The 54,853-nt window shown below is 73.4% G+C and carries 48 protein-coding genes (2 of these 48 running past the window's edge); 18 read left to right on the top strand and 30 right to left on the bottom strand.

Annotated features, from left to right (window positions below; genetic code table 11):
* Positions 1–955: the 5' portion of a DUF5925 domain-containing protein gene (locus tag ACN9M0_RS07110; RefSeq protein ID WP_366041391.1), read on the bottom strand. 176 nt of this gene lie to the left of the window's left edge; the window shows 955 of its 1,131 coding nt (coding positions 1–955); it begins with the start codon at positions 953–955; its stop codon lies off the left edge, out of view.
* A 192-nt stretch (positions 956–1,147) separates the two neighbouring features.
* Between ACN9M0_RS07110 and ACN9M0_RS07105 the strand changes: the two genes are divergently transcribed.
* Entirely contained in the window at positions 1,148–1,954 is an 807-nt protein-coding gene (locus ACN9M0_RS07105) for an SGNH/GDSL hydrolase family protein (RefSeq protein WP_426403302.1), read from the top strand.
* Here ACN9M0_RS07105 and ACN9M0_RS07100 read toward each other — a convergent pair.
* The gene (locus ACN9M0_RS07100; protein WP_399697843.1) at positions 1,938–2,921 is read right to left on the bottom strand and encodes a protein kinase domain-containing protein; all 984 of its coding nucleotides are present in this window, start codon (positions 2,919–2,921) and stop codon (positions 1,938–1,940) included. The two genes, ACN9M0_RS07105 and ACN9M0_RS07100, sit on opposite strands and share 17 nt — an antisense overlap.
* Positions 2,922–3,244: 323 nt before the next feature.
* Here ACN9M0_RS07100 and ACN9M0_RS07095 point away from each other — a divergent pair, with 323 nt between their 5' ends.
* Positions 3,245–3,517 carry a hypothetical protein gene (locus tag ACN9M0_RS07095; RefSeq protein ID WP_366041377.1) on the top strand — a complete coding sequence of 91 codons (273 nt, stop codon included), beginning with the start codon at positions 3,245–3,247 and terminating at the stop codon, positions 3,515–3,517.
* A gap of 134 nt (positions 3,518–3,651) precedes the next feature.
* Here ACN9M0_RS07095 and ACN9M0_RS07090 read toward each other — a convergent pair whose 3' ends face one another.
* The 3 genes from ACN9M0_RS07090 to ACN9M0_RS07080 form a co-directional block, all read right to left on the bottom strand.
* Entirely contained in the window at positions 3,652–4,848 is a 1,197-nt protein-coding gene (locus ACN9M0_RS07090) for a CaiB/BaiF CoA transferase family protein (protein ID WP_426403301.1), read from the bottom strand.
* A gap of 140 nt (positions 4,849–4,988) precedes the next feature.
* The gene (locus ACN9M0_RS07085) at positions 4,989–5,765 is read right to left on the bottom strand and encodes an ABC transporter permease (RefSeq protein ID WP_366041379.1); all 777 of its coding nucleotides are present in this window, start codon (positions 5,763–5,765) and stop codon (positions 4,989–4,991) included.
* Entirely contained in the window at positions 5,762–6,700 is a 939-nt protein-coding gene (locus ACN9M0_RS07080; RefSeq protein WP_399697835.1) for an ATP-binding cassette domain-containing protein, read from the bottom strand. Before ACN9M0_RS07080 ends, ACN9M0_RS07085 begins: the two co-directional genes overlap by 4 nt.
* Before the next feature lie 63 nt (positions 6,701–6,763).
* Here ACN9M0_RS07080 and ACN9M0_RS07075 point away from each other — a divergent pair, with 63 nt between their 5' ends.
* A complete protein-coding gene (locus ACN9M0_RS07075; protein WP_399697832.1) occupies positions 6,764–7,477 on the top strand; it encodes a TetR/AcrR family transcriptional regulator in 714 nt (237 codons plus the stop codon).
* A gap of 10 nt (positions 7,478–7,487) precedes the next feature.
* Here ACN9M0_RS07075 and ACN9M0_RS07070 read toward each other — a convergent pair whose 3' ends face one another.
* The 3 genes from ACN9M0_RS07070 to hmgA are packed head-to-tail and all read right to left on the bottom strand — an operon-like array spanning position 7,488 to position 10,826.
* Positions 7,488–8,708 (bottom strand): type ISP restriction/modification enzyme, encoded by a 1,221-nt coding sequence (locus ACN9M0_RS07070; protein ID WP_426403300.1) that lies wholly within the window; start codon positions 8,706–8,708, stop codon positions 7,488–7,490.
* 14 nt (positions 8,709–8,722) lie between these two features.
* Complete coding sequence (locus ACN9M0_RS07065) at positions 8,723–9,472, bottom strand: GntR family transcriptional regulator (protein WP_351190500.1); 750 nt, start codon at positions 9,470–9,472, stop codon at positions 8,723–8,725.
* 40 nt (positions 9,473–9,512) lie between these two features.
* Positions 9,513–10,826, bottom strand: a complete 1,314-nt coding sequence (gene hmgA / locus ACN9M0_RS07060) for a homogentisate 1,2-dioxygenase (RefSeq protein WP_426403299.1) — start codon at positions 10,824–10,826, stop codon at positions 9,513–9,515.
* A 151-nt stretch (positions 10,827–10,977) separates the two neighbouring features.
* On the opposite strand from hmgA, the gene ACN9M0_RS07055 reads away from it, so the two are divergent.
* The 8 genes from ACN9M0_RS07055 to ACN9M0_RS07020 all read left to right on the top strand — a co-directional run bounded on the left by ACN9M0_RS07055 (position 10,978) and on the right by ACN9M0_RS07020 (position 21,571).
* Positions 10,978–13,053, top strand: coding sequence for a right-handed parallel beta-helix repeat-containing protein (locus tag ACN9M0_RS07055; protein ID WP_426403298.1), 2,076 nt, complete (start codon positions 10,978–10,980; stop codon positions 13,051–13,053).
* 181 nt (positions 13,054–13,234) lie between these two features.
* Complete coding sequence (locus tag ACN9M0_RS07050; RefSeq protein ID WP_426405288.1) at positions 13,235–14,044, top strand: hypothetical protein; 810 nt, start codon at positions 13,235–13,237, stop codon at positions 14,042–14,044.
* Complete coding sequence (locus ACN9M0_RS07045; RefSeq protein ID WP_366041385.1) at positions 14,041–15,363, top strand: hypothetical protein; 1,323 nt, start codon at positions 14,041–14,043, stop codon at positions 15,361–15,363. Before ACN9M0_RS07050 ends, ACN9M0_RS07045 begins: the two co-directional genes overlap by 4 nt.
* A 125-nt stretch (positions 15,364–15,488) precedes the next feature.
* Positions 15,489–16,175, top strand: a complete 687-nt coding sequence (locus ACN9M0_RS07040; protein ID WP_366041387.1) for a TetR family transcriptional regulator — start codon at positions 15,489–15,491, stop codon at positions 16,173–16,175.
* A gap of 76 nt (positions 16,176–16,251) precedes the next feature.
* Positions 16,252–18,450, top strand: coding sequence for a molybdopterin-dependent oxidoreductase (locus ACN9M0_RS07035; RefSeq protein WP_366041388.1), 2,199 nt, complete (start codon positions 16,252–16,254; stop codon positions 18,448–18,450).
* 148 nt (positions 18,451–18,598) lie between these two features.
* Complete coding sequence (locus tag ACN9M0_RS07030) at positions 18,599–19,996, top strand: CitMHS family transporter (protein WP_366041389.1); 1,398 nt, start codon at positions 18,599–18,601, stop codon at positions 19,994–19,996.
* Positions 19,997–20,166: 170 nt separating this feature from the next.
* Positions 20,167–20,847 (top strand): hypothetical protein, encoded by a 681-nt coding sequence (locus ACN9M0_RS07025; protein ID WP_366041390.1) that lies wholly within the window; start codon positions 20,167–20,169, stop codon positions 20,845–20,847.
* Positions 20,834–21,571 (top strand): class F sortase, encoded by a 738-nt coding sequence (locus ACN9M0_RS07020; RefSeq protein WP_399697814.1) that lies wholly within the window; start codon positions 20,834–20,836, stop codon positions 21,569–21,571. The genes ACN9M0_RS07025 and ACN9M0_RS07020 overlap by 14 nt, the downstream gene beginning before the upstream one ends.
* A 301-nt stretch (positions 21,572–21,872) precedes the next feature.
* On the opposite strand, the gene ACN9M0_RS07015 is transcribed toward ACN9M0_RS07020, so the two are convergent.
* From ACN9M0_RS07015 to ACN9M0_RS07005, 3 genes are all read right to left on the bottom strand, one after another.
* On the bottom strand, positions 21,873–25,259 hold the full coding sequence (locus ACN9M0_RS07015) for an ATP-binding protein (RefSeq protein ID WP_426403297.1): 3,387 nt from the start codon (positions 25,257–25,259) through the stop codon (positions 21,873–21,875).
* Positions 25,260–25,406: 147 nt separating this feature from the next.
* Entirely contained in the window at positions 25,407–28,304 is a 2,898-nt protein-coding gene (locus tag ACN9M0_RS07010; protein WP_426403296.1) for an FG-GAP-like repeat-containing protein, read from the bottom strand.
* Between the two features lie 65 nt (positions 28,305–28,369).
* The gene (locus tag ACN9M0_RS07005) at positions 28,370–30,925 is read right to left on the bottom strand and encodes a S8 family serine peptidase (protein ID WP_426403295.1); all 2,556 of its coding nucleotides are present in this window, start codon (positions 30,923–30,925) and stop codon (positions 28,370–28,372) included.
* 606 nt (positions 30,926–31,531) lie between these two features.
* On the opposite strand from ACN9M0_RS07005, the gene ACN9M0_RS07000 reads away from it, so the two are divergent.
* Together ACN9M0_RS07000 and ACN9M0_RS06995 are read left to right on the top strand one after the other, a co-directional pair.
* Positions 31,532–32,923 (top strand): aldehyde dehydrogenase family protein, encoded by a 1,392-nt coding sequence (locus tag ACN9M0_RS07000; protein ID WP_366040575.1) that lies wholly within the window; start codon positions 31,532–31,534, stop codon positions 32,921–32,923.
* 146 nt (positions 32,924–33,069) lie between these two features.
* A complete protein-coding gene (locus ACN9M0_RS06995; protein WP_366040576.1) occupies positions 33,070–34,152 on the top strand; it encodes a Zn-dependent alcohol dehydrogenase in 1,083 nt (360 codons plus the stop codon).
* 50 nt (positions 34,153–34,202) lie between these two features.
* Here the strand turns inward: ACN9M0_RS06995 and ACN9M0_RS06990 are convergent, their stop codons facing one another.
* From ACN9M0_RS06990 to ACN9M0_RS06945, 10 genes are all read right to left on the bottom strand, one after another.
* Positions 34,203–35,123, bottom strand: coding sequence for a PDR/VanB family oxidoreductase (locus ACN9M0_RS06990; RefSeq protein ID WP_426403294.1), 921 nt, complete (start codon positions 35,121–35,123; stop codon positions 34,203–34,205).
* Positions 35,124–35,127: 4 nt separating this feature from the next.
* Complete coding sequence (locus ACN9M0_RS06985) at positions 35,128–36,579, bottom strand: purine-cytosine permease family protein (RefSeq protein WP_366040578.1); 1,452 nt, start codon at positions 36,577–36,579, stop codon at positions 35,128–35,130.
* A complete protein-coding gene (locus ACN9M0_RS06980) occupies positions 36,576–36,887 on the bottom strand; it encodes a Rieske (2Fe-2S) protein (protein ID WP_366040579.1) in 312 nt (103 codons plus the stop codon). The genes ACN9M0_RS06985 and ACN9M0_RS06980 overlap by 4 nt, the downstream gene beginning before the upstream one ends.
* Complete coding sequence (locus ACN9M0_RS06975; RefSeq protein ID WP_399697799.1) at positions 36,884–37,756, bottom strand: iron-containing redox enzyme family protein; 873 nt, start codon at positions 37,754–37,756, stop codon at positions 36,884–36,886. The genes ACN9M0_RS06980 and ACN9M0_RS06975 overlap by 4 nt, the downstream gene beginning before the upstream one ends.
* On the bottom strand, positions 37,753–38,559 hold the full coding sequence (locus ACN9M0_RS06970; protein ID WP_366040581.1) for a dihydrodipicolinate synthase family protein: 807 nt from the start codon (positions 38,557–38,559) through the stop codon (positions 37,753–37,755). Before ACN9M0_RS06970 ends, ACN9M0_RS06975 begins: the two co-directional genes overlap by 4 nt.
* A 25-nt stretch (positions 38,560–38,584) precedes the next feature.
* Positions 38,585–39,142 carry a DUF6190 family protein gene (locus tag ACN9M0_RS06965; RefSeq protein ID WP_366040582.1) on the bottom strand — a complete coding sequence of 186 codons (558 nt, stop codon included), beginning with the start codon at positions 39,140–39,142 and terminating at the stop codon, positions 38,585–38,587.
* Entirely contained in the window at positions 39,132–40,310 is a 1,179-nt protein-coding gene (locus ACN9M0_RS06960) for a pyridoxal phosphate-dependent aminotransferase (protein ID WP_366040583.1), read from the bottom strand. The genes ACN9M0_RS06965 and ACN9M0_RS06960 overlap by 11 nt, the downstream gene beginning before the upstream one ends.
* A gap of 219 nt (positions 40,311–40,529) precedes the next feature.
* The gene (locus tag ACN9M0_RS06955; RefSeq protein WP_426403293.1) at positions 40,530–41,231 is read right to left on the bottom strand and encodes a DsbA family oxidoreductase; all 702 of its coding nucleotides are present in this window, start codon (positions 41,229–41,231) and stop codon (positions 40,530–40,532) included.
* Positions 41,232–41,265: 34 nt separating this feature from the next.
* Complete coding sequence (locus ACN9M0_RS06950) at positions 41,266–41,946, bottom strand: MBL fold metallo-hydrolase (RefSeq protein WP_366040585.1); 681 nt, start codon at positions 41,944–41,946, stop codon at positions 41,266–41,268.
* Between the two features lie 193 nt (positions 41,947–42,139).
* Positions 42,140–43,078 carry a DMT family transporter gene (locus ACN9M0_RS06945; protein ID WP_366040586.1) on the bottom strand — a complete coding sequence of 313 codons (939 nt, stop codon included), beginning with the start codon at positions 43,076–43,078 and terminating at the stop codon, positions 42,140–42,142.
* 122 nt (positions 43,079–43,200) lie between these two features.
* Here ACN9M0_RS06945 and ACN9M0_RS06940 point away from each other — a divergent pair, with 122 nt between their 5' ends.
* Complete coding sequence (locus ACN9M0_RS06940) at positions 43,201–43,869, top strand: TetR/AcrR family transcriptional regulator (RefSeq protein ID WP_426403292.1); 669 nt, start codon at positions 43,201–43,203, stop codon at positions 43,867–43,869.
* Here ACN9M0_RS06940 and ACN9M0_RS06935 read toward each other — a convergent pair.
* The 4 genes from ACN9M0_RS06935 to ACN9M0_RS06920 all read right to left on the bottom strand — a co-directional run bounded on the left by ACN9M0_RS06935 (position 43,852) and on the right by ACN9M0_RS06920 (position 47,243).
* On the bottom strand, positions 43,852–44,517 hold the full coding sequence (locus ACN9M0_RS06935; protein WP_366040588.1) for a TetR family transcriptional regulator: 666 nt from the start codon (positions 44,515–44,517) through the stop codon (positions 43,852–43,854). The genes ACN9M0_RS06940 and ACN9M0_RS06935 overlap by 18 nt on opposite strands.
* A 214-nt stretch (positions 44,518–44,731) precedes the next feature.
* Entirely contained in the window at positions 44,732–45,646 is a 915-nt protein-coding gene (locus tag ACN9M0_RS06930) for a DMT family transporter (protein ID WP_366040589.1), read from the bottom strand.
* Positions 45,647–45,818: 172 nt separating this feature from the next.
* Complete coding sequence (locus ACN9M0_RS06925; protein WP_426403291.1) at positions 45,819–46,514, bottom strand: ArsR/SmtB family transcription factor; 696 nt, start codon at positions 46,512–46,514, stop codon at positions 45,819–45,821.
* Between the two features lie 18 nt (positions 46,515–46,532).
* Positions 46,533–47,243: a TetR/AcrR family transcriptional regulator gene (locus ACN9M0_RS06920; protein WP_366040591.1), complete on the bottom strand. Its 711-nt coding sequence runs from the start codon at positions 47,241–47,243 to the stop codon at positions 46,533–46,535.
* A gap of 70 nt (positions 47,244–47,313) precedes the next feature.
* Between ACN9M0_RS06920 and ACN9M0_RS06915 the strand changes: the two genes are divergently transcribed.
* From ACN9M0_RS06915 to ACN9M0_RS06905, 3 genes are all read left to right on the top strand, one after another.
* Positions 47,314–48,465 carry an acyl-CoA dehydrogenase family protein gene (locus ACN9M0_RS06915; protein WP_366040592.1) on the top strand — a complete coding sequence of 384 codons (1,152 nt, stop codon included), beginning with the start codon at positions 47,314–47,316 and terminating at the stop codon, positions 48,463–48,465.
* 61 nt (positions 48,466–48,526) lie between these two features.
* Positions 48,527–48,814 (top strand): YiaA/YiaB family inner membrane protein, encoded by a 288-nt coding sequence (locus tag ACN9M0_RS06910; RefSeq protein WP_366040593.1) that lies wholly within the window; start codon positions 48,527–48,529, stop codon positions 48,812–48,814.
* Between the two features lie 86 nt (positions 48,815–48,900).
* The gene (locus tag ACN9M0_RS06905) at positions 48,901–49,527 is read left to right on the top strand and encodes a TetR/AcrR family transcriptional regulator (RefSeq protein WP_399697784.1); all 627 of its coding nucleotides are present in this window, start codon (positions 48,901–48,903) and stop codon (positions 49,525–49,527) included.
* On the opposite strand, the gene ACN9M0_RS06900 is transcribed toward ACN9M0_RS06905, so the two are convergent.
* Positions 49,518–49,979 carry a MaoC family dehydratase gene (locus tag ACN9M0_RS06900; RefSeq protein ID WP_150159851.1) on the bottom strand — a complete coding sequence of 154 codons (462 nt, stop codon included), beginning with the start codon at positions 49,977–49,979 and terminating at the stop codon, positions 49,518–49,520. The two genes, ACN9M0_RS06905 and ACN9M0_RS06900, sit on opposite strands and share 10 nt — an antisense overlap.
* Before the next feature lie 128 nt (positions 49,980–50,107).
* Here ACN9M0_RS06900 and soxR point away from each other — a divergent pair, with 128 nt between their 5' ends.
* On the top strand, positions 50,108–50,584 hold the full coding sequence (gene soxR, locus ACN9M0_RS06895) for a redox-sensitive transcriptional activator SoxR (RefSeq protein WP_366040595.1): 477 nt from the start codon (positions 50,108–50,110) through the stop codon (positions 50,582–50,584).
* A gap of 260 nt (positions 50,585–50,844) precedes the next feature.
* Here soxR and ACN9M0_RS06890 read toward each other — a convergent pair whose 3' ends face one another.
* The 4 genes from ACN9M0_RS06890 to ACN9M0_RS06875 form a co-directional block, all read right to left on the bottom strand.
* Positions 50,845–51,459: a hypothetical protein gene (locus ACN9M0_RS06890; RefSeq protein WP_366040596.1), complete on the bottom strand. Its 615-nt coding sequence runs from the start codon at positions 51,457–51,459 to the stop codon at positions 50,845–50,847.
* Between the two features lie 146 nt (positions 51,460–51,605).
* Positions 51,606–52,820: a serine-threonine protein kinase gene (locus ACN9M0_RS06885; RefSeq protein WP_426405287.1), complete on the bottom strand. Its 1,215-nt coding sequence runs from the start codon at positions 52,818–52,820 to the stop codon at positions 51,606–51,608.
* A 126-nt stretch (positions 52,821–52,946) separates the two neighbouring features.
* The gene (locus tag ACN9M0_RS06880) at positions 52,947–54,284 is read right to left on the bottom strand and encodes an erythromycin esterase family protein (RefSeq protein ID WP_366040597.1); all 1,338 of its coding nucleotides are present in this window, start codon (positions 54,282–54,284) and stop codon (positions 52,947–52,949) included.
* A 165-nt stretch (positions 54,285–54,449) separates the two neighbouring features.
* Positions 54,450–54,853: the final stretch of an exo-beta-N-acetylmuramidase NamZ family protein gene (locus tag ACN9M0_RS06875; RefSeq protein ID WP_426403290.1), read on the bottom strand. 841 nt of this gene lie beyond the right edge of the window; only the last 404 of its 1,245 coding nucleotides appear in the window; the start codon falls outside the window, past its right edge; its stop codon occupies positions 54,450–54,452.

Raw genomic sequence — 54,853 nt, 5'->3', positions numbered from 1 at the left:
GGCAGCGGCCCGGCCGGACCACCGCCGGATGGAGCCGCTCCAGGTCCTCGTTGGTGGTGACTCCGACCAGGACGTTGCGCCCCTGGCCGAGCAGTCCGTCCGTCAGGTTCAGCAGCCGTGAGAGGGCCTGCCCCGCCGTGTGCTTCGCCCCGCCCCGGATCAGCTCGTCGCAGTCCTCCAGGAGCAGCAGCCGCCAGCGCTCCTTCGACGTGCCGTCGTCCTCGCCGATGGCGATGTCCATCAGATAGCCGATGTCGTTGAAGAGCCGCTCCGGGTCGAGCACGCAGTCCACCTGGCACCAGTCCTGCCACGCCCGGGCCAGGGTCCGCAGCGCCGAGGTCTTGCCCGTCCCGGGCGGGCCGTGCAGCAGCAGGAGCCGGCCGGTCACGTCCTCCGGGGTCACCTTCATCAGCCGGTCCATCGCGTCGGCCACCGGCGCCGAGTAGTTGGGCCGGACCTCCTCCCACGTCCCGGCGCTGATACGGCGGGTCATGCGGCGCGGGCCACGCTGCGGAGCCACGTACCAGAAGCCCATCGTCACGTCGTCGGGCTCCGGCTCCGGCTCGTCCTTCGCCCCCTCCGTGGCCTCGGCGAGGATCCGCTTCGCCAGCTCCGGGTCGGTCGCCGTGACGGTCACGTCCGCGCGCCGGTTCCAGCGGGAGGAGAGGATCGTCCAGCCCTCGCCCTCGGCGAGCACCGAGCTGCGGTCGTCGTCCTTCGCCGCCCGCAACACCCGGGCCCCCTCGGGGAGGAGCGTCGCGTCGGGCTTCGCGCGGTCCAGGCTGGTGCTGTGCGCGTGCGGCTGCTCGCCGGTCGCGAAGCGGTCGAGGAACAGCGCGTCCAGGACGTCCCCCGGCGAGTCGCTGTCGTCGAGGTTGACGATGACGGGCAGCGAAGCGGTCAACGGCTGCCGCGCGGTGGGCGGTACGGCGGGGGTGTCGGGCATGGCGCCCATCATCTGGCAACCACCGGGACCGCGCACCGGGTTTTGCGGTCGGGCGCCGTGCTTCCTGAAGTGGCCGGATGTCGACGGTTCCTGACGGAGGATCGGAAGCTGTTCATCCCCAGTTTTGACATGAACACTTCCGGCGCGGCGGATCCGATGCTACTACCTGGTAGCGCAGAGATCCTGCTACAGGGAGGTTCCATGAAACTGTCACGTTTTGCCGCCCTTTCGTCCTCGCTCCTGCTCGGCGCCGTCCTCACCCTCACCGGGGCGGGCGCGGCCCAGGCCGCCGAGACCGCCGCACTCGACTACGTGGCCCTGGGGGACTCGTACTCCTCGGGTGTGGGCTCCGGGAGTTACGACAGTGCCAGCGGCGACTGCAAGCGCTCCACGAAGGCGTATCCGGTCCTGTGGAAGAACGCGAACGCTCCCTCCTCGTTCGCCTTCACCGCGTGCTCAGGCGCCCGAACGGGTGATGTGACCGCGAATCAGCTCGGACCCCTCTCGGCCGCCACCGACCTGGTCTCCATCACGATCGGGGGAAATGACGCCGGTTTCGCCGACGTCATGACGACCTGTGTGCTGGTGTCCGAAGCCACCTGCCTCAGCCGTGTGAATCAGGCCAAGTCCTACGTGGACACCACGCTCCCCGGCAAGCTCGACTCCGTCTACAACGCCATCAGCGGCAAGGCGCCCGCCGCCCATGTCGTCGTCCTCGGCTACCCGCGCTTCTACCAGCTGGGCGGCAGCTGCATCGCCGGCCTGAGCGAGACCGAGCGCACCGCCATCAACGGCGCCTCCGACTACCTCAACGCGGCCGTCGCCAAGCGCGCGGCCGACCACGGCTTCACCTTCTCCAGCGTCGTCCCCGCCTTCACCGGGCACGAGATCTGCTCGGGCGACTCCTGGCTGCACAGCGTCAACTGGCTCAACATCGGGGAGTCGTACCACCCGACCGCCGCCGGACAGTCCGGCGGCTACCTGCCCTCCTTCAGGAACGTGGTGTAGCAGGACCGCCGTCGGCGCCCGTGGCGCCGGGCCGAGCCGGAGCGGTGCTCGTGACACCGCCCGGCCCCGGCCCGGTGCCCGGACCGTCGTCCCGTACCGCCTGATACACCAGCACACCCGCGATCAGCAGTGCCCCGACGGTCCCGGCCACCAGAACGGCCGCCCGGCGGGGCGCCGCCCGTGGCGGCCCCGTCCGCCGGGAGGGCGCCGGTGACGTCCCGGCCGCCCGCGTCCCGGTATCGCCCTCGTCGACGGCGTCGCCCCGGCCGGTCCGGGGCGGGGCGGACGCCTCCACCGGCTCCGCCGCCGTTCCGCGCGTCCCGCCCGCGGCCACCCGGCGCAGCTCGCCCTCGACCTGATCAGCCGTCACAGCTGGCTCCTCGGCCGTCAGTTGGTCGATCACGGCACCCAGCGGCCCGGACCGGTCGTCCGCCGCCGCCTCCAGGAGCTCCCCGAGGGAGCGCAGGTCCGCCTCCGGGCCCGTGCCGTCGCCCGGCGCGCCGCCGAAGCCGGTGACGACCACCCGCCCGTCGTTCGCGAGGAGCACCTGCCCGGGCCCCACGCCCCGGTGCGGTGCGCCCGCCTCCCGGGCCGCCCGCAGGCCGGCGAGGACCTCGGCGCCGACGCGCGCGGCCTCGCGCGCGGGCAGCGGCCCGCCCGCGTCGAGGGTCTCCGCGAGGCTGAGGCCGCGGACCAGCTCCGTCACGACCCAGGGCCGGCCGTCCTCGGTGGCCACGCCCAGCACCCGTACGACGGAGGGGTGGGAGATCCGTGCGGCGGCCCGCGCCTCGCGCTCGCGCCGCGCGTACAGCAGGGGCACCTCGTCCGCCGGCAGCCCCGCCGGGACCCGGAGCTCCTTCAGGGCCACCTCGTGGCGGTCCGTCTCGTCCAGGGCGCGCCAGACGGTACCCGTCGCCCCCTCGGCGAGGACGTCGAGAAGCCGGTAGCGACCCGCGATCACCGTCATGGATCCACGGTAGCCGAGGGGCGTCCTCCCGGCTCCGGTCCTGCGGTGATCCCGCGGCGCGGACGGTCGCGGCGATCTTGGTGGCGGAGATCACACCCGCCCTCGTGTCCGTGGACGAGGGTCCGGAGTGCAGGATGGTTCGTGATGGTTCGGCAGGTGTTCGAGTGCTGTCCAACTCGCCCTGGAATCAGATGGATTCGGACAGTGACCGTCAACCCCCGTACGAGTGCGGTGAATCCCGCCGCCGGGATACACGGGTGTCGCGATGGGGCGATAGGGTTAACCTGCCCGGGCCGGGTGCCCTTGTACGGGTGGGGAGTGACATGGAACAGATAGCAATGCGCAGCAGGCCGCGAGTGCCTGCCATCACCTGCGGAAGCAGCGCGACCAGTTCGCGGCTCGACCGCCATCTCGCGGTGCTCGGCGGCCCCGCCGTGCCCCAGCGTGACGTGGCCGAGGCGACGCTGCTCATGCGGGAACTGACGACGCGTACGCGTGAGGTGCCGGTGCACGGTCACCGCAGCCGCAGCGCGCGGGTCTCGCTCTTCGCCCCGCTCCGCCGCCTGCGCCGCTCGCTCTTCGGCACGCGCCGCTGACCCGGACCGCCGGGCCGCCCGTACGGCCCTGACCGCGACCCCGCCGGACGTGTCCCCGCCCGTCCGGCGTTCCGTCGTGTCCGGGGTCTCCCGAGCCCCCGGAGCGCACCCGCCCCGCTCCCCGTCGGGTGAGGTCAGGCGATCACCCCCGCGCTCCGCAGTTCCTTCAGCTCCGCCTCCGGCACCCCGAGTTCGGCGAGCACCTCGTCCGTGTCCTGCCCGAGGGCCGGGATCCGGTCCATGCGCGGTTCCGGCGCGTCCGGGAACACGATCGGCGGCAGCAGCGAACGCAGCGGCCCCACCGGGGACTCCACCTCCCGCCAGCGGTCACGGGCCGTCAGCTGCGGATGGTCCGCGAGCTCCGCGACCGAGTTGAGCCGGGCGCAGGCGATGCCCGCCGCGTCGAGCCGGGCCAGCGCCTCGGCCGCCGTCAGCGGGGCGAGCGCCGCCGCGACCACCGTGTCCGTGGCCGCGCGCCCGGCCACCCGCGCCGTGTTCGTCGCGAACTCCGGGGCGTCGGCGAGGTCCGGCCGGCCGATCACCTGCTCGGCGAGCCGCCGCCACTCGCGGTCGTTCTGCACGGAGAGCAGGACCAGACCGCCGTCCGCCGTCGGATAGGCGTCGTACGGGGCGATCACCGCGTGCGCGAGCCCCGTGCGCGCCGGGGCCGTGCCCCCGTGCATCCCGTGGTGCAGCGGATGCCCCATCCACTCGGCGAGCGAGTCCAGCAGGGAGACCTCCACCGGACCGCCACGGCCGGTCGTGCCGCGCCGGACGAGGGCGGCGAGGACACCGGAGAAGGCGTACATCCCGGCCGCGATGTCGGCGGCCGGGACCCCCGACTTCACCGGCTGTTCGGGGGTGCCGGTCACCGACACCAGGCCCGCCTCGCACTGGACGAGCATGTCGTACGCCCGCTTGTGCGCGTACGGCCCCTCCGCCCCGTACCCCGAGACGTCCACCGCGATCAGCCACGGGTGCGCCGCGCAGAGGGTGGCGGCGTCGAGGCCGAGGCGGGCGGCGGCGCCCTGCGCCAGGTTCTGGACGAAGACGTCGGCGCCGGCCACCATCCGCCGGACGAGCGCCAGGCCCCGGGGGTCCTTGAGGTCGACCGCCACCGACTCCTTGCCGCGGTTGCACCACACGAAGTGGGAGGCGAGGCCCCGGGCGGCCGTGTCGTACCCCCGGGCGAAGTCCCCGCCGTCGGGGCGCTCGATCTTGACGACGCGGGCGCCGAGGTCGGCGAGCTGACGGGTGGCGAACGGCGCGGCGACGGCCTGCTCGACGGCGACGACCGTGACCCCGGCGAGGGGAAGTGGCTGAGTGCTCATGACCACCCTGCCTATCGTGCGCGTACTCCTCGTGTCATCAGGGGGTACGTCACGCGGTCGCAGAGGGCGGGTCGCGCGATCGCAGAGGGTGCGTCGCGTGGTCACAGAGGGAACGTCACCCCCGTCCGGTCACCGGCCCGTCAGCCGCGGGCGTACCGGCGCACCGCGAGCGGGGCGAAGACGGCGACGAGGCCCAGCGACCAGAGCAGCGCTCCCGCGACCGGATGGGCCACCGGCCAGGCCGCGTCCGCCGGGACGGGCGCGTTGCCGAAGAGCTGCCGTACCGCCGTGGTGACCGCCGAGATCGGGTTCCACTCGGCGACCGTCCGCAGCCAGCCGGGCATGCCGTCGGTCGGGATGTACGCGTTGGAGAGCAACGGCAGCATGAAGGTGGCGCTGCCCAGCTGCCCGGCCGCCTCCTCGCTCTTCGAGGCCAGGCCGAGGAGGATGCCCACCCAGGTCGTGGCGAAGCGGAAGAGGAGCAGCAGGCCGAAGGCGCCCAGGGACTCGGGCAGCGTGCCCTCGGCCCGCCAGCCCATGGCGAGGCCGACGAGGATCAGCGGGACGGTGCCGGCGGCGCTCGCGAGGAGGTCGGCGAGGGCCTGTCCGAGGGGGACGGCGGCCCGGCTCACCGGCATGGTGCGGAAGCGGTCCATGACGCCCCGGTGCGCGTCCTGCGCGGCCTGGAACATGCCCGTCATCAGGCCGCCCGCCGCCGTCGCCACGAGCATGCCGGGCACCAGGTACGCCCGGTACTCGGCCCCGGGTGCGGCGAGCGCGCTGCCGAAGACGTACCCGAAGAAGAGCAGGAACACGATCGGCATCGTCTGCGTCATGACCGTGATCGCGGGCGCGTGCCTGATCCGCTGGAGGTGGCGGCCGAGGACGGCGGTCCCGTCGTGCACGAGGGCGCTCACGCGACGAGCTCCTTCCGGTCGGTGAGGCGCAGGAACACCTCGTCGAGGGTGGGTGGACGCAGGGAGGCGTCGACGATGTGGACCCCGGCCGCGTCGATCTCGCGGACGATCCGGGGGAGGGTGAGCGTGGTGTCCGTGGTCACCGCGCCGACCGTGCGCCGCTCGGCGTCGAGGACCGGCGCCGAACCGGTCAGCTGGTCGAGGACGGCCGCGGCCGCTTCGAGGGACGAGGGATCCGCGACGACGACCTCGGCCCAGCTGCCGACGAGCGCCTTCAGTTCGGCCGGGGTGCCGCGCTGCGCGGCCCGCCCCTCGTCGATCAGCACGATGTCGTCGGCGAGCTGGTCGGCCTCCTCCAGGTACTGCGTGGTCAGCAGCACGGTCGTGCCCCGGCCGGCCAGGTCCCGTACGGCGTCCCAGATCCCGTTGCGGCTGTGCGGGTCGAGACCGGTCGTGGGCTCGTCGAGGAAGAGCACCCGCGGCGGCACGAGCAGGCTCGCGGCCAGGTCGAGGCGGCGCCGCATGCCGCCGGAGTAGGTGCGGGCGGGCCGGCCGGCCGCCGCGGTCAGGCCGAAGCGCTCCAGGAGTTCGTCGGCGCGGGAGCGCGGAGCGCGCAGGAGCCGGGCGAAGAGCCGGAGGTTCTCGGCGCCGGTGAGGTCGCCGTCGACGGAGGCGTACTGCCCGGTGACCGCGATCCGCTTCCGTACCCCCGCCGGGTCCCGCACCACGTCGTGACCCGCGACCAGCGCGCTGCCCGCGTCGGGCCTGACGAGGGTGGTGAGGACGCGGACGGCGGTGGTCTTGCCGGCGCCGTTGGGGCCGAGGACACCGCAGACGGTGCCCTCGGGGACGGCGAGGTCGAGGCCGCGGAGGGCGTGGACGTCGCCGTAACGCTTCCGCAGACCTTCACTAAGTACAGCGTACGTAGTAGTCATGGCGTGACCATACCCCACTACGTACGGCGTACGTAACTACGATGGTGAGCGAGGTGATGATCCATGGCGGGCCGAGCGGCCGAACCGGAAGTGATCTGGGCGCGGCCCGAACGCGCGGGCCGCGGCCCGAAACCGGCCTACAGCCGGCGGGACATCGTGGACGCGGCCGTCCGCATCGCCGACGCGGACGGCATCGACGCGGTCTCCATGCGCCGCGTCGCCGCCGAACTCGGCTGCGGCACCATGTCGCTCTACAACTACGTCCCCCGCAAGGAGGACCTGTACGAGCTGATGGTCGACGCGGCCAGCGGCGAGTACGAACTCCCCGAGGAGCCCAGCGGCGACTGGCGCGCCGACATGACCGCGATCGCCCACCAGACCCGCGCGATCATGTACCGGCACCCCTGGCTCGCCCGGGTGATGACCACCGCCTACGGCTTCAGCCCCAACGCCCTGCGCTTCCTGGAGTGGTGCCTCGGCTGCCTCGCCCCCCTGGACGTCCCCGCCGGCCTGAGGATGCAGCTGATCGCCATGGTCAACGGCACGGTCATGGCGACCGTCGCCAACGAGCAGGCCATCGCCGAACGGGCCCGCGGACTGCCCTGGTCCGAGGCGGAGGAACAGGCGGTGCGCGGCGCCTACCTCATGGGTCAGGTGGCGAGCGGCCGCTACCCGCACCTCGCGGGACTGCTCGCCGAGGCCCCCGCCGCGCCCGTCGACGCGGACGAGATCTTCGCGATGACCATCGCCCGCCTCCTGGACTCGTTCGCGCCCTAGGTCCTCTCGGTCAGAGCAGCATGAACTGGCCCTCCGGGCCCTCCTCCTGATGGTCCAGGACGGACGCGGGGCGGCGTGACCCGGGCGGTGCGGGAAGGATTCCCGCCGTGGCGAGCGCCGCCCTGTCGACGGCTCCGGCGGCCGGCGCGACCAGTGCGGCCCGCTCCGGCTCCCTGGCCCCGAGCAGGGCGAGCACGGTCACCAGGTCGAGCAGCTCCGAGGTCCACTCCTGCGGCCAGGCCGCCGGCCCGATCGCCTCCAGGGAACCGGGCTCCGCCGGGGCCGTCCGGTGCGCGAACCACTGCTCCAGGACCCGCACCCCGCCGACCCGGTACTCCCAGGCCTCCGCCGGCACGGGCGAGATCAAGCCCCCGCCGACGTCGAGCACCTCGCCCTCGGAGTCGTACGCCATCGTCGTCGGCCGCGCCGGGACCGCCGCCCGCACATAGGGCCGGCGCCCGCCCGGCAGCCGGGGCCGCGTCCCGCTCAGCGCGCCGCGCAGCTGCACGTCGGCGAGCTCCCGGCCGAGCGCCACGCCCGCCGCCCACACCTCCGGGTCCCCGGGGAGCGGCACCCGGCACCCGGCGGGGGAGGGGAGCGCCGCCGCCACCGTCCACGCCAGCCAGTCCTGCGCGCCGACCTCCCGCCCGTACCGCTTCCCGAGGAAGTCCAGGAGGCCGGGCGCGAGATTGGGCTCCCGGCCGCCGGGGCGCCGGAACAGCGGCCGGATGCGGCCCGGACGGCCCGCGGGGGAGCGGCCCTCCGGCAGCGCCGCCGTCACCAGGAGCGCGGGACCGGCCGCCCCGGGGACGTACCCCTGCTCGACGGCGAAGAGCTGGGGCTCCCCGGCCACCCGCCACAGCTCCGGGCGGGCGGTGTCGATCAGCCGGTGGTCGGGCAGCAGCCACTGCTCGTCGAACGGCCCGTGCGCCACCCGCACCGGTTCCGGGCACGGTCCCGACTCGCGCGCGAACCGCGTGGTGCCGGTCCGCTGCCCGGGCAGCGCGCCCACCGCGCTCGCCGGGGTCCGCGCCCGGCTCGGCCGGAACAGCGCCTCCCGCTCCGCGCCCTCGGCGGCCACCAGCCGGTCCCAGCGGGCCCGCAGGGTGCGTGCGTCGGGGGCGACGATCCACGGCCGCCCGAACCGCAGCGGGGCCACGGACCACGGCATCAGCTCGTCGAGGAGGGGCGGGGCGTCATCCGCGAGGGGGGCTTCCGTCACGCCCCGCATGCTAACGACGGCTGTCAGTGCGCTTCCACCGTCACCGTGAAGGAGAAGCGGTCGCCGCGGTAGCGGATGCGGGCCACGTCGACGACCCGGCCGTCCTCGTCGTAGGTCACGCCGGTGTAGTGGAGGATCGGGGAGAGCAGCGGGACCTGGAGCAGCCCCGCCGTCTCCGGGTCCGCCAGACGGGCCTCGACGGTGTCCGTGATGCGGCTGATCCGCACCCCGACGACGTCCCGCAGGACCTTCGTCATCGGCCAGCGCTCCAGATCGGCCGGGTCGATCGCGGCGGCGAGCTCGGGCCGCACCGCGTTCTCCGCCCAGTTCGTCGGCTCGCCGCTCTCCCCGTCGCTGCGCAGCCGCCGGTACGCCACGACCTCCGGCACGTCCGGGAAGTACTCCGCGAGCTCCCCGGGCACCGGCTCGGTGCCGTGCCCGAGGACCGTCGTCCGCTCGCCCGACTGCTGGGCCACGATCGCGTCGATCGAGCCGAGCAGCCGGCGCGGGGTGGACCGCCGGGCGCCCGGCTCGATGAAGGTGCCGCGCCGCCGGTGCCGGCTGATCAGGCCCTCCTCCTCCAGTTCCTTGAGGGCCTGGCGCATGGTCAGCACGCTCACGCCGTAGTGGGCGGCGAGCTGCTCCTCGGTGGGCAGCCGCAGCGAGGCGTCGGGCGTGCGGCCCAGTATCGAGGCGCGCAGCGACTGCGAGACCTGATACCAGAGCGGCAGCTTGCGGTTCAGGACCAGCGAGTCGGGAGCGAAGGCGGTCACGGGATCTCCGTACGAAGGCTACGGGCTTACGGCCGAGACACTACGGCCGGAAGTGGCGCTCAAGACCCTGCCATACCTCGTCGTACCCCTTCTGCAGATGGTCGGCGCCCGCGGCCTGCGGGGTGGCGGTCACCGGCCAGCGGGTCTCGAACATGAAGGCAAGGCCGTCGTCGATCTTCTGCGGCTTCAGCTCGGCGGCGCTGGCCCGGTCGAAGGTCTCCCGGTCGGGGCCGTGCGCGGACATCATGTTGTGCAGCGAGCCGCCGCCCGGCACGAAGCCCTCCGCCTTGGCGTCGTACGCGCCCTCGATGAGGCCCATGTACTCGCTCATCACGTTCCGGTGGAAGTACGGAGGGCGGAAGGTGTCCTCTCCGACCAGCCAGCGCGGGGCGAAGACGACGAAGTCGACGCCCGCGAGCCCCGGGGTGTCGGAGGGCGAGGTGAGGACCGTGAAGATCGACGGGTCCGGGTGGTCGTACGAGATGGTGCCGATGACATTGAAGCGGCGCAGGTCGTAGACGTACGGGGTGTGGTTGCCGTGCCAGGCGACGACGTCCAGCGGCGAGTGGCCGTACGTCGCCGACCAGAGGTTGCCGCAGTACTTGTTGACCACCTCGACCGGGCCCTCGACGTCCTCGTAGGCGGCGACCGGGGCCCGGAAGTCACGGGCGTTGGCGAGACCGTTGGCGCCGATCGGGCCGAGGTCCGGGAGCTGGAACGGCGCGCCGTAGTTCTCGCAGACGTAGCCGCGGGCCGTCTCGTCGAGGAGCTCGACCCGGAAGCGGACCCCGCGCGGGATCAGCGCGACCTCGCCCGGGTGGGCGGCGAGCAGGCCCAGCTCGGTGCGGAGGAGGAGGCCGCCGCGCTCCGGGACGATGAGCAGCTCGCCGTCGGCGTCGCCGAAGACCCGCTCCATGGAGGCGTTGGCGTGGTAGAGGTGCACGGCCATGCCGGTGCGCTGGGTCGCGTCGCCGTTGCCGCCGAGGGTCCACAGGCCGGCCAGCCAGTCGGTGCCGGGCGCCGGCTCGGGCAGTGGGTTCCACCGCAGCCGGTTCGGGTCGGGCACGGTCTCGGTGAAGGGGGCACCGGCGAGGGTGCCGTTCTCGATCCGGGTGAAAGGCGGGTGCGCGGCCGAGGGGCGGATCCGGTAGAGCCAGGAGCGGCGGTTGTGGGACCGCGGCTCGGTGAAGGCGCTGCCGCTGAGCTGCTCGGCGTAGAGGCCGAGGGGCGCGCGCTGCGGAGAGTTCCGGCCGTCCGGCAGTGCGCCGGGGACCGCCTCCGAGCTGTGCTCGTTGCCGAAACCGGTGCTGTAGGTGAGCGCCTCGGCCGTCTTCCTGGCCTGCTCCGTGGTCATCGACCGCTCCTGTCCTGAGCCCGCAAGGGAATCCTATGGGTGACCGTAGGATTCCGCGCGGCCTACGTCAACGGGGCACCGGCGGCCCGTCACCGGATTGGTGCGTGCACATGGGGTCCTAAAAGATGAACAATGCTCTACTCTCACGCGCATGTCGTGGACCCGAAGGTTCGTCTCCCTGCTCTCCGTCGTGCTCGTGGCGCTCGCCGCGGCCCTGCTCACCGCTCCCCTCGCCCAGGCCCACGAGGAGCGGCCCGTCACCCTCCCCGACGGATCCGGCAGCGTGCCGAAACTCCGCACGGGCGAACCCGACCTCCTCGTCTGCAAGACCGACCGGGCCGACTTCACACGCCGGATATCCGGCTTCCCGGCCGCCCTCAAGGCCCGCAACCTCGCCCTCTTCGAACGCTGCGCCCGCACCGGACACCGCCACCTCCAGCAGGCCGTCGACGCCGTCGACCGGCCGGGCCTCACCATCGCGATCCTCCCCGGCCTCTACGAGGAGGAGCCCTCCCTGCCGACGCCCACCGGCGCCTGCGCCACGCTCAAGGCCCCGAAGTCCGCCCTCGGCTACCAGATCCTCAGCTACGCGCAGCAGCGGCAGTGCCCGCACAACCAGAACCTCGTCGCGATCCTCGGCAAGAAGAACCTCCAGATCGAAGGCACCGGCGCCTCCCGCCTCGACGTCGTCATCGACGCGAAGTACCAGAAGCTCAACGCGATCCGAGCCGACGGCTCCGACGGCGTCTACTTCCGCAACTTCACCGCCCAGCGCACCACCTTCAACTCGCTGTACGTGCTGGCCGCCGACGGCTTCGTCATCGACGACGTCCTCACCCGCTGGAACGACGAGTACGGCTTCCTGACCTTCGCCTCCGACCACGGCCTCTACAAGAACTGCGAGTCCTACGGGAACGGCGACTCCGGCATCTACCCCGGCTCGGCCTCGAACATCAACGACGGCTACGGCTACGACGTCCCCCGCTACTCCATCGAGATCACCGGCTGCCGCAGCCACCACAACATGGTCGGCTACTCCGGCACCGCCGGAGACTCGGTCTGGGTCCACGACAACGAGTTCGACCACAACATGGGCGGCGCCTCCATGGACTCCGCCTTCCCCGGCCACCCCGGACTGCCGCAGAACCACGCCCACTTCGAGCGCAACCTGATCCACGACAACAACCAGAACTACTACCCCCACGTCGCCGACGGCACCTGCGCCAAGCCGCCCGTCGACCGCGGCTACGAACAGGGCGTCGTCTGCCCCCAGATCTCCATGCCGCCCGGCACCGGCATCATCACCGCCGGCGGCAACTGGAACCTCTACGAGAACAACTGGGTCTACGGCCACCAGCGCGCCGCCTTCTTCCTGAGCGCCGTCCCCGCCTTCATCCGCGGCGAGTCCGCCTGGGGCAAGCAGACCGACACCTCCCACCACAACCGCTACGCCGGCAACCACCTCGGCGTCGACAAGGCCGGCAACGCCCGCCCCAACCGCACCGACGTCTGGTGGGACGGCCAGGGCGGCGGCAACTGCTGGCAGTCCGACGCCGGCGCCGCCACCCCCGGCACCCCGCCCGCCTGCGGAGCCCGCCGCGGCGAGGTCTCCGGCGACACCGACCGCCTCGTCGGCGAACCCGTCAAGCTCGCCCAGCTCCTCGTCTGCGCCGACTACAACGTCCAGGCGCGCCGCCTCCCGGCCGGCTGCGACTGGTACGGCGCCCGCGGCCTCCAGCGCGTCGAGACCCAGCTCGCCCTCGGCAGCGCCCTCGTCCTCGCCCTGGCCGGCGGCGCCCTCTGGTGGCGCCGACTGCGCGGCAACCGGCTGGCCGGCGCGGCCACCCTCCTCGGCCTCGCGGGCCTGGCCCTCGACGTGGCCGGCTCGACCCTCGCCCTCACCCCGACCGTCCTCCCCGCCGTCGCGCTGCTCCTCATGGGCGGGTGGTGGACCCTGATCGGCCTCGCCCTGCGCCCCACCCGCCCCGTCCTCGCCTGGACCACGGTGGCCCTCGGCGCCCTCACCCTGCTCGACGCCTTCGACAAAGCGGTCCTCATGCTCCCCGGCATCCCCGTGAGCCCCGCCTGGCTCCGCCTCCTGCTCGGCGTCATCTGGGTCCTGTGGGCGGTGATCGCGGCCGGCGCCCGCCCCGCCCGCACCACGGAGCCCCCGACCGAGCCGCCGGCCGAGCCCCCGACCGGCCGCCCCGAAGCGGTGACGGCATGACGCCCCGCCCCGCCGCCGCATCCCCGCGCGGATCCGCATCCGTGGGCGGCTCCGTTTCCCCGCGCGGCTCCGCACCCCTGCGCACCGCCGCACCCCCGCGCGGCTCGGCACCCCCGCGGGCCGCCGCACCCCCCGCGCGGCTCGGCACCCCCCGCGCGCCGCCGCCCCCCTGGCCGCCACCCTGACCGCCGCCGCGCTGCTCCTCACGGGCTGCGGCGGCCTGGCCACCACCCATCACAAGCCCGGCACCAGCCACCAGGAGGCCACCGGCAGCAGCGGCACCCTGCTCGCGGCCCGGGACGAGGGCGGACACCGGCTCCGTGAACTCCCGGCGGCGGAAGCGCCCACCGTCAGGGCCGAGGCCCGCCCCGACTCCGAGGGCGGCTGGAACGTCCACCTCACGGTGGAGAGGTTCCGCTTCACCCCCGAGAGCACCGGCGGCGCGGCCCTCCCGGGCCGCGGCCACGCCCGCCTCCTCGTCGACGGCCGGGAGACCGCCCGCCTGTACGGCCCCTGGGGCTACGTGCCACCCGGCGCCCACACCCTGACCGTCCGCCTCCACGCGGACGACCACACCGTCTGGGCCGTCGCCGGAGCCCCCGTCCAGGCCACCGTCCGCCTGGACGCCGCCTCCGCCTCGTCCCCCACGTCCACCTCCGCTCCCGCTTCCGCTCCCGCTCCCGCTTCCACGCCCGCCTCCGCGCCGCCGAGCCCCCGGCCCGCCGACCCCGGCCGGACCGTCACCCTCACCGTCACCGGAACGACCGTCCAACCACCTCCCTCCCGCATCGAGTTGAAGAAGGGCGAGCGCCTCACCCTTCGTGTCACCAGCGACCGCGCCGACACCCTCCACGTGCACGGCTACGACCGCGAACTGCCGCTTTCTCCCGGCACGCCCGCGACCCTCACCCTCATCGCCGACCGCACCGGCCTCTTCGAGGTCGAGACCCACGAGTCCGGACTCGTGCTGACCCAACTCGTCGTCCGATGACGGCCCTCGCCGTCGCCGCCGTCCACGTCGCGGACCCCGCCCACGCCGGTTCCCTCGGGCTTCCGCTCGCCCACGGCGTGGGCTCCCGGCACGACCTCCCCCTCTCTCCCTTCTACGCCTACGCCGGCGCCTTCACCGCCCTCCTCGTCTCCTTCCTCGCCCTCGGACTGCTCTGGTCCTCCTCCCGCTTCCGCGGCGACCTGTCCGGCCGCCCGCTCCCCGCCGCCCTCCAGCGGCCGGCCGACGCCCCGGCCACCCGCACCGCCCTCCGTGTCCTCGGCGGCGCCATCGCCCTCGTCTTCCTGCTCCACCTCCTCCTCGGCCCCGACGACCCGGATCGCAACCCCGCACCCGGCGCCCTCTACGTCCTCCTCTGGGTCGGACTCGTCCCCGCCTCCCTCCTCCTCGGCCCCGTCTGGCGCCTCCTCAACCCCCTGCGCGCCCTCCACGCGCTCCGCCCGCCCCGCAACCCGCGCCCCCTGCCCGCCGCGCTCGGCATCCGGCCCGCCGCCGCCGGACTCCTCCTCTTCACCTGGCTGGAGCTCGTCGCCCCCGACAACGCCTCCACCACCACCCTTCTGATCGCCCTCGCCGCCCACACCGCCGTCCAGCTCCTCGGCGCCGCCCGCCACGGCGACCGGTGGTTCGCCCACGCCGACCCCTTCGAGGTCTACTCCTCCCTTCTCGCCCGGCTCTCACCCCTCGGCCGCCGCGCCGACGGACGGCTGGTCCTGCGCTCCCCCTTCCACGGACTCGACTCCACCCCACATACCCCCGGTCTCGTCGCCACCGTCTGCGTCCTCCTCGGCTCCACCGCCTACGACGGCCTCTCCGACAACCCCCGCTGGATCACCACCCTCCAGACCTCCTCCCTCGGCCCCGTCCCCACCGCCACGCTCGGCCTCCTCGCCACCGTCGCCCTCGCCGCCGCCTGCTACGGCCTCTGCGCCGGCGCCCTGCGCCTGATGAACCCCGCACTCACCACCCCGCTCACCTCCTTCGCCCACTCGCTCCTGCCCATCGCCCTCGGCTATCTCGTGGCCCACTACTTCTCACTTCTCGTGACCGAAGGGCCACGTACCGTCATCATGGCAGCGGGCACTGACAACGCCCCCTCGCCCGCTCCACCACTGGGCCCCGGGGGCCTCGCCACCCTCCAGGTCGCCGCGATCGTCACCGGCCACGTCCTCGGTGTCGTCGCCGCGCACGACCGGTCCGTACGCCTCTTCCCGCCGGCCCGGGCCGTCGCGGGCCAACTCCCGCTGTTCGCGCTGATGATCGCGTACACCCTCGGCGGCATCGGCCTGCTGATCGCCTGAGCGCCCCGACCTGTCGAGCGCCCGACCGCCGAGCGACCGACCCGCCGACGAGCACCCGACCGCCGAGCGACGGACGTGCCCGGCGTCCGACCGACTGATCGCCTCATCCGGACCGGAGCGGCATCATGGACCCCGTGCCCCAGACCAGCCCCCGAACCCAGCCCGCGCTCCGCCGCGCCCCCGTGCAGCAGCGCAGCGCCGAGCGGCTGGCCCGGATCCTCGACGCCTGCGCCGTACTCCTCGACGAGACCGGGTACGAGCAGTTGAGCACCCGCGCCGTCGCCGCCCGAGCCGCTGTCCCCATCGGCTCCGTCTACCGCTTCTTCGGCAACAAGCGGGCGATGGTCGCCGCCCTCGCCCACCGCAACCTCGACCGGTACGCCGAGCGGATCTCGGACCGGCTCGCCGCGACGCCGCTCCTCGACGCGCACGGCGCCATCGACGGCGTCCTCGACGAGTTCATCGAGATGAAGCGCACGGTCCCGGGGTTCGCGCTCGTCGACTTCGGCGTGCCCGCCGCCGCGCCAGGAGAGGCCGCGACGGACGGCGCGGCCGAGGGGCAGGGCGAAGGCCCGGACGAGGCCGCCGTCGAGGATCCCAACCGGCTCGTCGCCGAACGGATCTGCGCCCTCCTCGCCACGCACCTGGGCCGCGTCGCCGACGAGGACCTGCGCCGGAAGGTCCTCGTCGGCGTCGAGACCGCTGACGCCCTGGTCCGCCTCGCCTTCCGCACGGACCCCGCCGGGGACCCGGCGCTCATCGCCGAGACGCGGTGCCTGCTCTACGCGTACCTGGCGCCCTCGCTCTCGTGACCTTCCGCAGGCCCCCTCCCGCCCGTGCCTACCGGTCGGTATTGTCGGCGCCATCCGACGCCCCCAGGGAGACGCCATGCCCACCGCCCTGCGCATCTGCCCCCTCTGCGAAGCGACCTGCGGACTGACCCTGACGCTCGACGGGCCCCGGGTCACCGGGGCGCGCGGCGACCGTGAGGACGTCTTCAGCCGGGGGTTCATCTGCCCCAAAGGCGCCTCCTTCCCCGAGATCGACGCCGATCCCGACCGGCTCCGCACCCCGATGGTCCTCAAGGACGGCAGACTCCAGGAGGCCACCTGGGCCGAGGCGTTCGACACGATCGCCGCCCGAATCCGTCCGCTCGTCGAGGAGTACGGGCCGGACTCGGTGGGTATCGTCCTGGGCAACCCCAACGCGCACACGATCGCCGGCGCCCTCTACCCGCCCCTGCTGATCGGCGCGTTGCGCACCCGGAACGTCTTCACCGCCTCCACGCTCGACCAGATGCCCAAGCACGTCTCCAGCGGCCTGCTCTTCGGGGACCCCTTCGCCATCCCCGTGCCGGACCTGGACCGCACCGACCACCTGCTGATCCTCGGAGCCAACCCGCTGGACTCCAACGGCAGCCTGTGCACCGCCCCCGACTTCCCCGGCAGGCTCAAGGCGCTGCGCCGCCGCGGCGGCACCCTCACCGTCGTCGACCCGCGCCGCACCCGCACCGCCCGCCTCGCCGACCGGCACGTCGCGATCCGCCCCGGCGCCGACGCACTGCTCCTCGCCGCTCTCGTCCACACCCTCTTCGACGAGGACCTCACCGACCTCGGCGCGCTCGCCGCCCATGTGGAGGGCGTCGAGGAGGTACGGGCCGCGGTGCGGGAGTTCAGCCCCGAGGCGGTCGCCGCCGCCTGCGACGTGGACGCGGACACCATCCGCGTCCTCGCCCGGGAGCTCGCCGCCGCGCCCACCGCCGCCGTCTACGGGCGGATGGGCAGCTCCACCGTGGCGTACGGCAGCCTCGCCAACTGGCTCGTCGACGTCCTCAACGTCCTCACCGGCAACCTCGACCGGCCCGGCGGTGCGCTCTTCCCGCTCTCCGCCACCGCACCGGCCCCGCGCCCCGCCGGACCCGGCAGGGGTTTCGCCCTGGGCCGCCGGCACAGCAGGGTCTCGCACCACCCCGAGGTCAAGGGCGAGTTGCCGCTCGTCGCCCTCGCCGAGGAGATCGAGACGCCGGGGGAGGGGCGCATCCGCGCGGTGATCACCGTCGCCGCCAACCCCGTCCTCTCCGCGCCCGACGGGGACCGCCTCGACGCGGCCCTCGGCTCCCTCGACCTGATGGTCGCCGTCGACCCGTACCTCAACGAGACCACCCGCCACGCCGACGTCCTGCTGCCCCCGCCGCCGCCCTCCCGGAGTCCCCACTTCGACTTCGCCTTCAACTCCTTCGCCGTCCGCGACCAGGCCCGCTACACGCCGGCGGCCGTCCCCCTCGAAGCGGACCGCATGGACGAGTGCGAGATCCACGCCCGGCTGATCCTCGCCGTGTCGGGGATGCACGGCGCCGCGCCGTCCGCCGTCGACGACCTCGCCATCGGCACCACCCTCGCCAAGGCCGTGACGCAGGAGCACTCGCCGGCGTACGGCGCGGATCCGGAGGAGTTCACCGCCCGGCTCACCGGGGCCACCGGAGCCGAGCGGCGACTCGACCTGATGCTGCGGCTCGGCCCGTACGGCCTCACCCTCGACGAGCTGAAGGCGCACCCGCACGGCATCGACCTCGGGCCCCTGAAGCCGCGCCTGCCGGCGCTCCTCAAGACCCGCAGCGGACGGATCGAACTCCTCCCGGAGCCCCTCGCCGCCGACCTGCCCCGGCTGCGCGCCGCCCTCGACGCCGTACCGGAGCCGGGGACCCTCCAGCTCGTGGGGCGCAGGCACCTGCGCTCGAACAACAGCTGGCTGCACAACACCCCCGCCCTGGGCGGAGGTTCGAACCGCTGCACCCTCCAGGTGCACCCCGAGGACGCGGAGCGGCTCCGGCTGACCGACGGCGGGGTCGCCAGGGTGAAGGGGGAGGGCGGTGAGCTGGAGGTGCCGGTGGAGGTCACCGACGGGGTGCGGCCGGGCGTCGTCAGCCTCCCGCACGGCTGGGGTCACGACCGGCCGGGCACCCGGCTCGCCGTCGCGTCCACGCGCCCCGGCGTCAATGTCAACCAGCTGCTCGACGGGTCGCGGATCGACCCCCTCTCCGGCACCGCCGTCCTGAACGGTTTCCCCGTGGAGGTGTCACCCCGGTAGCACGGCCCTGTGCGTCACCACCGCCGTGACCTGGGGTTTTGCTCGTATTGCTCACGCGTCAACATCTTGTTAACGGCGGAAGAGGGCACCTACCGTCATCCGGACCGCCGCTCGGCGGCAGTTCAAGGGTGAACGTGAGGTGTCCTCCATGCTGACCGTCCTCGGCTTCGCCATGATCGCGACCTTCCTGGTCCTGATCATGCTGAAAAAGATGTCGCCGATCGCGGCGCTCGTATTGATCCCCGCGCTGTTCTGCGTCGCGGTCGGGCAGGGGGCCCAGCTCGGCGACTACGTCATCGAAGGCGTCGGCAAGCTGGCCCCGACCGCCGCGATGCTGATGTTCGCGATCGTCTACTTCGGCGTCATGATCGACGTCGGCCTCTTCGACCCGATCGTCCGGGGCATCCTGCGCTTCTGCAAGGCGGACCCCGTGCGGGTGGTCGTGGGTACGGCAGTGCTCGCCGCCATCGTCTCCCTCGACGGCGACGGCTCCACCACCTTCATGATCACCGTCTCGGCGATGTATCCGCTCTACAAGCGGCTCAAGATGAGCCTGGTCGTCATGACGGGCGTCGCGGCCACCGCCAACGGTGTCATGAACACCCTGCCCTGGGGCGGCCCCACCGCCCGTGCCGCGACCGCGCTCAAGCTGGACGCCGCCGACATCTTCGTGCCGATGATCCCCGCGCTCGGCGTGGGTCTGCTCTTCGTCTTCGTCCTGGCGTACGTGCTCGGGCGCCGCGAGCGCAAGCGCATCGGCTACCTGTCCCTCGACGAGGTCCTGGTCCCGGAGACCGACGCGGTGCTGGTCACGGCGGGCGGCGGCAAGAGCGAGGACGGCGGCCGGAAGGCGACGGGCGCCACCGGCGACGCGGCCGGTACGGACGCCGGCGAGGGTGACGGGTTCAAGGGCCTCGACCCGAACCGCGCGACGCTCCGCCCCAGGCTGTACTGGTTCAACGCCGCCCTGACGGTCGTGCTGCTCGCCGCGATGATCCTCGAACTGCTGCCGATCCCGGTGCTCTTCCTCCTCGGCGCCGCCCTCGCGCTCACCGTCAACTACCCGAAGATGGCCGAGCAGAAGGAGCGCATCGCCGCTCACGCAGACAACGTCCTCAACGTCGCCGGCATGGTCTTCGCCGCCGCCGTCTTCACCGGCGTCCTCACCGGCACGGGCATGGTCAAGCACATGGCCGACTGGCTCGTCGGTGCCATCCCCGAGGGCATGGGCCCGCACATGGCCCTGGTCACCGGCGTGCTGAGCCTCCCCCTGACGTACTTCATGTCGAACGACGGTTTCTACTTCGGCGTGCTGCCGGTCCTCGCGGAGGCGGGCGCCGCCCACGGCGTGTCGCCCCTGGAGATCGCCCGTGCCTCGCTCGTCGGCCAGGCCCTGCACATGTCGAGCCCGCTGGTCCCCGCCGTGTACGTGCTCGTCGGTATGGCGAAGGTGGAGTTCGGCGACCACACCAGGTTCACGGTGAAGTGGGCCGCGCTGACCTCGCTGGTCGTGCTGGTGGCCGGGATCCTCTTCGGGATCATCTGACCCCGGCCGGTCAGCCCCCCCCGTCACGCGTGGTGGCGGGGGAGTGCGCCGGACGGGTGGAAGTCGGAGGGTGGTGCGGCCGGGTCACCACCCTCTGTGTCCATGTTGTGACGGATAGTCGGATTATCGCAGTAAGCGCCCGATGTGCTCACGACTGGAGGACCTCCACCATGACGACTCCCCCCACCCGCACCCTGCTCCGTGCGGCGCTCGCCACCATGGCGCTCAGCGCCGTGACCCTCGGGGGCGCCCCCGCGGCCTTCGCCGCGCCCGGCGACAACGGCGACATCAAGGTGCACCGGCAGGGGACCCCCGACACCGACGAGGCCAACCAGCCCCAGGTCGGGTGCATCTTCCGCTTCGCCGCCTTCAACTTCGACGGCCTGCAGAGCCTCCAGTGGAACATCTACGCGCAGCCGGGCCAGCCAGGCAACCAGGACCCCTCGTTGAAGAACGGCAGCATCGCCGTCGACGCCAACGGCAACGGACACACGGACGACCTCACCGGCCTGCCCAGCGGCATGTACAAGGTCGAATGGACGTGGGCGGGCCAGAACGGCGCGGCGAAGTCGAAGGTCTTCACCGTGACCTGCGTGCCGGGCGGCAACGGCGGCAACGGCAACGGAGGCAATGGCAACGGCGGCAACGGCAACGGCGGAAACGGCGGCGGCCACGGCCACGGCCGTCCCCCGCACGGGCCGGTCGGCGCGGGCGGCGGCGGCAGCGCGCAGATCGCCGCCGAGGACTCCTCCGCCTTCGGCGTCGGGGCGGCCGTCGCCGCCGGCCTCGCCGGCACGGCCGGACTGGTCCTGATCCGCCGCTCGCGCCGCCGCGACAATGGCGCCGCGTAGGTCCCGCTTCACGCGCAGGCAGCGACGTCTGCTCCGGCTCACCAGGACCGTGGCGGTGACCGTGGTCCTGGTGACCGGGGGAGTCTGGTGGGCCGGTGACGGGGAACCGGCCGACCCGCCGCTCGCCGCCGGCCCGGCCGCGCACGGCCGGGCCGGCGCGGCGGCCGGAGCGCCCGCCGCCCTGGACCACAAGGCGAAGCCCAGGACGCTGCCCAAGGCCACGCCCTCGCCGCGGCCCGCGCCCCCGCCCGCGCCACTGTCCCGTTCGCGTCCCGTCACCGTCGCCGTCCCGGCCATCACCATCGAGGCGCCGGTGATCGAGCTCGGCCTCGACGCCACGGGCCGGCTCGGCACACCGCCCGTCGACGATCCCCGGGTCGTCGGCTGGTACGCCAAGGGGCCCGCCCCCGGCGAGCGCGGGACCGCCGTCGTCGTCGGCCACCGCGACACCCGCACCGGGCCCGCCGTCTTCCTCAACCTCAACTCGCTCAGCTCCGGCAACACCGTCCGGGTCGCCCGCGCCGACGGCAAGGTCGCCGTCTTCACGGTCGACCGCGTCCAGACGTACCCCAAGAGCGACTTCCCCGACAAGGAGGTGTACGGAGCCACCGGGCGGCCCGAACTGCGGCTGCTCACCTGCGGCGGAGTCTTCGACCGCGGCAAGGGCTACGAGGCGAACATCGTCGTCTTCGCCCACCTCACCGAGATCGCCCAGAAGATCTGACCGAGCCGCAGCCGCCGGAGCCAGGCCCGGGCCCGCCGGACCCGCGCCGGGGCCCGAAGGACGCGCGCCGGGGCCAGAAGGACCCGCGCCGGGCCTGCCGGCCCCAAGCCCGGCCCGCAGGACCCAAGCCCCGGCCTGCCGGACCCAAGCCCGGACCCGCCGGACCCGAGCCCGGACCCGCCGGACCCAAGCCCGGCCCGCCGGACCCGAGCCCGGACCCGCCGGGGCCCCCCGGCCCGCAGGACCCACGCCCCGGCCGACGGAATCCAGCCGCTCCGTCGGCCGGGGCGTGCCGTGCGGGTCAGGCCGTCCCCGGTCCGGCGGGTGCGTCCGGGCCGCCGCCGTCCGTCCATCCCACCCCACGGGCCCAGTTCATCCCACGGGCCCAGGCCACCCGGCGGGCGCCCGCCGGGTACGGCAGGACCTCCGCAAGGGCCGTCGCCCGGTCGAACTCCGTCGCCGACTCCCGCTCCCGGCCGAGCACCGCGAGCGCGGCGGCGTGCGCCGTACGGGCCTCCGTCTCCGCGAGCCGTTCCCCGGCCCGCTCCGCCCGCTCGACTTCGCCCCCCGCGGCCCCGGCGGCCTCCGCGGCCCGGCCGCACGCGAGGAGCGCCCAGGCCGTCAGATGCGCGGCGCCGGTCTCGCGGTAGCCCGCGAGCAGCCGCAGCGCCTCCTCGGGCCGGCCCTCCCGCACGGCGAGCTCGGCCCGCGCCGACCGCACCTCGTACCCCGCCTGGTGGTCCCCCTGGGCCAGGGCCGTCCGCTCGGCCGGGCCGAGCAGCTCGCCCCCGCCCGGCTCGGCCGCCCGCATCCGCACCCGGGCGAGCGCCACCATGGCGTACGGCGCGCACCACCCCGCGTGCGAGCCGGCGTCCCGCACCGCCGCCTCGGCGAGCTCACGGGCCTCGTCCACCTCCTCGACCAGGAGGTGGAGCTCCGCGAGGTTCGCCCGCTCGAAGACCGTCGCCGTCGGGTCGCCCGAGCGCTCCGCGAGCGCGAGCGCCCGGCGGCCCGTGTCGATCGCCTCCCGCAGCCGCCCCGCCCGCCGGGCCGTCTCGCGGAGCACCGAGAGCACCGAGGCCAGCAGCTGAGGATCGCCGTACGCCTCCGCGTGCGGCAGCGCCCGGTCCGCGACCGGCCCCGCCTGCCCGAACCGGCCCGCGAGGCCCAGCGAGGTCGCCTGCGCGGCGAGCGCCCGGGCGAGGAGCCCGCGCCGCTCCGGTCCCGTGACCGCCCGCGCGGCGTCCTCCGCCGCCCGCGTGGCGACGACCCCCTCCTCGTACCGGCCCGCGACGAAGCACAGCACCCCGCGGGACAGATGGTGGGCGCTCGCCACCGCCGCCGGGGTGTCCGGGCCGGGCGGGCAGGAGTCGAGCAGCCGGAATCCGTCCTCCGTGCCCCGGGTCTTCGGCATGAGCTCCGCGAGCCGCGCGGCCGCCAGGACGCGGCCGTCCTCGTCCCCGTGCCTGCCCAGCTCCTCCAGCGCCTCGCCGAGCAGCCGGGCCGCCTCGTCGAACCGGCCGAGGCGGCGCAGTACGGCGCTGCGGTCGATCCGGGCCCGCGCGGAGTCGGCGGCCAGCGCGTCGAGCCGGTCGGTGAGTTCGGCGTAGTAGCGGTCGGCGGTGTCGTTCGCGTAGAGCGCCGCCGCCCGCTCGGCGGCCTGCCGCAGATAGCCGGTGGCGCGGGGGTCGTCCGCCCGGGTCAGATGGGCGGCCAGCGTGTCCACGGCCTCCGGGCGGCGGCGGAGCACCGCCTCCGCGTACGCCGAGTGCAGCAGCCGCCGCCGGACCGCCGAAAGTCCCTCGTAGCAGGTGAGCCGCACCAGCGGATGGCGGAAGGCGAGTCCCGCCACTGGCCGGCCCTCGGAGACGACCTGCCGCTCCTCGACCACCGAGGCGGCGACGGCCGCCTCCACGGCCTCCGTGGCCTCGGCGGCCGAGAGCCGCGGATGACCGCCGCGCCGGGCAACGTCGAGGACCTCGGTGAGGGCCGCGTCCTGGCCGGCGACCGCGACCGCGTCGACCACCCGGCGGGCCGCGGGGCCGAGCCGCCCCAGGCGCTCGGCCACCAGCTGGCGCACGCCCTCCGGGGCGCCGGTCCGCTCGTCCCCGTCCCGGACCGCACGGGCCAGTTCGAGCGCGAACAACGGATTGCCGAGGGACAGCTCCCACACCCGCTCGGGGGCTGTGCTCCCGGTGCCCAGCGCGTCGGCCGTCAGCGCCAGGCAGGCCTCGCGGGAGAGTCGGGGGAGCTCGACCGCGGCGGCCAGTGACTGACGGACCAGCAGGTCGAGGACCTGGCGGCGCGGGTCAGGGGCGGAAAGTTCCTCCGGGCGGACAGTGGCGAGAAATCGCCAAGCCCTTCCGGACTCCCGAGCCCGGCGGGCAAGATGGCCGAGGAGCTGGAACGAGCCCGCGTCCCCGGCGTGGAGATCGTCCAGCACCACCATCACGGGCCGCTCCGCAGCCAGTTCCCCGAGCAGCCCCGCCGTCGCCCGGAACAGCCGGTCCCGCTCCTCCTCGGGACTGCGCCCACTCCCGGCGGGCACCCGCCCCAAGGACGGCAGGAGCGCCGCCAGTTCGGGATACTCCGTCCCCGTCCTGGCCCGCTCCGCCGTCGGCCGGCCGGCCAGCCAGCCGTCCAGCGCCTCGGCGAAGGGGCCGTAGGGCGTGTGCCCCTCAGCGTCATGCCCCGCGCCCCACAGCACGGCCGTGCCCTCCGCGGCCGCCCGCCGAGCGGCCTCCCCGGCAAGGCGCGTCTTGCCGAGCCCGGCCTCCCCGGTGAGCAGAAGAACGGGCGGGGAGCCGGGGGCGAGCAGGCGGGCGAGGAGCTCGTCCCGGCCGCGCAGCGGCGTGCCGGGCGGCTGCCGCACCACCGCCGGCAGCGTGGGACCCACCGACCGGGAGGCCGGCGGGGGAGTGGTGAGAGCCGCCCGGTGCAGCCGCTCCGTCTCCGGTCCTGGCCGCACGCCGAACTCCGCGTCCAGCGCCTCCCGGCACAGGTGGTACTGGGCGACCGCCCGGCGCCGCAGCCCCTGCCGGACGTACGCCGCGATCAGGATCCGGTGCGCCTCCTCCTCGGCGGGGGACGCCACGAGGACCTGCTCGGCCACGGCGACCGCCTCCTCGGGGGCGCCGGCCACCAGATGGGCGGCGGCCAGAGCGACCAGGGTGCGCTCCCGCAGGGAGGTCAGCCGTTCGCGGCGGGCCTCCGCCCAGGGAGCGTAACGGTCCTCGGGCAGCAGCTCGCCCGTGAACGCCTCCACGGCGGCGGCGAGTCCGGCGCGCCCGCCGTGGGCGAGCGCCGCCTCCGCGAGGGCCTCGGCCTCGTCGGCGTCGATCCGCACCGTCCGCGGGTCGAGGCGCAGCAGCGCGCCCTCACCCGTCAGATAGGAGGACGCCGCCCGGGGCGCCAGCTCGGGTTCGATCGCCCGGCGGGCCGCGTGGAGCGCCACCCGCAGACTGCCGAGCGCGGCCTGCGGATCCGCGTCCGGCCAGCAGATCTCCAGCGCCTGTTCCCGGTGGAGACTGTGCCCGGGCGAGACCGCGAGCAGCTTCACCAGTGTCCGGGCGCTCGGACGCGGCCACCGCTCGGAGAGCGGCGGCCCGCCGTCCCGGTCGACCCGGAACCCGCCGAGGAGGTGCACCCGCAGCACCGGAGGCGCGCCGGCTGGTATGTCTGTGCTCATCAGGGCGCCCACTGTAATTGGGTGCCCCCTGCAGCGGAATGGCGTGATCCGGAAGCCTGCGGCCCGGCCGTCCGCAACCTCCCACCGTCCCGTGCGGCCGGAAGCCGCCGTCCGGCGGTCCGGACGGGGGCTTACGTCAGCGGTGGGTCACGGAGCCGTCAGCCGGCCCGTCACCATCCCGTGCATCTCGTTGTCCTGGAGCAGATAGCGGCCGCCGGACAGTTCGATCGTCCGGTCGAAGCCGGTGTCGTCCTTGCCGAGCCCGACGACCTCGTCGACCCCGTCGCCGTCGAGGTCCGCGACGACCAGGTTCTGCGTGGCGTACCCGTCCAGCTTCGTCAGGTGGTTCGGGTAGTTCACCCCGCCGGTGAGCACCGGCGCGTCCCACACGTAGGCCGCGCCCTCGGTGCCGCCGACGACCAGCCGCCGCCCGCCCGGCCCGGCCGCGAACTCCGCGCGGTGCAGGGTCGGCAGCGTGTAGATCCCGTAGTCCTGGCCGTCCCTGCCGAAGGTCCTCAGGGAGGCCGTCCCGGCGAGGACCAGGCCCTCGTCGCCGGTGAACCAGTTGCCGAGCGTCCAGGAGCCGCCGCCGACCGCGGTGCGGACGACCTTTCCGGTGCGCAGGTCGCGGAACTCGTGGTACGTGCTCCAGAGGGATCCCTGCCGGACGATCCACGAGTACACGACCGCGTGCCCGTCCGCGTACGGGATGCCCGGCGAGGCGTACAGCCCGTGGTAGAGCTGCGCCGCGTACACCTTGGTGTCCGTGTCGCCGGTCCACGTCGGGTCCGCCGACCAGCGGACCTCGCCCGTACGGGCGTCGAGCGCCGTCCCGCCGACGACGGCCGTCCCGTCGACCACCCCGCGGGTCTGGTACGAGCCGAGGACCTTGCCCTCGGCGACGGTCAGGTCGGAGAAGACCAGGCCGGGCGCGGGTGCGTACTCCCACAGCGCCCGCCCGTTCCCGCCGTAGGCGCGCACCTTGTCGGTCGGCACGAGGATCTCGTCGTCGCCGTCCTCGTCCAGGTCGCCGACCGTCACGGAGCGGACGAACTGCCCCTTGCCGTCAAGGGTCTCGCGGACGCGGCCGGTGCGGGCATCGACGACCACCGCCGCCGTGTCGGCCGCGACGACGAGGTCGTCGCGCCGGCCGTCGCCGTCGGTGTCGGCGATCCGGATGTCCCCCTGCACGGAGCCGGGCAGGGTGGCCTGCCAGAGCGTCCGGGGCTTCCCGGACAGCAGGGACGGTCCGTCGAAGGCCCAGAGCCCGTGGGACTGGCCGCCGACGATCACGTCCTTGTGCCCGTCGCCGTCGACGTCGGCCGCGAGACCGGTGGTCAGGTCGGCCTGGAGCGGGGTGAGCGCGGTCTGTCGCCCGTTGTCGAGGCGGTACGAGCGGATGTTCTGTTCGCTGTCGACGGTCCGGACCCGCCACTCGTCGTCCTCGCGGTACGGCTGGGCGTAGATCGCGGAGGCGTCCGCGCCCTTGTGCTGCCAGCGCACCTCTCCGTCCCGGCCGTTCAGCGCGGTCAGGGTGCCGAAGCGGCCGCCGCCCGGGTTGGCGGCGGTCTCCTTGCCCTCGGTGGTGAAGTACGAGGCGAGGACCTTGCCGTCGGTGATCCGCAGCCCGAGGGCGGAGTCGCCGTCCTTGAAGTTGTCCTCGGCCCGCTTGACCGTGCGGGACCACAGCTCGGCGGCGTCGCCGCCGTCCAGGGCCCGGACGGTGGCCGCGTTGACGTACAGGTACTCGTCGAGCGTCGACTCGCTGATCGCGTACTCCGGTGCGGAGTCCCCGCTCAGCTGCCCGATCCGCAGTCCGATCCCGAGGGCGTTGACCCGGGTGTCCAGGGTGGTGCGGGTGCCGTCGGCCGGGTCGTAGGCGGCGAGTTCGTACCGTACGCCGTCCCGGTAGTCGGCCTGTTCGAGGGCGACGAGCCGCTTCCTGGCCGGGTCGTAGGCGAGCTGCCGGGAGTACAGGTCGGTGTCCGTCTGCCAGGCCACGGAGCCGTCGGCCGGGTCGAGGACGAGGGTGCGGCCCCCGGCCGGGGCGGTCGCGGTCTTCTTCACGTACCAGGACACGGCGACGCGTCCGTCCCCGAGCGGCAGGGTGGAGCCCCACCGGCCGTCGCGCTGCCCCGTCTCGTACGTCCAGGTCGCCGACGGGGAGAGCTTTCCGTCGGTGTACGAGAAGCGGAAGGCCTGGAGGGACGCGGTGGCGTCCTTCGCGGAGTTGAGATTGGTGGAGGGCTGGTCTCCGACGAGCAGGGTGTCGCCCGCCAGCGTGACCTGCTGGGCGTCGGCGAACAGCTTCGACCACAGCGTCCGGCCGGTGGCGCCGTCGAGGACGGTGACGAAGGTGCCGGTGGTGAGGGTCGAGCCGGGGGAGGTGAAGGGGCGGTACGGGCTGGTGCCGACGTCGGCGGTGAAGACGACGTCCGCGACGCCGTCGCCCGTCAGGTCGCCCTGGGCCCAGCCCCGGTCGGAGCTGTCCGCGAAGGGGCTGTTGGCGTGGAAGCCGGTGGTGATCCTCGCCGGGTACGCCGCGGTCTGCCAGGGGCGGATGTTCTTGACCTGCCAGTCCGCGTAGAGCGAGGCGTTGTCCCGCTTCCAGACCGTGCGGCCGTCCCCGGTGAGCCGGGTGACGGTGCCGAGGCTGTGCACGGCGAGGAAGTCGCCGCGGCCGCCGCCGAGCTGGGCGGTGTCGGCCTGGCCCCGGTAGGTCTCCAGGGCGGAGGTCCGGGTGAGGGTCACCCCGGTGGCGGAGGTGTCCTCGCCGGCCGCCGCGAGGGTTCTCGCGGGCTGCTCGTTCTGCGGGGTGACCGCGAGGGTCTCCGGGGCCTCGGCGCGGCTCTCCAGGGCGTCGGCCTGCGCGTCGGTGAGGACGCGGGCGCCGTCGGGGGCGACGGGCTGGTCAGCCGCGTAGGCGCCGGCGGCGGGGAGCGCGGTGAGCGCGAGACCGGCCGCGACGAGGGCGGAGGCGAGGCGCACGCCGAGCCTGGAACGGTGGGTGTTCACGCCGGCTTCGGGAAGAGAGCTGTGCGTCATCACGCCGCCTTCGGGAAGAGAACGGTGGGTCATCACGCCGCCTTCGGGAAGAGAACGGTGGGTCATCACGCCGCCTTCGGGAAGATACGGAGGGCCGAACGGTCCTTGAGGAGCGGCTCGTTGAAGGAGTACTGCAGGGCGTCGGTGCCGGCCTGGTTCTCGATGCCGACGGTCGCGCTGCCGCCGGCCTCCAGGGTGTCGGCGCCGATCGACTGGTACTGCAGGACGATCGCGCCGGTCGCCTCCTCGAAGACGGCCTCGAAGGTGACGCGCTTGGTGGTGTCGGCGGCGAAGGCCGCGTTCTCCCAGACGATCGCGAACCTGCGCTGTCCGGCGGTCCCGCTGGTCGAGGTCCTGACCGCCGACTTGGCGTCCAGGGTCAGGTCGTCCCAGTACGCGGCGAGGATGCCGTCGGGCCGGCCCGCCGACGGCAGCGCGGTGTTGGCGTAGTCGCCGAGCCGCGGCGCCAGGAAGTTCACCAGGCCGTTGGTGGTGACGTTCGCCTGGCTGTAGGTCACGCCGTAGAAGGAGACGGGGAAGGGCAGGGCGATCGTCTTCGCGTTCTCGTCGCCCGAGAGCGCGAGCTTCGTCGACGCGGCGGTCCAGGCGTACGCGACGGGCAGGCAGCCGTTGCCGGACGCGTCGGTACGGGCGGGCAGCGCGGCCGTCACGTTCTCGTCGCCGTCCACGGCGAGGACGGCCTGGTAGCCGCCGTTGCACAGGACGGGCGCGGCCGGGGTCGCGGTGAGGGTGAAGGAGCCCTCGGCGACGGCCGGGAAGCGGAAGAGGCCGGAGGCGTCGGTGACGACCGGGGCGAGCGGCGCGTCCGTGAAGCGGACGGTGGCGCCCTTGAGGGGCTTTCCGGTGACGTCGAGGACGGTGCCGGTGACGGCGTGCGCGGGCACGGCGTCCAGGGCGAGGTCGTGGGCGAGGGCCTGGCCGGTGGTGACGGTGAGCCCGTCCTCGGTGAGGTCCCGGTAGCCGTAGCCGCCCGCGGTGAGGGAGTACGTGCCGGCGTTCAGGGTCAGCCGATAGGCGCCGGAGGCGTCCGTGGTCACGGAGCGACGGGCCTCGCCCGCGGTGGCGGTGACGGTGACCCCGGCGAGCGGGGAGCCGCTCGCCCGGTCGGTGACCGTGCCGGTGACGGTGGCCGCGGTGTGCGGGGCGCGGTCCACGGCGGTGAGGATGTCCAGCTTGCCCTCGCCCCACACGTTGTTGGCGGCGGCGGTGCCGCCGCAGTGGGTGTCGTCGACGTCGCGGGCGGAGCCGTTCAGGACGGCCCGGGTGGCGTCGATGTCGCCGATGAGGGAGGGGGTCGAGGACCAGAGCAGGGCGACGGCGCCGGCGACGTGCGGGGTCGCCATCGACGTACCGGAGATCGCCCGGTAGGTGCCGCCCGGCCAGGAGGAGCGGACGTTCACGCCCGGGGCCGAGATGTTCGGCTTCATCGAACCGTCGACGAGGGAGGGGCCGAAGCCGGAGAAGTCGGCGATCTTTCCGTTCTCGTCGTAGGCGCCGACGCCGTAGGCCGGGGCCTGGGCACCGGGGGCCTCGGTGGTGGAGCAGCTGACGCCGTTGCCGGAGTTGCCGGCGGCGAAGGCCTCGAAGATCCCGGCGGCGTTCCAGGAGGTGATGATGTCCTGGTAGAAGGTGGTGTTCCCGCCGCCCCAGGAGTTGTTGACGATGTCGGGGGCGAGGTCGGGGCGCGGGTTCTGGCCGTTGCGGTCGGTGGGCGCCAGGATCCACTGGCCCGACTTCAGCAGCGAGGAGTCGGAGCAGCTGCGGGCCTCGCAGCCCTTGGCGGCGATCCACTTCGCGCCGGGAGCGACGCCGATGCCGCCCGCGCCGGCGATGGTGCCCATGGTGTGGGTGCCGTGGCCGTTGTTGTCGCAGGGGGTGCCGCCGGTGCACTGGCCGGTCGGGTCGTACCAGTTGTAGTCGTGGCTGTAGGTGCCGTCGCCGAGGTTGCCCCGGTAGTTGCCCTTCAGGGCCGGGTGGTCGAACTGCACGCCCGAGTCGATGCTGGCGACGACGATGCCCTCGCCGCGGTTGTCGTACTGGGACCAGACCTGGTCGGCCTTGATGTCCTTGACGCCCCACTCGGGGGTGACCGCCTCCTCGGCGGCCGTGGAGTTCTGCTCGACGGCGTCGAGGGTGTAGTGCCGCTCCTGGCGGAGGGCCGCCACGTCGGGGCGCGCGGCGAGCTGCTGGACGAGGGCCTTGCCGCCGGTGACCTTGACGGCGTTGGCGATCCAGTACGACTCGTAGCCGACCCTGGCCCGGTCGAGGAAGCGGGTGAGGGGGGCCTGGCTGCGGGTGGCCTCGGTGCGCAGGGAGTCGAAGGCCGTCCGGGCCTTCTTCTCGTGGCCGCGCTGTGCACGGGCCCCGGAGAGGTCGGCGCGCCCGGCGAGGACCACGAAGAACGTCGCCTCGCCGCCGGCGTCGACGGTCGCGGTCAGACCGGGGTCGACGGCGGCGTGGGGGGCGGGCGCGGAAGCCGGGGCCGGCGCCGCGGCCACGGCGGGGGCCGCGAGCAGGGCCGCGGCGGTGGCGGCGGCCGCGGCCCAGGCGGTTGTTCCGCGCCGGAGGGGGGACCGGAGCGGCGAGCGGGGCGGGTGCATGTGTGTGGCTCCTCCATCGCTGGTACGGGGGAAGCCGGCGCCCCGCCGCCCGGTGGCCTCGGGGGAAGGCTCCGGGGGCGGTGGGGCGGGCTCGGTCGGGGACGCTAGGACCGGGCCGTTACTGGGGAATTACTGGGCGGGTGGGGCCGGAGTCGTCGTGGGCATGCGTTCGGCCGGGGCGGAACGGGTGGGCGCAACGGAACGGCGCCTTTGCCGGCGCCAGAGGCTCCCGCGCCTGAACCGCACCGCGTGCACGGCGCCACTGGTGGTGCGGGTCAGGGCGCGGAACGCGGAGGTGCCGCTGAGGGCGCGGTCCCTTGTGCCCGCCCGTCCCTCTCCCTGGGACTTCGTCCTGGGGGACCCCCATGCGGGACGATTGCCCACACGGCGGTGGCACCCGCCAGTTTCAGGCGCGGATGCCTGTACAGGACCGACGTGGACAGTTCGCGGCCCCGGGCGGCACGATCGAGCGGTGCCGTGGCGTGCCGCCGGTGAGACCCGGGGCACTCCGGCGGACCCTGGCGCCGAAAAACTAACAGCGCTAGTTTGGGTGGGACGCCGACGGAGCGGCGCGGACGACGAACCGGCAACGCGAGGAGACAGCGGATGAAGGCCCACGACGCGATGTACATCGGCGGGGAATGGCGCCCGGCCTCCTCCACGGACACCATCCCGGTGATCGACCCGGCGAACGAGCAGGTCATCGGCCACGTCCCGGCCGGCACCGCCGAGGACGTCGACGCCGCCGTCCGTGCCGCCCGCGCCGCGCTCCCCGGCTGGGCGGCCACCCCGCCCGCCGAGCGCGGAGCCCGGATCGCCGCACTCCGTGACGCGCTCGCCGCCCGCGCGGAGGAGATCGCCGCCACCGTCACCGCCGAACTCGGCGCCCCGCCGCAACTCGCCGCCGCCGTCCACGCCGGACTGCCGATCGCCGTCGCCGGCACGTACGCCGAACTCGCGGCCGCCCACCCCTTCGAGGAGAAGGTCGGCAACTCCACCGTCTACGCCGAGCCGGTCGGTGTCGTCGCCGCGATCACGCCCTGGAACTACCCGCTCCACCAGATCGTCGCCAAGGTCGCCCCGGCCCTCGCCGCCGGCTGCACCACGGTCCTCAAGCCCGCCGAGGACACCCCGCTCACCGCGCAGCTCTTCGCCGAGGCCGTCCACGAGGCCGGCCTGCCCGCGGGAGTGTTCAACCTGGTCACCGGCCTCGGCCCGGTCGCGGGCCAGGCGCTCGCCGAGCACCCCGACGTGGACCTCGTCTCCTTCACCGGCTCCACCGCCGTCGGCCGCCGCATCGGCGCCCTCGCGGGCGGCGCCGTCAAGCGGGTCGCCCTCGAACTCGGCGGCAAGTCCGCCAACGTGATCCTGCCGAGCGCCGACCTGTCCAAGGCCGTCTCCGTCGGCATCGCCAACGTCATGTCCAACTCCGGCCAGACGTGCAGCGCCTGGACCCGGATGCTGATCCCCGCCGACCGGTACGAGGAGGCGGTGGCGCTCGCCGCCGAGGCCGTCGCCAAGTACGTCCCCGGCGAGCGCGTCGGCCCCCTCGTCAACGCCAAGCAGCGGGACCGCGTCCGCGGCTACATCGAGAAGGGGATCGAGGAGGGCGCCCGGCTCGTCGCCGGCGGCCCCGAGGCGCCGCGCGAGACCGGCTACTACGTCTCCCCGACCGTCTTCGCCGACGTCACCCCCGACATGACGATCGCACAGGAGGAGATCTTCGGCCCCGTCGTCTCGCTCCTCCGCTACGAGGACGAGGCCGACGCCCTCGCGATCGCCAACGGCACCGTCTACGGGCTCGGCGGCGCCGTCTGGGGCGACCCCGACGAGGCCGTGGCCTTCGCCCGCCGCATGGACACCGGCCAGGTCGACATCAACGGCGGCCGCTTCAACCCGCTCGCCCCCTTCGGCGGCTACAAGCAGTCCGGCGTCGGCCGGGAGCTCGGCGCGCACGGCCTCGCCGAGTACCTCCAGACCAAGTCCCTGCAGTTCTAGCCGACCGAAGTCCCGACCGACCGAAGCCCCGACCGACCGAAGCCCCGACCGACCGAAGTCCCGACCGACCGAAGTCCCGACCGACCGAAGTCCCGACCGACCGAGTCCCAGCCAACCGAAGTTCCAGGAAGTCAGAGGAGAGACGCGTGATCCGCGCCGCCGTCCTGCCCGCCGTCGGCTCTCCGCTGGAGATCACCGGCATCGAACTCCCCGAGCCCGGACCCGGCCAGGTCCGCGTCCGGCTCGCCGCCGCCGGAGTCTGCCACTCCGACCTCTCGCTCTCCGACGGCACCATGCGGGTGCCGGTCCCGGCGGTCCTCGGCCACGAGGGCGCGGGCACCGTCGTCTCCGTCGGCGAGGGCGTCACCCACGTCGCCCCCGGTGACGGCGTCGTCCTCAACTGGGCGCCGTCCTGCGGCAGCTGCCACCCCTGCTCGCTCGGGGAGGTCTGGCTCTGCGCGAACGCCCTCACGGGCGCCGCGAACATCCACGCCCGCACCGAGGACGGCAGGGACCTGCACCCCGGCCTGAACGTCGCCGCCTTCGCCGAGGAGACGGTCGTCGCCGCGAACTGCGTCCTGCCCGTCCCCGACGGGGTGCCGCTCGCCGACGCCGCGCTGCTCGGCTGCGCCGTCCTCACCGGCTGGGGCGCGGTCCACCACTCCGCCCGGGTCCGCGAGGGCGAGACCGTCGCCGTCTTCGGCGTAGGGGGCGTCGGCCTGGCGACCCTCCAGGCCGCGCGGATCGCAGGGGCGTCGACGATCGTCGCCGTGGACGTCTCCCCGGAGAAGGAGGCGCTCGCGAGGGCGGCGGGGGCGACCGAGTACGTCGTCGCCTCCGAGACCACGGCCAAGGACATCAGGAAGCTGACCGGGGGCCACGGCGTCGACGTGGCCGTCGAGTGCGTCGGCCGCGCCGTCACCATCCGGACCGCCTGGGAGTCCACCCGGCGCGGCGGCCGCACCACGGTCGTCGGCATCGGCGGCAAGGACCAGCAGGTCACCTTCAACGCCCTGGAGATCTTCCACTGGGGCCGCACCCTGGCCGGCTGCGTCTACGGCAACTCGAACCCGGCCGTGGACCTGCCGGTGCTCGCGGAGCACATCCGGGCCGGCCGGCTCGACCTCGGTGCCCTCGTCACCGAGCGGATCACCCTGGACGGCATCCCGGGCGCCTTCGAGAACATGCTCGCGGGCAAGGGCGGCCGCGCCCTCGTGATCTTCGACTGACGGCGCGCGGAAGCCCGTACCGGCACCAGGCCGGTACGGGCTTCCGCGTCTCACAGATCCAGCACGAGCCGGCCGCCGCACGCCCGGCCCACGCAGATCATCATCGTCGTCCCCGAGGCCTTCTCCTCCTCGCTGAGGACGGAGTCGTGGTGCTCGGGAGTCCCGGCGATCACCTTCGTCTCGCAGGTGCCGCACCAGCCCTCCTCGCAGGAGTACGCGACACCCGGCACCACCTCCCGGACGGCGTCGAGCAGGGTCCGGCCGGACTCCACGCGCAGAGACCGCCCGGTCCGCCGCAGCTCGACCTCGAATCCGCCCGCCGCCGGGGTCACCTCGGCGGGGGCCGCACCGAACCGCTCCAGGTGCAAGGGGCCCGCCCAGCGTTCCTCCACCGCCCGCAGCAGCCCCTCGGGCCCGCAGCAGTACACGGCCGTCTCCGCCGGCAGCCCGGCGAGGACACCGTCGAGGTCGGGCAGGCCCGCCGTGTCCTGCGGGACGAGCGTGACCCCCGGGAGCCCGGCGAGCTCCTCGCGGTACGCCATGGAGGCCAGGCTCCGCCCCCCGTACAGCAGCGACCACGATTCCGCCGGCAGCGAGCGGATCATCGGGAGCAGCGGGGTGATGCCGATGCCGCCCGCGACGAAGAGATACCGCTCGGCGGGCACCAGCGGGAAGCGGTTGACCGGGCCGCGCACCCCGAGGACCGTGCCCACCCCGACCGAGGTGTGGATCTCCTCGGAGCCGCCCCGGCCGGCCGGCTCGCGCAGCACGCCGAGCCGGTACGCGCTCCGGTCCGCCGGGTCGCCGCAGAGCGAGTAGTGCCGGACCGTCCCGGACGGCAGCGTCACCTCCACGTGCGCGCCGGGCTCCCAGGGGGCGAGGTCGGCACCGGTGGGGTCGACGAGCACGAGCCCCAGGACGCCTTCGGCCTCCCGGAGGACCGAGCGGACCGTCAGCCGGACGATGGACATGGCATCACCTCGACGTTCGTGTCGGCGGCAGCAGCGGCTCCGGCCACACCCGGCACAGCACCCCGTACAGCACGGCGGCGACCACGAAGGAGGCCGGCAGGCTCAGGTCGACGCCGCCGGTGAGGGCGGTCAGCGGGCCGGTGTACAGCGGGTTGTTGACCCACAGCACCCCGACGAAGGCGCCGGCCGCGAAGGCCGCGACGGCCCGCAGGTTGACCCCGCCCGTGTACCAGTACCGCCCGCCGCCACCCGTGGTGAACGCGCGCAGCGCTTCCGCGTCGTACCGCCCCCGGTGGAGCACGTAGCCGACGGAGAGCACGGCCGCCCACGGGGCCACGACCGTCAGAAGGAGCGTCACGAACGCCGACATGGCGTCCATCGCGTCGTACACGACCGCCCCGAGGTACAGCACGGCCGCCGCGAGCAGCGCGACCACCGTGGTCACGGCGGCCCGCGAGGAGCGCCAGAACACCGAGTTGGCGGAGAGCCCGGCCGCGTACAGGCAGAGCCCGGCCTGCGGCAGGGTCCCCGCGAAGCCGAAGACCACCACGGCCACCGCGAACCAGCCCGGCACGGCGTCCGTGAGGCCCTGCAGCCACGGCTCGTCGGGCACGGGGAAGAGGGTCGTCACGTACGCGCCGGTGAGCAGCGCGGCGAGACTGCTGAGGAACATCGAGATCCCGCTCGCCCGCACCACCCGTCCGGTGGGGGTGGAAGCGGGCATGTAGCGGGTGTAGTCGCCCTGGAACGTGGCGTACGACAGGGGCACGGTCGCGGACGCGGTCGCCGCGAGCAGCCAGGTGTGCAGGGTGCTGTCGAGCGCCAGGGGCCCGCCGGCGTACCCCGCGTCGAACTTCGGCGCGAGCACGAGCGCGGTGCCGAGCAGCACCGCCCCGCCGGTGACCGCCGTGATCCGGTACGTGCGGACCAGCGTCTCGTGGCCGCGCACGGCGACCAGCGCGACCGCCGCCGCCGTCACGAACATCGCGACCGTCAGCGCGCCCGGACCCGTCGGCGTGGAGAACAGCCGGTGCCCCGCGACCATGACGGCGGTGCCGCCCGTCCACACGGCGATCGCGAAGAAGCCGAGCGCCGTCACCACCGTGATCGTGTTGCCGACGACCCTGCCGCGCACCCCGAAGTGCGCCCCGCTCGCCACCGGATCGTTGGTGCCGGTGCGGACGCCGAAGCGGGCGAGCGGCGCGAGCAGCGCCGTCCCGACGGCGACGCCCGCCGCGATCGCGCTCGCCGACGCCCACCAGCCCAGACCGAAGACCACGGGCAGCGCGCCGAGCACCACCGTCCCGAACGAGAACTGCGCGGAGGGCCAGATCCAGCCGAAGTCGCCCGGCGTCGAGGTGCGCTCCGCCTCCGGCACCGGTGCGATGCCGTCGTGGTCGACCGCCGCACGGGGCGGCGTCACGGTGGACGCCGCCCCGGTCGGTGTGGTGGTCATGAGGCGCCCCCGGCGAGGTCCTCGGGACGGTCCTGGCCGGGCAGCACGTCGACCACCCGCAGGGCGGCGCAGGCCGCCCCCGAGGTGCGCTCGCCGCTCGTCAGGTCGAAGGTCGTGTGGTGCAGGGGGCAGGTGATCCGCAGCCTGTCCCCGTCGACCCTGCCGTACTTGAGCCGGCCCCCGCGGTGGGGGCAGACGGCGGCCGCGAGGACCTTGCGGCCGGCGACCTCGACCAGGACCAGGTCCTCGGTCACCTGGCGGACGGTGGGCTCGCCGGAGCCCCGCCGCCCGGCGGGCACGGCCGTCACGCGACGGTCTCCCGTGCCAGTGCGATCGCCGCTTCCTGGGCCTCGCCGACGATGTCGGAGGCCAGCCGCACGCCCGCCCAGATCTTCGCGAAGTCCGGCTCGTCGAGCGCGCGGATCGCCGTCCGCATGTGGTTGGAGTGGTACGAGTCGATGTACAGGTGCTCGGTGTAGTAGGCGTCGTGGACGATCCCGAGGCGCCGCGCGGCGCGGGCGAAGCTCTGGAAGGCGTACAGGACGCTGGTCTCGAAGTAGGCGTACGCCCCCAGGAAGTACTGCGGGGACGACGCCCGGCTCGCCAGCCAGTGGAACATGTTGACGTACGCGTAGCACTCCGGCGTCGTCTCGTCGAGGTAGTCGTCGAGCTCCAGGCTCATGCCGAACTCGGTGAGCAGGTCCCGGTAGAGCTGGGAGTGCGCCTTCTCCTCGTTGCCGCAGCCGAGTTCGTCGATGAGGACCCGGAAGACCGCCATCGCCGAGCGGTACGGCAGCCGGGGGACGACCGGCAGCAACGACTCGGACTCGGTGAGCCCGTCGAGCGCGAACTGCCGGACGATCACCTTGAACTGGTCGAGCGAGGCGTGCTCGGCGAGGAAGGTCGCGCTCTCCGGGAGCGCGGCCTCCTCCTCGGCGAGGAACTCCTTGAGTGCCTGGAGCAGTTCGCCGGCCGAGCCGAACCGGGGCGCGGAGGCCTCGTAGGCGCGGGCCTTCGGCAGGATCCACCGCTCCTCGATCGAGGTCATCGAGCCGTAGTCGCCGAGGTTGGGCACCCGACGGTAGAGGGTGTGGAGTTCGCGGTGAGCCGTCGCGGGCGGGGTCGCGAACGAGCGCGCGGCCACCGGGACGGAGGCGGAGGACGGGGCCGTGCTCATGCCGCCTTCGCCTCCTCGTGCGTGGTGGGGGAGCTGATGACGCCGCGCTCGTGCAGCTCCTTCTTCACCCACCGGTACCAGTCGTCCTTGAAGACGCCGTACTTCTCGCAGACGGTGTTGATCTCCGCCTGGCGGTCCGGGCTCGGGTCGACCAGCATCGCGTTGCACAGTCCGGGTTCCAGGTTGGCCAGCGGGCCGATGAAGCCCTGGATGCCGCGGGCGTCGACGAGGAGGTTCTCCCAGCCCTCGAAGACCGGGATGCCGGTGCCGGCCTCGGCCATCTTGCGGGTGAAGGCGGCGTCGCCGCTCGACTCCTTGATGCCGACGATCCCGGGGATCTCCTCGCAGATCCGGATCAGGGTGTCGAACTCGATGCGGTTGCCCGACAGCGCCTCCTCGTTGTAGAGGAAGATCGGTATGTCGAGGGCCGCGCGGATCGTCCGGTAGTGCTCGACGATCTGGTCCTGCGTCACCTCGGCGCCGAACGGGGTGGTGACGACGACGGCGTCGGCGCCGATCTCGGCGGCCGTGCGGGCCCGGTCGACCACCGAGGCGGTGTCGGGGAGCTGGATCCCGGCGAGCACGGGAAGGCCGCCGGCGTGCTTGACGGTGAACGTGACGACGTCCTGCCACTGCCGGGCGTCGAGCTTCCAGCCCTCGCCGGAGGTCAGCGCCGGCATGAAGCCCGTGACCTCGGCCCGGATGTGGTCCAGGAGCCGGACGACGCTCTGCTCGTCGACGACGCCGTGCTCGTCGAGGGGGGTGATGAGGGGGACGACGGTCCCGGAGTAGGTGTCAGGCATGAGTGGGGTGCCCTTCGGAATGTCTTCAGAGGTTGTCGGAGTCGACCGTCAGCACCAGCGAGCGCTGGTAGAGGTCCTCCAGGTACGCGGGGAACGACGGCTCCGCGCCGGTGCCGATCGGCACGACGGGCAGGCCGGTCGTCCGCAGCAGCCGGGGGCTCGCCGTGTGCAGCGTGCCGCCCCGGCCGATGACCTGGGCCAGCAGCAGGCGCTCGTGCGTCGGCAGGCCTTCGAGGGCGGGGGTGGTGAAGGCCCGACGGAGGTCGTCCTCGTCGTACGGGACGCGGTCGATGGCCAGATCGGTGTGGAGGACGTCCATGAACGGGTAGTAGTCGTCCTGGATCCCGCGCTCGTAACCCCACACGAGGTCGTCGCAGCGGCCCACCTGCTCCCAGTTCATGACGACCCGGCCGGCGTCCCCCGCGGCGAGGCGGTCCGCGAAGAAGGACTTGGCGGCGACGCGGACGGCGTCGTCCTTGCTGTGCATGCCCATGAAGAGCGTGGCGTCGATGAACACCGTGGGGGCGTGGTCAGTCGCTGCGGAGGCGTGGTCGTTCGCCTCGGGGGTGGCGTCAGGCCGCATAGCGCTCGAGCACCTTCCGCATCCGCTCCATCGCGCCGGCGAACACCTCGGGCTCGCGGGCCAGGGCCAGGCGGACGAAGCGCTCGCCCTTCTCCTTGGTGTTCCAGTAGAAGAAGGTGCCCGGCAGGACGTACACCTCCTCGTCGAAGAGGACGGCCTGCAGCTGGGTGGCGGTCAGGTGCTCCGGCTTGATGCGGAACCAGGCGACGCTGGTGCCGACGACCGGCTCCTGGAACTCCAGGATGGTGCCGTCGAGGGCGGCGCGGGCGGCGTCGCCGTTGGTCTTGATGATGTCGCGGACGGAGGCGAAGCCGTCCTCGATGGAGTCCTCGATGTACTGCGTGACCATGTTGAGGACGAAGGGCGAGACGTTCAGCAGGACGCTGGTGTGGAGGTTGTAGACCTCCTCCTGGATGTTCCGGCTGGCGGTGATCATGGCGCACTTGGCGTCCTGGATGGGCCAGGTCTTGCCGGTGTCCTCCATGACCATGTAGGTGACGCCGGACTCCTCCAGGAGCTTGTAGATGTCGACGCGGCCGATGCCCTCGTCGCACAGCGCGAAGGAGGCGAAGCAGAAGTCCATCACCAGGACCTTGTCGTGGTCCACGCAGTAGCGGACGACCTCGCGGAAGCCCTCCAGCTTCTCGGCCAGCAGGGTGAACCCGGTGGGGTTGTTGGGGTCGACAAGGTAGATCGCGTCCGCGTCGATCTGCTCGACCAGGCGCTCGTAGATGGCGTCCTTGTCGTGCAGCACCGACTCGTCGACCGGTCCGAGCGGCACCTGCATGTTGCGCAGCAGGTCGACCAGGTTGTCGAAGCAGGGCTCCACCAGCTGCACCGACATGCCGCGCTGCTTGAGGAACATGCCGGCGACCATGGTCGAGACGCTGGCGGAGTACGAAAGAAGCGTGCGGTCCATCGCCCGGGCGGTGGGCTGCTGGTGCAGGCGGAAGAAGGCGTCGATGAACTGGCGCTCGAAGTGGGCCTGCTGCTTCGACTCGGACTCGTGCCAGAGCTCGGGGAGCCGCGAGACGATCCCCTCCTGCGAGGCGGACTGACGCTGGTGGGTGTGGGCATCGGCCAGGTTGAACCGGGTCTTCAGGGCCTCGATCTCGTGCTGGGTGAGGTCGACGAAGGTGCTGACGTCTGCCTTGTCGGTCAACGACATGAAGAACTCCCGCTGTCGATACGAAACTCGTCCGGAATTCCGGCGGCGTGAATGACTGTAGGAGCTTCGAGCGCCCTTGCGAATAACGACCGGGTCACGCAATTAATAATCACCGCGATGTTCTGAGGAAGAAAAAAAGGAACGACGGCCAGGCATTCCGCGAAAGGGAATGCCTGGCCGTCGTTCTCGCTGTGGGGCCGCGCCGGCGGCCTTGTTCCGTTATTCCGTGGCGGCCCGCAGCAGGATGTCCTCGAACACCTTCGGGTCGTCCGAGGCGATCACCGGCCAGCCGATGCCGTACGCGCCCTCCCAGCCCACGTCGATGCCCGGGTTGGCGTGGTCGGAGCCGTCGGGCAGGAACAGGTGGGGGCTGCAGTTCACGCGGTCGCTCTTGGAGAGCGCGGCCTGGTCGGCGAGGGTCCGTCGGGCCCGCCCGTCGTCCAGCGCCTCGGTGAGGGCGTCCACGTCGACGGCGCCCGTCTCCGCGGCCACGTCCAGGATCACCTTGCGGTGGCTGATACAGCGCGACTCGGCCCAGAAGGCCCGGCGAAGCCCCAGGTCGAGCTGCTCGGAGGCGTTCAGGCTCTGCTCCTTGGCGGCGAGCACCGCCTCCAGGGCGGGCAGCGTCGTCGAGGGGTACAGCCAGTCCTTGGCCTGCCACAGCTGCCAGCCGGCGGCCGGCTCCAGGCTGGCCATCCGGGCGACCTCGCTGTCCGTTCCGGGGCGCGGGCTCGGGGCGTCGTTCAGCAGTTCCAGCGGGAAGGCGCGCAGGTCGAAGGAGACCTGCTCCTCCAGGCCGAGGCGGGCCCGGGTGGCGTGCAGCCGGTGGATGGCGATGTGCGCGAACGAACACCAGATGTCGGAGAAGACGGTGATGACTCCGGGCGGCGGGGTCAGATCGGTGGTGGTCGGGTCGGACATGGTTCTCCTCGGTTCGTGCGGGGCGGAGCGGTGCTCAGCCGGCGGCGGACTCGTGGGCGTCCAGCGCCGCCTCGAGGTCGAGGTCGGCGTCCGGCAGCCAGGCGGGCAGGGACGGGATGCGGGCCATCGCCTCGAACAGCCGGGGTACGGCGTCCTCCTCGACGGTCGGCCCGTGGGCGCTGAGCAGCCGCGCGGGGCGCAGCGCGGCCAGTTCGCGCACCGGCGGGAGGAACTTCGCCTCGTCGACCAGCGCGGTCCACGGCGCTATCGCACGGTTCAGGACCTCGAACCCGTGGAAGAATTCCTCCTCGGAAAGTTCGGTGAAGTCCTGGCGAATTTCTTCGACGACGGTACCGAAGCTGTCGGAGCTGTAGAGCGTTCCATCGGAATGGTCGAACACGGCAAGGGTTCCGGGTGAATCGAAAGTGGGCGGCCGGTGAAAACTCAGCTCTCGATCGCCGACTTTCACGCGACTTCCCGGGTTCGCCGTCACCACCCGTTCCTGCGGAATGCTGAACTCTTCCGATATTCGCGTCAGTGATATCGCGTTGACGAGCACCTTCGCGTTCGGCGCGGCCTGGAGGATCCGGGCGAGCGCGCCGGTGTGGTCGCGGTCGTCGTGGGTCACGACGACCCAGCGCAGGTCGGCCGGGTCGATCAGCGACCAGAGGGAGTCCAGGAAGCCCTCCCGGTCGACGGGCATGCCGGTGTCCACGAGGAGCGGCTGTCCGGACCGGAGGAGGAAGGCGTTCACCGGCTGGTCGCCGAGACCGGGGATGGGCAGGGCCGAGGGGAGGACGTGGATGTCCGGCCCGGCGGTGTAGGACGTTTTCATGACGCACCTTTCGTGACGCACCAAGCGGGCCGGGGGCCCCCGGGCGGGGACCCGGGGGAGGCGCCGGCCTCGGTCAGACGAGCTGGATGGTCAGGGAGCCGGCGATGAGCAGGGCGAGGCCCAGGGCGCGCGGCTTGGTCAGGGAGCGCTGCGGGAGCTTGAACAGACCCTTGTGGTCGATCAGCGCCGAGGTCAGCTGCTGTCCCGTCACGGTGAGGGCGATGGTCACGGCCGCGCCGATGGTGGGGATGAGCAGGAAGGTGCCGGTGACGTACGCGGCGGCGCAGGCGCCACCGAGCCAGCCCCACCAGGGCATCTTCTTCAGCGGGGCGATCTTGGGCTTCGGGGTCTTCCGGGTCGCGTAGAGCACGAGCAGGACGACGGCGATGGTGAAGGTCGCCACGGCGAAGCTGATCACGGCGACGGTGATGGGCTCCTTCAGCTGGGCTCGCAGCTGGGCGTTGACCGCGCCCTGGATGGGGAGCACGCCACCGGCGACGATGCCGAGGGCGAGCCAGCCGATGCGGCCGGCGCTCGACATCTTGGGGGCGCCGGGAGGGGCCGCGGCCTTCATGCCCCGGATGATCACGACGATGCCCGCGAGGACGGCGAGGGCGCCGATGACGATGCCGGCGCTCAGGTCCTTCTGCTTCAGGCCGAGGAGACCGAAGAGGTCGAGGGCGAGCGAGGAGAACATCTGGCCGGTGACGAAGAGTCCGACGGCGGCGAGGGCGCCGAGCCGTGGGAACAGCAGGATGCCGCTGGTGATGTAGAGGGGGCTGGCGAGTCCGCCGAGCAGCTGCCACCACTCCACGTCGGGCAGCTTGCCGAGCGCGCCGAGCGCGCCGGCCGCCACCGCGAGCACGACGAGCAGCGTGGTCGCGACGCCGAGCTGGATGGTCGAAGCGCCGTACGGGGTGCCGACGGCCGAGTTGAGCTGGAGGTTCACCGAGGCCTGGACGGCCAGGAGGCAGCCGACCAGCAGGGCCGCGGCGAGGAGCGCGGTGTGCATCTGGATCTCCCTGGGGCGGGATGGCGAGCGGATAAGTGGACACTGAGTCCGTTTAGCATGCCATGCAACATGGCAACCGGACAAGGTGTCCACTTAGCCCCGAGGGAAGTAAGGTCTGGTCCATGAGGGACGACGAGCAGCGAGGTCGTGGAGCCGCCTCCGTGCACCGGGTCGGCGGGCTCCTCGGTGATCTTCAGGCCGCCGACGAACAGCCGGTCGCCCCGCGCAGACGCGCGGACGCGGAGCGCAACCGTGCCCAGATCCTGGCCGCGGCCGAGCAGCTCTTCGCCGAGCAGGACCCGCGGTCGGTCACCATGGACCGGATCGCCAAGGCGGCGGGCGTGGGCCGCGCCACGCTGTACCGGAGCTTCCCCGACCCGTCCTCGGTCGCCGTGGCGCTGCTCGACGAGCACGAGCGCCGGCTGCAGGGACAGCTCATCTACGGACCGCCGCCGCTCGGCCCCGGAGCTCCGGCGGGCGAGCGGCTCGCGGCGTTCTACCTGGCGATGCTCGATCTGCTCGAACGGCATCTGCCGCTGGCGCTCGGGGCGGAGACGGGCCCCGAGCGCTTCCGGACGGGCGCGTACGGGTTCTGGCGCGTCCACGTCCGGACCCTGCTGGTCGACCACGGCGTCGAGGACCCCGACCCGCTGATCGACATCGCGCTCAGTCCGCTCTCGCCCGAGCTCTTCCAGTTCCAGCGGCACGAACTCGGGCTGTCGACCGAGCGCATCGGGTGTTCACTGACGGCCTTCGCCCGCCAGCTGCTGCAGTCAGGAGGCGGTCGCTGACCGTCCCTTCGACGCCGGGTGGACGAGACCCGGCAGGATCAACTCCCAGATGCGGCGGAGCCGTTCCTCGGCCGGATCGTGCAGGGCGCCGCTCTCCGCGGGCCAGGGCTCGTCGGCCCGCGCGTTCGGGTGCCGCATCTCCAGCTCCACCCCGGTGATCACGTAGCCGATCAGGGCCGCCACCGCCGTCGCGTCCACGCCGGGTCGCAGGGCCTTCTCCGCCACCGCGTACCGCGCCAGCCGGCCCACCTCACGCCGCCACGGGCAGTCCTGCCCGAGCCCGGAGGCGGTCGACTGCAGCTCGCGGGCGAGGCGTTCACCGGCCCGCGCGACGGGGTCGGTCTCGAAGAGCCGGATCAGCGCGTGGGTCGTGATCACCAGCTTGTCGATCGCGGTGCCGCCCACGCCCTCCGTGGACAGGCAGGCCGACTCGACCGTGATCCGGGTGACCGCGCGGGCCCGACCGCGCACCGCGGTCGCCAGGTCCGACTTGGTCGCGAAGTGGAAGACCAGGGCGCCGGTGGTCACCCTGGCCTCGCCGGCGATCCGGGCCAGCGACGCCCGCTCGTACCCCACTCTGTCGAAGACCCGCGCGGCCGAGGAAAGGATCTGTTGTCTCGTGCGTTCCGCCCGCTGCTGAATCGCCATAGCTCCCCCGTGGGCTTGCGAGAAGGTGCCGGAGCGTTATGTTCCGGCCTGCGCCTGTGACCGTCTCGAAACTATCCGGCCGGGGAGCGGCGAAACGTGGCTTCTCCGCCGCCCGGCTGGAACTGGGGGCTTGACGCGCGTCTTCCTCCCAGGTCGCGGGCGCCCGCCCCGCACGGACCGCCCGCGAACTGACCGGAACCGGGGGTATGCCCTGTCAGGTGGATTCAGCCGTTCCGGCGGTCACCGAAGCCCGCGAGCGGGAGCGGGATACGGCCACGCCCGCGAGGCACAGCGCACCCCCGGCGAGCGTGAGCGCGCCCGGCAGCTCACCCAGGAAGACCCACGCGAGAACCACGACGAGGGCCGGCACGGCGTACGTCGTCGCGCCCATGCGCCCCGCGGTCGTACGGGCCAGGGCGTAGGCCCAGGTCGTGAACGCGAGCGCGGTCGGGAACACCCCCAGGTAGACCATGTTCAGGGTCGCCGACAGCGGGGCCCGGCCCGCCTCCTCCACCAGCTGCCCCGCGAAGGGCAGGCAGGCCGCCGCCCCCACCAGGCACCCGAAGGTCGTCACCTGGAGCGCGCTGCCGTGCGCGAGCGCCGGCTTCTGGGCCACGACCCCGCCGGCGTACGCCATCGCCGCGAGCAGGCAGAGGACCACCCCGAGCACGGAGGCGTGCCCGCCCGAGGTCCCGCCCGACATCGACAGACCGACGGCCACCGCGCCCGCGAAGGAGACCGCCATGCCCGCGAGCAGCCGGGGCGGCAGCGACTCCTTGAGGAACCGCGCGCCGAGCAGGGCGATCAGGATGGGCCCGATGTTCACCACCATCGCCGCCGTGCCCGCGTCCACCTCCTGCTCGCCCCAGTTCAGGACCACCATGTACACCCCGAACCAGAGCAGCCCCGAGACCACGATCCCCGGCCAGGCCGCCCGGGGCGGCAGCCCCTCGCGCCGTATGAGGAGCACGGCCCCGAGGACCAGTGCCCCGGCGAGCAGCCGGCCGAGCGCGAGCGCGCCGGGGGAGTAGGCCGCCCCGGCGCTGCGGATGGAGACGAAGGCGGAGGCCCACAGGACGACGGTGACTCCGGCGGCGGCGAACGCGAGCCGGGAGGGTTGCTTCTGCATGGCACGACCGTAGGGGGCGGACCCTTCGGCGCTCACCGCAATATCGAGGGACGGTACGGGAGGGGTGCGGGCGGGGTGCAGGCGAGCACGCCGCAGGCTCGGGCCCGGGGCAGGCCCGCCCGGGGGCTGTCCGCCCGGGGCAGGCGCCGGTCCCGCCCCGCCCCGCCCCGCCTCAGCGCAGTGCCGCCGCCGTGATGCCCAGGCCGGTCCGCAGGGCGGTCTCGCCCCGCGGGGTCAGCTTCACCGCCCGCTCGGACCCGATCCGTACGCACCACCCGGCGTCGAGCGCGTGCCGGCACAGCGCGGCGCCCGCGAGCCCCGCGAGGTGCGGGCGGCGCTCGGTCCAGTCGAGACAGCCGCGCGCGACGGGCCGCCGCCCCTTCCGTACGAGGGGGATGCCCTGTTCGTCGAACCAGGCCAGGCCCCGGTCGGTGAGGGCGAACCCGGTGTCCTGGCGCAGCAGTCCGCGCTCCGTCATCGCCTCGGTGATCGTGATGCCGAGCCGTCCCGCGAGGTGGTCGTAGCAGGTCCGCCCGCGCGCCATCGCCTGCCCGGCGCTCGCGGCCCGCAGGGAGCGCGGTGGCGCGGGCACATCGGGTTCGGAGCGGGCGGCCAGGTCCTCGACGAGGTGCGCGATCCCGGGATCGGCGAGGCGTACGTACCGGTGTCTGCCCTGCCGTTCCTCCGCGAGCACCCCGCCCGCGACGAGCTTCCCGAGGTGCTCGCTGGCGGTGGACGGCGCCACCCCGGCATGCCGGGCGAGCTCCCCGGCGGTCCAGGCCCGGCCGTCGAGCAGGGCGAGCAGGAACGCGGCGCGGCTCTCGTCCGCGAAGAGCGCCGCGAGCGCGGCGAGATCACTGGCTGCCATGGGGCAAGCCTGCCGCACTCACGCTTCGGCAGCGGCCGAACTGTCGCGCGGGGGCGCTGCCGTCTCGTCCGGCGGTGTGGATCTGCGGGTCGCCGGGATCGTCTCGTACTGGAGCCGCAGACCGTCGAGCAGCGCCCGCAGGCCCGTCTCGAAGGCGCCCTCGTCGACCTTCTGGCGGTGCTCCGCGAGGAGGTGGGCCTGACCGAGGTGGGGGTAGTCGGCCGGGTCGTAGGCCGTCTCGTCGTCGACGAAGCCGCGGGCGAAGGAGCCGAGGGCGGAGCCGGTGATGAAGTACCGCATCAGCGCGCCGATGGAGGTGGCCTGGGCCGGGGGCCAGCCCGCGCGGACCATCGCGCCGAAGACGGCGTCGGCGACCTTCAGGCCCGCCGGCCGGCGGCCGGGGCCCTGGGCGAGGACCGGGACGATGTGCGGGTGGTCGGCGAGGGCGGCGCGGTAGGAGACCGCCCAGTCGTGCAGCGCCGTCCGCCAGTCCCGGTCGTCGCCCTCCGCGAACATCGACAGGTCGATCTTCGCGCTCACCGCGTCCGCGACCGCGTCGAGGATCTCGTCCTTCGTGCGGAAGTGGTTGTAGAGGGAGGGCCCGCTCACCCCGAGTTCGGCGGCGAGCCGCCGGGTGGACAGCGCGGCGAGGCCCTCCGCGTCCACCAGCGCGCCCGCCGTCTCGACGATGCGTTCTCGGCTGAGCAGGGGCTTGCGCGGTCGGGCCATGGCGCACATAGTAGGCCCGCACACGAAAAACTAGCAGTGGTAATTAAACGGCCGAGTGGGGTGGCACCGCATGAATCTGGAACTGAGCGAGGAGCAGGAGGCCGTACGGCGGCTCGCCGAGGACTTCGTCGCCCGTGAGGTCACCCCGCACGCCGTCGCGTGGGACCGCGCCGAGGAGGTGGACCGGGGCATCGTGAAGAAGCTCGGCGCCGTCGGCTTCCTCGGGCTCACGATCCCCGAGGAGTACGGCGGTTCGGGCGGCGACCACCTCGCGTACTGCCTCGTCACCGAGGAGCTGGGACGCGGCGACTCCTCGGTGCGCGGCATCGTCTCCGTCTCCCTCGGCCTGGTCGCCAAGACGATCGCCTCCTGGGGCACCGAGGAGCAGAAGCGGGCCTGGCTGCCCCGGCTCACGTCCGGCGAGGCGCTCGGCTGCTTCGGCCTCACCGAGCCGGGCACCGGCTCCGACGCCGGGAACCTGGCCACCCGCGCCGTGCGGGACGGCGACACGTACGTCGTCAACGGCAGCAAGATGTTCATCACCAACGGCACCTGGGCCGATGTGGTGCTGCTCTTCGCCCGTACGAACGACACCCCCGGCCACAAGGGCGTCTCCGCCTTCCTCGTCCCCACCGACACCCCCGGCCTCACCCGCCGCCCCGTCCACGGCAAGCTCGGCCTGCGCGGCCAGGCCACCGCCGAACTGGTCCTGGAGGACGTCCGCGTCCCGGCCGGCGCGATGCTCGGCCCCGAGGGCAAGGGCTTCGCCGTCGCCATGTCCGCCCTCGCCAAGGGGCGCATGTCGGTGGCCGCCGGCTGCGTCGGCATCGCGCAGGCCGCCCTCGACGCCGCCGTGCGCTACGCGGGGGAGCGTGGGCAGTTCGGAAAGCCCATCGCCTCGTACCAGCTGGTCCAGGAACTGCTCAGCGACATCGCCGTCGACGTGGACGCCGCCCGGCTGCTCACCTGGCGGGTCGCCGACCTGATCGACCGGGGCCAGGACTTCGCCACCGCCGCTTCCAAGGCCAAGCTGTACGCCTCCGAGGCCGCCGTCCGCGCGGCGAACAACGCCCTCCAGGTCTTCGGCGGCTACGGCTACATCGACGAGTACCCGGTCGGGAAGCTGGTGCGCGACGCCCGCGTCATGACCCTCTACGAGGGCACCAGCCAGATCCAGAAGCTCATCATCGGCAGGGCGCTCACCGGGATCTCGGCCTTCTGAGTACGGGACTGAGTACGCGGGCGGATGTGGCCGGGGTCACCTCCGCCCGATGCTGTGGGGCATGAGCGACACACCGGTCAAGCAGCAGAACACCGCCGCCTACTACATGCAGGCCGTCATCTCCTTCGGGATCGCGATCGCGGCCGTGTCCATCGGCATCTACCAGCTCGACGCCAGCGCCTGGGTGCGGGCCTTCCTCGCCGTCTCGGTCCTCTACCTCACGACCTCGGCCTTCACCCTCGCCAAGGTCGTCCGCGACCGCCAGGAAGCCGGCGAGATCGTCAGCCGGGTGGACCAGGCCCGCCTGGAGAAGCTCCTCGCCGAGCACGACCCCTTCCAGAAGCTCTGAGGCGTGCCGGGACGCGCAGGCTCTAAGCGCTTGCTCACCCTCGTTGTATGGTGTTCGTCCTGACGGGGTCCGAGAAGGAGTGTGGGATGAGCGCGGCGGAGGAGACGCCCGGGGGCGAGGACATGCCCTGGGGCGAGGTCACGCCCGAGGCGGCCCGGAGGCTGCTCGTGGCCGCCGTCGAGGCGTTCGCCGAGCGCGGCTACCACGCCACCACCACCCGGGACATCGCGGGCCGCGCCGGGATGAGCCCCGCCGCGCTCTACATCCACTACAAGACCAAGGAAGAGCTGCTCCACCGGATCAGCCGCATAGGTCACGACAGGGCCCTGGAGATCCTGCGGGCCTCGGCCGACGGCGACGGCTCCGCCGCCGAGCGGCTCGCCGACGCCGTGCGCTCCTTCGTCCGCTGGCACGCCGAGCGCCACACGACCGCGCGCGTCGTCCAGTACGAGCTCGACGCCCTCGGCCCCGAGCACCGCGCCGAGATCATCGAGCTGCGCCGCGAGTCGGACGCGACCGTGCGCCGGATGCTCGAAGAGGGCGCGGCGGCGGGCGAGTTCGACGTGCTGGACGTGTCCGGCACCGCGGTCGCCGTGCTCTCCCTCTGCATCGACGTCTCGCGCTGGTTCAACACCCAGGGCCGCCGGACCGCCGACGAGATCGGCGTGCTCTACGCCGACCTCGTCCTGCGGATGGTCGGCGCTCAGAAGTAGTAGCGGGAGACCGACTCGGCGACACAGACCGGCTTCTCGGAGCCTTCGCGCTCCACGGTCACCGCCGCCGTCACCTGCACGCCGCCGCCCGCCTCCTCGACCTTCGTCAGGACGGCGGTGGCGCGCAGCCGCGAGCCGACCGGGACCGGGGCCGGGAAGCGGACCTTCTCCGTCCCGTAGTTCAGGCCCATCTTCATGCCCTCGACCCGCAGCACCTGCGGGACGAACAGCGGCAGCAGCGACAGCGTCAGGTAGCCGTGCGCGATCGTCGTGCCGAACGGGCCGGCGGCGGCGCGCTCCGGATCCACGTGGATCCACTGGTGGTCCCCGGTCGCCTCCGCGAAGAGGTCGATCCGCTTCTGGTCGATCTCCACCCAGTCGCTGTGCCCCAGCTGCTCGCCGACCCCCGCGCGCAGCTCCTCGGCGGAGGTGAAGATCCTCGGCTCGGCCATGTTCCCTCGTCCCTTCTCGTACGGCGTACCGGCATACCTAATGGTCGGTATCTAAGCGCTTGCTCAGCATGTGGGGTGCGGGGGCCGCTGTCAACGGCCGTCACCGACGGACCAGTAGGGTTCCCCGGGTGCCGCAGATTCCAGAGAAGATCCACGAACTCACCGTCGGCCAGCTCTCCGCCCGTAGCGGGGCCGCCGTCTCCGCCCTGCACTTCTACGAGGCGAAGGGGCTCATCAGCAGCCGCCGCACCAGCGGCAACCAGCGCCGCTACGGCCGCGACACACTCCGCCGGGTCGCCTTCGTCCGCGCCGCGCAGCGGGTGGGGATCCCCCTGGCCACCATCCGCGAGGCCCTGGCCCAGCTCCCCGAGGAGCGCACGCCCACGAACGAGGACTGGGCCCGGCTCTCCGCGGCCTGGCGCACCGAACTAGACGAGCGCATCAAGCAGCTCGGCCGGCTCCGTGACCACCTGACGGACTGCATCGGGTGTGGCTGCCTCTCCCTGGAGACGTGCGTCCTGTCCAACCCCGACGACCGCTTCGGCGAACAGATGGCAGGCTCCCGCCTCCTCCCGGTCCGCCGCCCACTACCGAACGAGGCCTGACCCACCAGCCGAGCGCCGTCCGCACCCGACTGGGCGGCACCCAGCTGCCGTGCGCCTGCGCCTTCCGTGCCTGGACCCGCATCCCAGCGGCGCCGCACGACGCGGTGCGTGTCCGGGCGCGAAAGCCTAGGCCCGGCAAGCGGCGCCGTCCGTTGTGCTCACCCGTTCCGCCCCAGCGGAACGTATGCCCACAAGGGGGTGGGCACCGCCCCCGCGGAGCGTGCCCACAACGGACGGGGGCGCCGCGCCGGAGGAACCCCTCACGCCGCCGAAGCCAGCGGCAGGCGCCGGTCGCCGCGCGCACGCGCCAGCGCCCCCGAGGTCAGTACCGCCCGCGGGACGCCCACCCCGCAGTCCCCGCACACCGGACCGAGCCACGGCTCGTACGGGTCACCCGGCCCCGCCCACTCGATCCGCGGTCCCGCGCACACCGGGCACGCCTCGCCCGGCCCCCGCTCCAGCGCGGTGATCAGCCGCCGCAGCACCTCGGGCAGCGGGTCGGAGGGGTGCACCGCCGGGTCGCCGCAGCGGACCACGCCGTTGCCGCCCCAGACGCGCCGGTGCCAGTCGTCGAACGCGCCGAGCCCCCGCAGCCCCTCCTGCTTCTCGCGCCGCCGCCGCGCGGCGAACCGCTCCTCGTACGCGAGCCACACGGCCCGCGCCTCCTCCAGCTCGTCGAGCGCGGCCACGAGCCGCCCCGGGTCGAGCTCCCGGTCCTCGGGCCCGAACCTGTGCCTGCGGCACAGATGGTCCCAGGTCGCGCGGTGCCCGTACGGCGCGAACCTCTCCAGACACTTGCGCAGCGAGTACCTGCGCAGCGCCGTGTCGCACCCCGGATCGCGCACCTGTCTCGCGAGACTCCGGAAACCGGCCATCTCTCGCCACCTCCGCCGCTGGTCCTTCCGCGATATCAGAGGGACGAACGGGAGCCCCGCCGTGTTCCATCGAAATTCCGATGGCAGCCATCAGCGGGGTGGAAGAGACGCCCGTCACCCACCGGAACCAGCGCGTCCGGTGGGGTTCACCGGCCCGCCCCCGCCGCCGAGACCACCACCCGGGCCAGCTCCTGATGGCGGATGTCGCTGTGCGAGAGGACCACCTCGGCCGCGTCCACGCTCACGCACCCCGAGCCCGGCATCCCCTCGCGCAGGACCTCCGCGAGGCTCCGCCGCACCGTGCCCGGCACCGCCTGCACGCCGTCGTGCCCGATCGCGCCCCAGCGCGGATCGTCCGCGCCGAGCAGCGCCACCGCGTCGCCGGCCAGCGACTCGGAGTCGTTCGCGAGCCGGGACGCCAGCGGATACATCACCCCGAGCGCCGTGTCGTGCCGCGAGTAGCAGGCCACCACCGGCCCCCGGACCCGCTGCTGCAGGTCCCGCAGCGAACCGGCCCGCCCGGAGTCGTGCGGCAGCCGCGCCGCGAACGCGTAGTGCGAGAACGCACCCTGAAGGAGGGTCACGGAGGCGACCGGCCGGGCCCCGGCGGGCAGCCCCCGCAGCGCGTACGCGACGAGCCGGGCGCCCATGCTGTGGCCCACGAGATGGACGCGCAGCCCGGGCGCGCCGCGCGCGACCTCGCCGAGCAGCGCCCCGAGCCCGTGCTCGCCGACCCGCCCGGCCCGCTTCTTCATCACGTAGTACGTGGCCTGCCGCAGCGCCTCCTTGGCGCCCTTCCAGTACCGCTTCAGCCCCTCGCCGAAACCCTCCGGCGGGACCCCGCCCGCCGTCGGATCCGCGCCCTCCAGCGCCCCGGTGAACAGGGCGCACACCTCCACCGGGTCCGCGAGCAGGAACTCCGGGACCGCTTCGCCGAAGGCCACGGACTCCGTGTCCACGTCCGTCAGCTCCCGCAGCAGCGCCCCGAACTCGGCGAACGCCGCCTCCTCCGCCGGCGCCGCGTCGAGCAGCTCCGTGAGCCGCCCGATGACCGGCTCCTTCTCCGGGAGGACCGTCACGAGGGCCCGGAAGTCCGGCACCGGCTCGTCCGTGAACATCATCGAGGGCCAGATCAGCCCCGCGTACCCCGCCTCGACCCCGGGCGCCAGCAGCCCGGGGAAGGGGGCGAAGAAGTCGGAGCAGAGGCGGGTGGCGCCGGACGGGGAGTTGTTCCACCCGTGCGCGAACACCACCAGGTCGCCGACGCCCCGGCGCGCCAGCGCGGCGAGCTCCGAGGCCTGGCCCGGCGGCCCGTCGCCGTCCTTGTCGAAAGTGATCTCCCGGTACGGCTCCACACTCATCCCGGTCACGACCAGACCGTCCCTCCACGTCGAGGGGGCCGCGACGCCGGGTGCGCCCCGTGCGCGGGCGGCGGCTCCTTGGCCAGCATGCCCGCGCACGGCACCGTCCAGACGTGCGACACGGTGTCAGCGCAGCCGCGCCGCCGAGATCCGGGGGAAGTGGATCAGCAGGTCGTACGCGGTGGACAGCCGCACGGGCACGGTGTCGCCCGGCCAGGGGAACACCGTCCCGATCTGCCGGACCGGCCGGGGCACGCCCAGCCAGTCGCGCGCCGCCGGAGTCGTACGCCTCAGGTCCAGGTAGAAGGGGCCGGACGCGACCCGGTCCAGGGTGTGGGCGCTGCTGTCGGGGCCGAGCGGGGAGACGGTGAAGGTGCGGATCGGCTCGCCGGGGGCCCCGATGTCGTGCGCGTTGAAGGAGCCCTGCCCGAAGGAGGCGCCCACGCTCACGTAGTCCCGGCCGAGGGCGTCCCGGAGGAAGGCGCCCTGGAGCCGCGGGTACTGGTCCGGGTTGGGCGTCTCGTAGCCGACGTGGCCGTTGTGCGCGGAGAGCACCATCCGGTCGCCGGTCCGCCGCTGCCACCACACGGTGTTCTCGGCCATGATCCGGTCGCGGTAGAGCATCGCCGCCGCGATCCCCGCCTCCGTCGTCATGTCGTGGGCGTACTCGGTGCCGACCTGGGCGATCGCGCGCGCGTGCTGCACCGCCCAGAGGTGCGCCTCCCGCGCTCCGGGGCCCTTGCCGGGGCGCTGCCGCTCCAGCAGGGCGAGGGCGCGGTTCACGTCGCCGGCCATCCGCTGCCGCTCCGGGAGGGGCCTGTCCACGTACCCCTTCATCCAGGCCCCCACCTCGCCCGTCGGCCGTGAGTCCCGGTACAGCTCGCGGAAGCGGGGGAGGAGCGCCGGGTGGACGCGGGCGACGTACGAGGTGACGGTGTCGAAGATGTTCGGTCCCGCGTAGCCGAGGTCGTTGCCCATGAAGCGGACCTGGTGCCCGGGGTGGAGCCGGTTGTGCTTCCGCATCCACCGGAAGAGGTCGAGGTACTCCTCGGTGTTCCAGAGGCGGTACGACTCCTGGAACTCGTCCCGCATGATCGCCCGGATGTCGCCCCGGCCGGTGCGGACCCACTCGTCGACGAGGAGCCCGGTGGACCAGTTGGCCTCCAGGGCGAAGGTGGTGAAGCCCCGCGACTCCACGAGGTGTTCGAAGATCCGGTGCTTGGCGGTGAAGAACTCCGCCGAGCTGTGCGTGGCCTCGCCGAGGCCGACGACCTTGGCCGGGCCGATCATCCGGTCGAGGGGGCGAAGGTCGGTCAGGGGCTCGGCGGTGCGGGCGAGTTCACGGGCGGGATCGGGGCCGGCGGGGGCCGTGGCGGCGCCCGCGGCGGGTGCCAGGGAGCCGAGGCAGGCGGCGAGGAGGAGCCCGACGAGCGGCAGCCGGCGGCGTCGTAAGGAGAGGTTCATGGGGCAAGCGTGGTCGGCGGGACGCCCGGGGGACATCCCGCCCGCACCCGTACCGGACGGGGGGTCAGCCCCACTCGTACGGACGTGGTGCAGCCCCACCCGTACCGGACGTGGAGTCAGCCCCACTCGTACCGGACGTGCAGTCAGCCCCCTCAGGCGCACGCTTCAGCGGTACAGCAGATACTCCTCGCGCACCGACCGGAAGCCCGCCAGGTCCGTCTCCCACGCCCCGACGGCCTCGTCCACGCCCGCGCCCGCGTCGATCAGCGTCCGCACCCGGGCCGAGCCGGTCAGCTTGTCGATCCACCCGTCCGCCCGCCAGGCGAAGCCGGACCACGAGCTCCGGGCGGTGACCAGGAGTCCGATCCCGGTCCGTACCGGGTCGAAGGACTCCCGGTCGTGGACGTGCAGCTGCACCCCGCCCACCGTCTTCCCCTGGAACTTGGAGAAGGTCGGGGCGAAGTACGCCTCGCGGAAGCGGACCCCGGGCAGACCGAGGGCGTTCGCCGCCTCCGCCCACCGCCGGTCGATCCCCTCGGCGCCGAGGAGTTCGAAGGGGCGGGTGGTGC

The organism is Streptomyces sp. R-07 (assembly GCF_049913175.1).
Classification (GTDB): Bacteria; Actinomycetota; Actinomycetes; order Streptomycetales; family Streptomycetaceae; genus Streptomyces.
The sequence above is the reverse complement of the archived record's forward strand: the minus strand, read 5'-3'. Positions and strand labels throughout refer to the sequence as shown.

Excerpts from the sequence above, each read along its gene's own strand:
- ACN9M0_RS06975 (WP_399697799.1), bottom strand. The coding sequence starts at position 37,756 with ATGAGCACGGCCCCGTCCTCCGCCTCCGTCCCGGTGGCCGCGCGCTCG.
- ACN9M0_RS07035 (WP_366041388.1), top strand. The coding sequence starts at position 16,252 with ATGCCCACCGCCCTGCGCATCTGCCCCCTCTGCGAAGCGACCTGCGGA.
- ACN9M0_RS07025 (WP_366041390.1), top strand. The coding sequence starts at position 20,167 with ATGACGACTCCCCCCACCCGCACCCTGCTCCGTGCGGCGCTCGCCACC.
- ACN9M0_RS07105 (WP_426403302.1), top strand. The coding sequence starts at position 1,148 with ATGAAACTGTCACGTTTTGCCGCCCTTTCGTCCTCGCTCCTGCTCGGC.
- ACN9M0_RS07020 (WP_399697814.1), top strand. The coding sequence starts at position 20,834 with ATGGCGCCGCGTAGGTCCCGCTTCACGCGCAGGCAGCGACGTCTGCTC.
- ACN9M0_RS07100 (WP_399697843.1), bottom strand. The coding sequence starts at position 2,921 with ATGACGGTGATCGCGGGTCGCTACCGGCTTCTCGACGTCCTCGCCGAG.
- ACN9M0_RS06920 (WP_366040591.1), bottom strand. The coding sequence starts at position 47,243 with ATGGCCCGACCGCGCAAGCCCCTGCTCAGCCGAGAACGCATCGTCGAG.
- ACN9M0_RS06965 (WP_366040582.1), bottom strand. The coding sequence starts at position 39,142 with ATGCGGCCTGACGCCACCCCCGAGGCGAACGACCACGCCTCCGCAGCG.
- ACN9M0_RS07075 (WP_399697832.1), top strand. The coding sequence starts at position 6,764 with ATGGCGGGCCGAGCGGCCGAACCGGAAGTGATCTGGGCGCGGCCCGAA.
- ACN9M0_RS06945 (WP_366040586.1), bottom strand. The coding sequence starts at position 43,078 with ATGCACACCGCGCTCCTCGCCGCGGCCCTGCTGGTCGGCTGCCTCCTG.
- ACN9M0_RS07070 (WP_426403300.1), bottom strand. The coding sequence starts at position 8,708 with ATGCGGGGCGTGACGGAAGCCCCCCTCGCGGATGACGCCCCGCCCCTC.
- ACN9M0_RS06955 (WP_426403293.1), bottom strand. The coding sequence starts at position 41,231 with ATGTCCGACCCGACCACCACCGATCTGACCCCGCCGCCCGGAGTCATC.
- ACN9M0_RS06990 (WP_426403294.1), bottom strand. The coding sequence starts at position 35,123 with ATGTCCATCGTCCGGCTGACGGTCCGCTCGGTCCTCCGGGAGGCCGAA.
- ACN9M0_RS07055 (WP_426403298.1), top strand. The coding sequence starts at position 10,978 with ATGTCGTGGACCCGAAGGTTCGTCTCCCTGCTCTCCGTCGTGCTCGTG.
- ACN9M0_RS06880 (WP_366040597.1), bottom strand. The coding sequence starts at position 54,284 with ATGAACCTCTCCTTACGACGCCGCCGGCTGCCGCTCGTCGGGCTCCTC.
- ACN9M0_RS06930 (WP_366040589.1), bottom strand. The coding sequence starts at position 45,646 with ATGCAGAAGCAACCCTCCCGGCTCGCGTTCGCCGCCGCCGGAGTCACC.
- ACN9M0_RS07015 (WP_426403297.1), bottom strand. The coding sequence starts at position 25,259 with ATGAGCACAGACATACCAGCCGGCGCGCCTCCGGTGCTGCGGGTGCAC.
- ACN9M0_RS06970 (WP_366040581.1), bottom strand. The coding sequence starts at position 38,559 with ATGCCTGACACCTACTCCGGGACCGTCGTCCCCCTCATCACCCCCCTC.
- ACN9M0_RS06985 (WP_366040578.1), bottom strand. The coding sequence starts at position 36,579 with ATGACCACCACACCGACCGGGGCGGCGTCCACCGTGACGCCGCCCCGT.
- ACN9M0_RS06910 (WP_366040593.1), top strand. The coding sequence starts at position 48,527 with ATGAGCGACACACCGGTCAAGCAGCAGAACACCGCCGCCTACTACATG.
- ACN9M0_RS06940 (WP_426403292.1), top strand. The coding sequence starts at position 43,201 with ATGAGGGACGACGAGCAGCGAGGTCGTGGAGCCGCCTCCGTGCACCGG.
- ACN9M0_RS07040 (WP_366041387.1), top strand. The coding sequence starts at position 15,489 with ATGGACCCCGTGCCCCAGACCAGCCCCCGAACCCAGCCCGCGCTCCGC.
- ACN9M0_RS06960 (WP_366040583.1), bottom strand. The coding sequence starts at position 40,310 with ATGTCGTTGACCGACAAGGCAGACGTCAGCACCTTCGTCGACCTCACC.
- ACN9M0_RS06925 (WP_426403291.1), bottom strand. The coding sequence starts at position 46,514 with ATGGCAGCCAGTGATCTCGCCGCGCTCGCGGCGCTCTTCGCGGACGAG.
- ACN9M0_RS07090 (WP_426403301.1), bottom strand. The coding sequence starts at position 4,848 with ATGAGCACTCAGCCACTTCCCCTCGCCGGGGTCACGGTCGTCGCCGTC.
- hmgA (WP_426403299.1), bottom strand. The coding sequence starts at position 10,826 with ATGACCACGGAGCAGGCCAGGAAGACGGCCGAGGCGCTCACCTACAGC.
- ACN9M0_RS07045 (WP_366041385.1), top strand. The coding sequence starts at position 14,041 with ATGACGGCCCTCGCCGTCGCCGCCGTCCACGTCGCGGACCCCGCCCAC.
- ACN9M0_RS06890 (WP_366040596.1), bottom strand. The coding sequence starts at position 51,459 with ATGGCCGGTTTCCGGAGTCTCGCGAGACAGGTGCGCGATCCGGGGTGC.
- ACN9M0_RS07000 (WP_366040575.1), top strand. The coding sequence starts at position 31,532 with ATGAAGGCCCACGACGCGATGTACATCGGCGGGGAATGGCGCCCGGCC.
- ACN9M0_RS07005 (WP_426403295.1), bottom strand. The coding sequence starts at position 30,925 with ATGCACCCGCCCCGCTCGCCGCTCCGGTCCCCCCTCCGGCGCGGAACA.
- ACN9M0_RS06885 (WP_426405287.1), bottom strand. The coding sequence starts at position 52,820 with ATGAGTGTGGAGCCGTACCGGGAGATCACTTTCGACAAGGACGGCGAC.
- ACN9M0_RS07010 (WP_426403296.1), bottom strand. The coding sequence starts at position 28,304 with ATGACGCACAGCTCTCTTCCCGAAGCCGGCGTGAACACCCACCGTTCC.
- ACN9M0_RS07030 (WP_366041389.1), top strand. The coding sequence starts at position 18,599 with ATGCTGACCGTCCTCGGCTTCGCCATGATCGCGACCTTCCTGGTCCTG.
- ACN9M0_RS06905 (WP_399697784.1), top strand. The coding sequence starts at position 48,901 with ATGAGCGCGGCGGAGGAGACGCCCGGGGGCGAGGACATGCCCTGGGGC.
- ACN9M0_RS07095 (WP_366041377.1), top strand. The coding sequence starts at position 3,245 with ATGGAACAGATAGCAATGCGCAGCAGGCCGCGAGTGCCTGCCATCACC.
- ACN9M0_RS07080 (WP_399697835.1), bottom strand. The coding sequence starts at position 6,700 with ATGACTACTACGTACGCTGTACTTAGTGAAGGTCTGCGGAAGCGTTAC.
- ACN9M0_RS06900 (WP_150159851.1), bottom strand. The coding sequence starts at position 49,979 with ATGGCCGAGCCGAGGATCTTCACCTCCGCCGAGGAGCTGCGCGCGGGG.
- ACN9M0_RS06915 (WP_366040592.1), top strand. The coding sequence starts at position 47,314 with ATGAATCTGGAACTGAGCGAGGAGCAGGAGGCCGTACGGCGGCTCGCC.
- ACN9M0_RS06935 (WP_366040588.1), bottom strand. The coding sequence starts at position 44,517 with ATGGCGATTCAGCAGCGGGCGGAACGCACGAGACAACAGATCCTTTCC.